Raw genomic sequence first — 55,015 nt, forward strand, 5'->3', positions numbered from 1 at the left:
CGGGCGGGGGCCGCGGGGGGGGGGGGGGGGGGGGGGGTTGGGCACTGGGGTTGCCGCGGCCCACACCGCCTCCGGGGTTGCCCCCCCCCCCGGGGGGGTCCCCCCAACGCGAGCGACATCCGAGGGACGTATGAACTGCCCCTCTTACCCCTCCGGCACGCACTCCTCATCCAGGAAATCCCCGATCGCGCGGAAGGCCTGCAGCCGGTTCTTCTCCATCAGCACCATGTGCGTGCCCTCGCCGATCTCGACCCAGCGACGGTACGGCGCGCCGGTGAGGCGGGTGAAGTAGTCCTGGACAACGCCGAGCGGCACGTCCAGGTCCCATTCGGCATGAACCAGCAGCACCGGCACGGTGATGGTGCCCGGCTCGTAGAACGGCCGCCCGGCGCCCCAGTATTCCCGCGTGTCGAGGATCGGGCCGGTGCCGGCGCGCATGGTCGGCGGCGACTGGAGCCGGCCCTCGGGGTCGGTGGCCAGCGCCGCTTCGGCCCAGGTCTCGAACCAGCCTTCGGGGATCAGCCCGTCGCGCCTGGCCTCCGGCGCCCCCTCCAGCCAGCGCGCCTTGCCCTGCAGCACCGGGATCCGGCGCCAGGCGCCGAGCGGGCCGCCCGGATCGATCCGCGCCTGGCCGGGGTTCAGCCATTGCGGCGCGACCAGGGCCAGCTTCGCCACCTTCGCATTGTTGCGGCTGGTGTAGGCGCCGGCGACCGAGCCGCCCCAGGACATGGCGACGATACTGGTCCGCTCGAGGCCGCGCCGCCGCAGCACGAAGTCGACCGCAGCCGAGAAGTCGCGCACCCCGGTCTCGGTCCGGCCGAGGGGCGGGTTCTCCTCCGGCGGCCGGTCCATCTCCGGCGGCCGGGTCGAGCCGCCGGTGCCGCGGACGTCCACGGCATGGACGTCGTAGCCGCGGCCGGCCAGCCAGTCCATGAAGGAGAAGCCGCCGACCGGCACGTCGAACAGGGTGCCGGAGGAATAGGTGGCGCCGTGCATCATCACGATGCTGCGCTCCGGCGAGAAATCGCGCATCCCGGCCGGCCGCTTGTTGCGGATGTGCAGGTCGATGCCCGGCGTGTCGCTCGGGATCATCAGGTCTTCGACCGCGATCTCGGCCGGGGTGTTGCTGGTCGATGTCATGATCTCGATTCCGGTCAGGCGAAGGTCCAGTCGAAGCGGTCGCCGCGGCGGGTGACGCGGCCGGCGGAGCTCTCGGCGAAATGGCCGGGCAGGACGAGGGCGCCGCTCTCGGCCGCCTGCTCCAGCAGCCAGCGGCGGGAGGCGCGCGCCGGCTCCGGGAACTCGCAGTAGCGGGAGTTCCAGCCGGGCTCGCAGACCTGCAGCGGGTGGTGCATGACGTCGCCGGCGAACAGCGCCTCCTCGCCGCGCGAGCGCAGGCGGATCACGGCGTGGTCGATGCTGTGGCCCGGGGCCGGGTGGAAGGAGATGCCGTCCAGCACCTCGCCGCCGTCGACCGAGACCAGATCGGCCAGCCCGGCGTCGAGCACCGGCCGGACGCTGTCCTGGTAGACGCCGTCGAGCGGCGGGTGCCGCGGCGTGCCGAGCGCCGGGTCGGGACGGAAGCCGCCGGCCGACGGGTCGGTCAGGCTTTCGCCGTAGCGCTGCTCGACCGACGAGACATGGTGGCGGGCGTTCGGGAAGGTCGGCACCCAGCGGCCGTCGACCAGCCGGGTGTTCCAGCCGACATGGTCGGCATGGACATGGGTGATCAGGACGTGGTCGACATCCTCCGGCCGCACCCCGGCCGCCGCCAGGCGCTGCAGGTAGGGCACGTCGAGCCGGTGCATCAGCGGCACCGTCGGCCGCTCCTTGCCGTTGCCGGTGGCGGTGTCGATCAGGATGGTGTGGTGCGGCGTGCGCACCAGCCAGCTGTGGATGCCGAGGCTGATCGCCCCGGTCTCCGGGTGCAGCGAGCCGGGCGAGACGCGGCCGCGGTGCCGGTCGGCGGCCTCCGGATCGATATCGGGATAGAGCTCGGCCGGCGAGCCGTGGGCCAGCGGGATCTCGTCGATCCGCGTGATCGTGGCGTCGCCGATGCGAAAGCTGGGGGAGCCCATGGGCCGTCTCCGCTGTGGGCGCGCCGCCGCTTGACGGCGCCGGCCCCAGAGCTAAGGTGCGCGGGATCAGCAATCAAATCGATCCGCCTCATGGGCTCCATCGATCATTTCGATCTTCGATCCTTCGACCTGAACCTGCTGGTCGCCTTCGACGCGCTGATGCAGGAGCGGACGGTCACCCGCGCCGCCACCCGGCTGAAGGTGCAGCAGCCGGCGATGAGCCACAGCCTGTCGACCTTGCGGGTGCTGCTGCAGGACGAGCTGTTCGTGCGCGTCGGCCAGGCGATGCAGCCGACCGCCAAGGCCCGCGCCCTGGCGCCGCGCATCCGCCAGGCCCTGCTGCAGATGCAGGAGGTGCTGCGCGCCGAGGACGGCTTCGACCCCGAGACCCAGGACCGGATCTTCCGCCTGGGCTTCTCCAGCGAGCTGGAGCTGCTGCTGATGCCGGACCTGACGGCGGAGCTGCGCCGCTGCGCCCCCGGCATCCGGGTGATCGGCCGGCCGGTGTTCCGGGAGGAGGTGCACCGGCTGCTGGACGACGGCGAGATCGACTTGGCGGTGGGCTGCTTCGACCACGGCGCCACCCGGCATCGCGGCGTCGCGCTGTACGACCAGGCGCTGGCCTGCTGCTTCAACCGGGAGCTGCTGCCGCTGGACCCGCCGGTCGACCTCGACGCCTATCTCGCGACCGGCCACGCGCTGGTGACGCTGAACAACCTGCTGCAGGGCTGCCTCGACGAGGCGCTGGGCCGGGTCGGCGCCGGCCTGAACGTGGTGATGGCGTCGTCCGAGTTCATGACCGTGCTGTCGACCGCGGCCGAGGCGCCGGTGCTGGCCACCCTGCCGGCGCGCATGGCCCGGCGCTACGGCCCGCGATTCGGGCTGACGCTGAGCCCGCTGCCGCTGCCCCTGGAGCTGCGGCTGCCGGCGGTGGCGATGGTGTGGTCGGCCCAGACCGACCGCGACCCCGGCGCCGCCTGGCTGCGCGACCGGGTGGCCCCGATCCTGCGCCGCCAGTCGAATTGAGGCCCAGTCAGTTCACGCCCTGGACCGAGCGCAGGGCGAAGTCGCCGCCGAAATTGACCAGCATCACGCCGTTCCAGCCGTCGCGGAATCCGTTGTCGCTGGCCTCGATCACGGTCTTGCCGTCGAGCGCCACCACCATCCGGCCGGCGGCGTCGCGGGTCCAGGTCAGGCGGGTGCGGTCGCCCCGGCGCAGCGGCGCGGTGTTGGTGGTCTGCGCCACCTGGGTGATGCCCGAGCGCCCGGCGCGGTACAGCGCGAAGACCGGGCTGTTGGACGGCAGATAGACCAGCCGGTAGCCGGAATCCTTCGACGTGCCCTGATAGACCCGGATCTCGAACTGGCCCTGGTTGGCGATGTCGGTCAGCTCGAACTCGAGCCCGAAATTGTTCTTCAGCCCCTGCTGCAGCGCGATCGCCGCGACCCCGCCCTGCTGCCCGTTGGCCGCCTTGGTGTCGCTGTGCAGGCCGTTCCTGTCGACCGACCAGGTGCCCTGCAGCGAGGTCCAGGCCGGGTTGGCGGTGTAGTTGCCGTCGCTGAAATCGTCGCTGAACACCCGGGTGCCGGCGAGCGAGGCGGGCTGCGCCGGCGTGGCCGGAGCCGGGGCCGGAGCGGGCGCCGCGGCCGGCGGCTGGGTGGAGGCGGCCGGCGGCTGGGCCGGGACCGGCGGCTCCGCGGGGGCGGTCGAGGCCGAGTAGCGCTGCACCAGCCCCTTCAGGTCGGCGATGAAGTCCGGGCTGGCCGCCTTGTCCCGTTCGGCCTGGCCGACCATCCGCGACAGGTCGTCGAGCAGCGCCTTGCTCCGGTCCTGCTGCGGCGGCTGCCAGGGGGCGTAGCGCGGGGTCGACTGCGCCAGCGCCATGGGGGCCAGGGCGGCGGACGAGAGCAGGGCGGCGGCGAGGATGGGGAGAAGGGCTCGGACGGGTTTCATCGACGGGGCTCCGCTTCCAGGTCGCGACGGCACATGCCGTTCTGACGCGCCGGACGGCCGGGCTCAAGCCCTTCCGATCGACGCGCCGGAAAAACCCACGGGCACCGCCGCGGTTCCGGCCCGGCATGATCGTCGCAACATTCCGAATGCCGCGGCCGCCGGATGCGACGATTCCCGAAACAACGGCCGTGACAAAGCCGCAATCCCGGCTTATATGCAGGGCATGAGCTTCGTCCGCGCGACCTACTTTTGGTACTTTAGCTACCCGCTGCCAGCGGCGGAGCGAGGGTGCGCGTGATCTGAAGATCGATCGACGAGAGACCCGAGAGCCGCCAGATCCCCTGGCGGCTTTTTTGTTGCCGCCGGCGGGGTGAACCCAGGAGCCCAAGCCGTGTTGAAGACCACCGACGACCTGCGTATCCGCGAGATCAAGGAGCTGAGCACACCCGCCGAGGTGATGCAGGAGCTGCCGCGCGATGCCGTGGCCACCCGCACCGTCACCGAATCCCGACGCGCCCTGCACGGCATCCTGCATGGGACCGACGACCGCCTGGCGGTGGTGATCGGCCCCTGCTCGATCCACGACCCCGCGGCGGCGCTGGAGTATGCCCGCCGGCTGCAGCCGCTGCGCCGGCGCCTGGGCGGCGAGCTCGAGATCATCATGCGGGTCTATTTCGAGAAGCCGCGCACCACGGTGGGCTGGAAGGGGCTGATCAACGACCCTGACCTGGACGGCAGCTTCCGGATCGACAAGGGGCTGCGGCTGGCGCGCGGCCTGCTGCTGGAGGTCAACCGGCTGGGCCTGCCGGCGGCCTGCGAGTTCCTGGACATGACCACGCCGCAATACATCGCCGACCTGGTCGGCTGGGGCGCGATCGGCGCCCGCACCACCGAGAGCCAGATCCATCGCGAGATGGCGTCCGGCCTGTCCTGCCCGGTCGGCTTCAAGAACGGAACCGACGGCAATGTGAAGATCGCGGTCGATGCCGTCGGCTCGGCCTCGCAGCCGCATCATTTCATGGCGGTGACCAAGAGCGGCCGTTCGGCCATCGCCTCGACCGCCGGCAACGAGGACGCGCACATCATCCTGCGCGGCGGCAAGGCGCCGAACCACGACGCCGCCAGCGTCGAGGCCGCCTGCGCCGAGCTGGCCAAGGCCGGGCTGCGGCCGGCGGTGATGATCGACGCCAGCCACGCTAACAGCAGCAAGAAGCCGGAGAACCAGCCGAAGGTGGTCGACGACGTGGCGCGCCAGGTCGAGGGCGGCGACGGCCGCATCGTCGGCGTCATGGTCGAGAGCCACCTGGTCGCCGGGCGGCAGGACCTGGTGCCCGGCCGGCCGCTGGTCTACGGCCAGAGCATCACCGACGGCTGCATCGGCTGGGACGAGTCGGTCGCGGTGCTGGAGCGGCTGGCCGCCGCGGTCGCGGCGCGGCGGGCTGTAACACCACGGACGTTGACGGCGACCGCCTGAGACCCGATCATCTCAGCATGACCCGCTTCACCCGAGCTACCACCAGCGCCAGACGACGTCGCCCTTCGGCGCCCGCGGCGCTGGGCGCCGCCACTAGACGTGGTCGCCCTCGGGCGACCGGGGCGGCGCGGTGCGCCGGGAGAGGCGGGGGAGCCGCCGGGACCCGTCCCGGCTGATCCCAACCGGATCCCGACCACCGCAACCCGCCGTCCCCGACCGGCGGGTTTTTTCTTGCCGGCCGCCCTGCCCCCCGAAGGAACGCAGACCATGAGCCAGCCCGCCCTCGACCCGCAGGTCCATCAGCCGACGACCGAGCCCCGGATCCGCCGGGCCGCCGCCGACGACGCCCCGGCTGTCCGGGCGCTGACCCGCGCCGCCTACGCCAAATGGGTGCCCGTGATCGGCCGCGAGCCGAAGCCGATGACCGCCGATTACGACCAGGCCGTGCGCGAGCACCGGATCGACCTGCTGCTCGAGGGCGACGACCTGATCGCTCTGATCGAGATCATCGATCGCGGCGACCATCTGCTGATCAAGAACCTGGCGGTCTCGCCCCACGCCCAGCGCCGCGGCCACGGCAGGCGCCTCCTGGCCCATGCCGAGGCGCTGGCGGCCGAGCTGGGGCGGCCGCTGCTGCGGCTCTACACCAATCCGCGCTTCGCCGGGAATGTCGACCTCTACGCCAGCGCCGGCTTCGCCGTGGACCGGGAGGAGCCGTTCCTGGAAGGCACCACCGTGTATATGAGCAAGCCGGTGCAGCTGGACCGGCCCGGGCTTTCGGGCTGAGAGACCGGAAACGGCCCCAGCCTGGTCCCCGATAAAGAATGCGGAGGACGATGAAATGCCTGATATGGGACCAGACTGGGACTTAAGTCTTATAATGGATTACCTATAGGTGCAATACGAATCCTTCCGGCCTACTTAGACGCGCAAGTAAATAGCGCAAAAATTGCCGCGAATGCGATCGACCGACGGCATCGGGTCAGTCGGGCCGCGCCATATGGGCGGCGAACTCGTCCTTGTGGTCCGGGTGCCAGCGCGACAGGGCCGGGCGGTTGCGGATGATGTCCTCCGCCGCCCAGCGGATGCGCTTCTCGTCCATCGCCCGGGTGACGTCGTTGTCGGGGCAGAGGATGTAGAAGTCGCCGCGGCCGAGACCGTCGAGCATGAACTCGGCCACCTGCTCGGCGGTCCAGGCCGCCGCCGGCTTCTCGGCGGCGCCGCGGGCGGTGATGCCGGTGAAGGTGTAGCCCGGGATCAGGAGATGGGCGGTGATGCGGCAGCCTTCGGTCTCGCGCAGCGCATGCGCCAGCCCCTCGGTCAGCACCTTCACCCCGGCCTTGGAGACGTTGTAGGCGGTGTCGCCCGGCGGGGTGGTGATGCCCTGCTTCGAGCCGGTGTTGACGATCAGCCCGTCGCCGCCCTGGGCGATCATCGCCGGGGCGAAGATCTGCACGCCGTGGATCACGCCGTAGAGATTGACGTCGAGCACCCGGCGCCAGCGGTCGTAATGCTCCCACGGCCCGCCGCCCTGGCCGATGCCGGCGTTGTTCATCAGCACCGCGACCTCGCCAAAGCGGCCATAGGCCTCGTCGCGCAGCCGCTCGACCTCCTCCGGCTGCGACACGTCGGTCGGCACGGCGCGGATGTCCGGCGCGCCGCCGGCGGCGAGCTCCGCCACCTCGCCCGCGGCACGGTCGAGCGCCTCGCCGGGCAGATCGGCGAGCACGACCTTAAGGCCGATCGAGGCGAAGCGCCTGGCGGCGGCGAGGCCGATGCCGCCGGCGGCCCCGGTGACGACGGCGACGCGGCCGGCCCGGATCGCGGGATGGGTGGGCATACAGAGACTCCTTGGAGACGGCCGGGGTGATGGCCTGGTCGGATGGCGGCCTTCACTGATCTGGGTCGGCCGGGTCTGGCCGGCAAGCCGGGCCGGACCGATATGATCGGCGATGCGCCGCCGGATCCTGGCCCTCGCCGTCCTGCTCCTCGCCGCCCTCGCCGTCGGCCTGCTGTGGCGCGGCGACATCGCCGTGCCGGCCCGCTGGAATCCCTGGGCGCCGCTGGACCTGCGCGACCCGCCCAACCTGCTGACCGGCCTGAAGCTGGCGCGGGTCAAGGCCGATCCGGATCTGTGCCGGGCGGTGCTGGCGACCTCGGGGCTGAGCACCCGCCCGGTGCCCGACCGGGAGGAGGCGCCCGGCTGCGCTGTCGAGAACGCGGTCGCGGTCTCGCGCGCCGGCGTCGCCCTCGACCGCGGCTTCGTCGCCTCCTGCCGCCTCGCCGTCGCCTTCGCCCTGTTCGAGCGGCACGCGCTGCAGCCGGCGGCGGAGGACGCCTTCGGCCAGAGGGTTGCGGCCGTCGAGCATCTCGGCACCTATGCCTGCCGCAACGTCAATCACCGGGCGGAGGGCCGGCGCAGCCGCCACGCCACCGCCGACGCCATCGATCTCGCCGCGGTGCGGCTGGCCGACGGGCGGCGGATCACCGTGGCCCGGGACTGGCCCGGCGGCGGGCCGGAGGCGCGCTTCCTGCACCGCCTGCGCGACCGCGCCTGCCGGATCTTCGACGTGGTGCTGTCACCCGACTACAACGCCGCCCACCGCGACCATCTGCATCTGGACGTCGGCTGGTTTGGCACCTGTCGTTGAGGCCTCAGTCCCGGGCGCCGTCGCGGATGGCCTCGTGGTGGCGGATCACCTCGGCGACGATGAAGGCCAGGAACTTCTCGGCGAAGTCGGGGTCGAGATGCGAGTCCTCGGCCAGCCGGCGCAGCCGCGCGATCTGCGCCGCCTCGCGCCCCGGATCGGCCGGCGGCAGGCCGACGGTCGCCTTCAGCCGCCCGACCTTCTGGGTGCATTTGAAGCGTTCGGCCAGCAGATGGACGAGGGCCGCGTCGATGTTGTCGATGCTGCTGCGCAGCTCCGCCAGCTCGGGCGGGATGGCGGGCTTCGGTTCGGCGTGCTGGTCCATCGGGTCACCTGGCTCGGAAAGGCCCGACCATAGAGCAGCCGTCCGGGTCCCGCCAAGCCGGCGGATTCCGCTTGCGCCCGGCATCGCTGTCGCGGAGAGAGGCCGGATGCCCGATATGCCCGCCCCCGTGCCGCTCGATCGCACCGCCTTCGCCGCGGACGCGCCTTCCGTCGCCCGGGCCCTGATCGGCGCGGTGCTGCTGGTCGACGGCGCCGGCGGCGTGGTGGTCGAGACCGAGGCCTATGATCCGACGGACCCGGCCTCGCACAGCTTCGCCGGGCCGAACCCGCGCAACGCCGCGATGTTCGGGCCGGTCGGCCACGCCTATGTCTACCGCTCCTACGGGCTGCACTGGTGCCTGAATCTGGTGTGCGACGCCGCCCGGCCGGGCAGCGCCGTGCTGATCCGCGCCCTGGCGCCGACCGAAGGGATCGAGGCGATGCGCACGCGGCGCGGGCTGGACGAGCCGCGCCTCCTCTGCGCCGGGCCCGGACGGCTGGCCCAGGCGCTGGGCATCACCGGGGCGATGGACGGGCTGGCGCTGGACGCGCCGCCGTTCCGCCTGCTGCCGCAGGCCGACACGGTGCCGGTCGTGGCCGGGCCGCGCATCGGCATCACCCGCGGCGCCGCGACTCCCTGGCGCTTCGGCCTGGCCGGGTCGCCCTATCTGAGCCGCCCCTTCCGCTGAGAATCCGAGAGACCGGGACAGGACCAGCCTGCCCCGGCCTGGGGACTCGGACTCAGAGATTGAAGTCGATGTGGCCGAACAGGCCGCCGAGCACGCTGCCCAGCGCGTCGCCGACGCCGTCCGCCACATGGCCGACCGCGTCGCCCACGCCGCCGACGATGTCGCCGACCGCCGACTGGGTGCCTTCCAGCACCGAACCGACGGCGGAGGTGGCGCCGCCGACCACGTCGCCCACCGCATCGCCGACGATGCCGCCGACCTCGGTCAGCACGCCGCCGACGATCTCGCCGGTCCCGCCCACCGCCGTGCCGACGGTGCTGCCGACGCCGGCGACCGCGCCGCCGACCACGTCGCCGACATCGTGCAGCAGGCCGCCGAGAAGGCCGGTCAGATCAAGGATGCCGCTCATGAACGTCTCCTGTGTGAAGGAAGGATCTGCATTGGGGTTGCCGTCGCCGTCTGGACTTGGCCAAAACAACCGGACACAGGAGAGATTCTTTTCCGAAGACAGAAAGAATCTATCCAGGAAAACCGCATCCTGCCCGGCAGCGGATCGGCCGATGTGCAGAAATCGGCTGACAGACAGCATTCCTATCACTCAAATCCGTCAAGTATACCTGCTATGTTATGCAGATTGACTGGGATTTTGGACGTGCCAGCCGAGTCTTCGGCTGACCCGGCCGGGCTTCGCGTCGCGATCCGGGCGCCACCAGGCGACAGGCCGGCACCGCGGCGGCTTGCCGCAGACGGCGGCCCATACGGCCTTATGCGAATCTTCTTTGCGGCATCGGCCGATAGAAATACGATGCACTCAACCGCCATGACTGTAATGAGGCGCAAAAAAGCTTAAAAATAATCAATAAAATTTTCAAGAAAGGGGGGATCCCCAGGTAAAGCACGATGCGGCGAGGGGCAAATGGATCAAATTTTTCAGAATTTCATCTTACATCTGCCGAGCTGCGGCCGGCAGGCGATCGGGGACCTGCTGGAGCAGACGATCAGGGGCTATGGGCTGAGACACTTCGCGTATGTCAGCTTCCCGTCGGGGGAAGACGGCGTGCCGTTGATGCTGACGACCTATCCCGTGGATTGGGCCGAGCGCTATGTCGAGAACCGCTACGACCGGATCGACCCGGTGATCGCGCGGGCGGTCGGAACCATGCTGCCGTTCTCCTGGACGCTCGAGTCCTTCAAATCTCTGCGCGAGCCGATCACGCGCCGGCTGAAGTCCTTCCTGGACGAGGCGGCGGAGGCGGGCATCCGGCGTGGCGTCACCATCCCGATCCACGACCGCCAGGGCCGGGCGTCCAGCCTGACCCTGGCCGAGTTCGGCGCCGAGCCGGACTTCCAGCACTGCGTCGACCGGCACCAGCACGCCCTGCACCTGGTGGCGCTGCATCTGCATGCCCGGCTGCGTCAGGACGAGCGGCCCGAGCCGCAGGCGCGGCCGGCGCTGACGCCGCGGGAGATCGACTGTCTGCAATGGGCGGCCAAGGGCAAGAGCGCGTCGGACATCGCCGAGATCATGCGGATCAGCCGGCGCACGGTGGTGTTCCACACGGAGAACGCGAAGCACAAATTCGGTGTCGCAACACTGTCACAAGCGATCGCCAGAGGAATGATGCATGACATCATCATCTGCGCCTGAACAAAACCTGTAAACCTATACAGCTCACGATAGCTTTCGATTCCAACCAAGCTTCGCGCGGTTAGGACTCATTGGGCTGCGTTGCCGGTCCCGTGCACGCCAATAGTGCGCCGGACCGGCACAGCGGAGCGAGGCGGCGTGCGGGATCGCGACCATTACCGAAGCCACCGGCCCGGCCGCCGGGCCTTGACGAATTCTCGATCCGAGTCCTTCGGCAGTTTGCGCCGGCATAGGGGAGCCTGGATGTGACCAGCGTTTTCGACGATCCGAACGGCCGTTTCCATGTCCTGGTCAACGACGACGGCCAGCATTCGCTGTGGCCGGCCTTCATCCCGGTCCCGGACGGCTGGACCGCGGTGCTGCGCGACGCCGCCCGCCCGTCCTGCCAGGACCATATCGACACCCATTGGACCGATCTGCGGCCGAGATCGCTGGCCGGCCGGTGACGGCCGCCGCCCCCATTATCCTGCGAGCGAGTTGAGCCATGGACAGCATCGATTTCGGCAGCGTCTCGCTGCCCCTGACGACGGCCCAGACGGGCATGTGGCTGGCGCAGAAGTTCATGCCCGAGATCGAATTCAACCTGGCCGAGGCGATCGAGATCCACGGACCGCTCGATGTCGGCCTGATGCAGGCGGCGCTGTGGCAGCTGACGCGGGAGGCCGAGGCGCTGCGCGTCCGCTTCGTCGAGGGCAGCGACGGCCCGCGGCAGGTGATCCGGCACGAATACGGCGGCGACATCCCCTTCGTCGACTTCAGCGCCGAGGCGGACCCGCGGGATGCCGCCGGCCGGTGGATGAAGGCGGATCATGACCGGCCGCTGAACCCGCTGACCGACGAGCTGTGGTACTCCGCCGTCCTCAAGATCGCGGACGATGTCTTCATCTGGTACCACCGTGTCCACCACCTGCTGATGGACGGCCTGTCCGGCGGGCTGTGCACCCGCCGGGTGGCGGAGCTGTACACCGCGCTGGTCGAGGGCCGCACGCCGACGGACGAAACCGCGTTCGGCAGACTGGCGGAGATTCTGGACGAAGAGGCCGGCTATCGCGCCTCCAACCGGTTCCAGCGCGACCGCGAATACTGGATGGAGCGCTTCGCCGACACGCCGTCGCCGATCACCCTGTCCCACCGCCGCCTGGCGGCCGGCAGCCTGCTGCGCGACCGGTCCTTCATGGCGCCCGGGCTGGTGGCGTCGCTGCGTGCCCTGGCGCAGTCCACGGGCGCCAGCCTGCCGCAGATCCTGATCGCGCTGACCACCGCCTATCTCTACCGCGTGACCGGGGCCGAGGACCTGATCGTCGGCCTGACCGTCACCGCACGCGCCAACGCCCGGATGCGGCGCACCCCGTCGATGCTGGCCAACGCCGTGCCGCTGCGGCTGCGGATGGACCCGGGCCTGAGCATGCAGGACGTGATCCGCCAGGTCGGCACCGAGGTCCGCCAATGCCTGCGGCACCAGCAGTACCGCTACGAGGACCTGCGCCGCGACCTGAACCTGCTGCCGAACAACCAGCAGCTGTTCACCATGCTGGTGAACATCGAGCCCTTCGACTACGACCTGCGCTTCGGCGGCCTGCCGATGACGCCGCAGAACCTGTCGAACGGGTCGACCAACAATCTCGGCGTGTTCATCTACGACCGCGGCGACGACAAGGGCCTGTGCATCGACTTCGACGCCAATTCGGCGCTGTACACGGCCGAGGAGCTGGCCGGCCACCGCGAGCAGCTGCTGCGCCTGGCGCAGGCGATGCTGGCCGATCCCGGCCAGGCCATCGGCGGGATCGACATCCTGGCCCCGGAGGAGCGGCGGCGGATCCTGGTCGACTGGAACCGGACCGACCGGCCGGTCGAGCCCGACACGCTGAGCGCACTGCTCGACGCCCAGGCCCGGACGTCGCCGGACGCGACCGCGCTGGTGTTCGAGCAGGATGCGCTGAGCTATGCCGAGCTGGACGCCCGCGCCAACCGTCTGGCCCGGCTGCTGGCCGCGCGCGGCGCCGGGCCGGAGCGGATCGTCGCCGTCGCGCTGCCGCGGTCGGTCGAGCTGGTCGTCGGGCTGCTGGCCATCCTCAAGACCGGCGCCGCCTATCTGCCGATCGACCCCGATTATCCGCTGGACCGGATCGCCTTCATGCTCGGCGATGCCCGGCCGGTGACGGTGGTGACCAACCGGGATTTCGCCTGGGTGGTGCCGGACGACGCCGACCGCTTGGTTGTCGACGCGGCGCAGACGGAGGCCGAGCTCGCCGCGGCCGACCCGACCGGCCTCGAGGCCGGCGGGCTGGAGCCGCTGCACCCCGCCTATGTGATCTACACCTCGGGGTCGACCGGCCGGCCGAAGGGCGTGGCCGTGCCGCACGGCGCCATCGTCAACCGGCTGCGCTGGATGCAGGGCGAATACGGCCTGGCGGCCGACGACCGGGTGCTGCAGAAGACGCCATCCAGCTTCGACGTCTCGGTCTGGGAGTTCTTCTGGCCGCTGATCCAGGGCGCCACCCTGGTGGTCGCCCGGCCCGGCGGGCACCGCGACCCGGCCTACCTGGCCCGGCTGATCCGCGACGAGCGGATCACCACCCTCCATTTCGTGCCCTCGATGCTGCGCGCCTTCCTGCAGGAGCCGGAGGCGGCGGGCTGCACCGGGCTGCGGCGCGTCTTCTGCAGCGGCGAGGCCCTGCCCGAGGACCTGCAGACCCAGTTCCACAAGACGCTGCCGGTGCCGCTGCACAACCTGTACGGGCCGACCGAGGCGGCGGTCGACGTGACCTATTGGGAGTGCCGCCGCGACGCCGAGCCCGGGCCGGTGCCGCTGGGCCGGCCGATCTGGAACACCCAGCTCTACGTGCTCGACCCCGGGCTGCAGCCGGTCCCCGCCGGGGTCACCGGCGAGCTGTACCTGGCCGGGGCCAACCTCGCCCGGGGCTACATCAACCGGCCCGGCCTGACGGCGGAGCGGTTCGTGGCCAACCCCTACGGCCCGCCCGGCAGCAGGATGTACCGGACCGGCGACATCGCGCGCTGGCGGCCGGACGGCACCCTCGACTTCCTTGGCCGGGCCGACCACCAGGTCAAGCTGCGCGGCTTCCGTATCGAGCTCGGCGAGATCGAGGCGGCGCTGATCCGCACCCCCGCCGTCACCCAGGCGGCGGTGATCGCCCGCGAGGACCGGCCGGGCGACCAGTATCTGGCCGCCTATGTGGTGCTGGAGACCGGCGCGGCCCTGGACCCGGCGGCGCTGCGGCAGGAGCTGGGGCGGCACCTGCCCGACTACATGGTGCCGGCCACCTTCACCGCGCTGGACGCCCTGCCGCTGACGCCGAGCGGCAAGCTGGACCGCAAGGCGCTGCCGGCGCCGGAGCGGCAGTCCGCCGTCGGCCATGTCGCGCCGCGGACGCCGACCGAGGCGACCCTGGCCGCGATCTGGGCCGAGACCTTCGGCCTCGAGCGGGTCGGCGTCGAGGACAATTTCTTCGAGCTCGGCGGCCATTCCATGCTGGTGGCGCAGCTGATCGGCCGGGTGAAGGCCACCTTCGCCGTCGACCTGCCGCTGGCGATGGTGTTCGAGGTCTCGACCATCGCCGGCCTGGCGGAGAAGGTCGATCAGGCCCTCGGCGACGGCCTTGCCGCCGCCTCGCACGACCTAGCCGCCGATGCCCGCCTCGACGACGGCATCCAGCCGCAGGCGGCGCTGCCGCCGGTCGAGTTCCGGCAGGTGTTCCTGACCGGCGCCACCGGCTTCGTCGGCAGCCAGATCCTCGCCACGCTGCTGCGCGATACCGACGCCCGCGTCGTCTGCCTGGTGCGGGCGATGAGCCGGGGCGCGGCCCGGACCCGGCTGCGCCGGACCCTGGCGGAGCGCCAGCTGTCCGAGCTTTGGGACGACCGCCGCATCGAGATCCTGATGGGCGACATGGGCGAGCCGGATCTCGGCCTCGACGCGGCCGGCATCGCCGTCATCCGCGACGAGTGCGACGCCATCTTCCATTGCGGCGCGATGATCGACTTCATGCAGGGCTATTCCGCCCTCCGGGCGCCCAATGTCGAGGCGGTGCGCACGCTGATCGGCTGGACCGCGAGCGGCCGGCCGAAGGCCCTGCACTACGTATCGACCCAGTCGGTGATCGACCCGGCCAGCGGCCCGGGCGTGGTGACCGAGGCGTCGGCGCTGGAGAGCTGGCAGGGGCTGGTCGGCGGCTACAGCCAGAGCAAATGGGTCGGCGACACGCTGGTGCGGCAGGCCCAGGCGCGTGGCCTGCCGGTGTCGGTCTACCGGTTGGGCACGGTCACCGGCGACCGCCTGTCGGCGATCTGCAACGACCGCGACATGATCTGGCGGGTGGTGCGGGCCTCGGCCGGCCTCGGCGCCATCCCCGACATCCACCTGCCGATGACCCCGGCGGACGACATCGCCGGCGCGATGCTGCGGCTGGCGCGCAGCGACGCGCCCTGGGGCGGCGTCTACCACCTGGTCAGCCAGGGCACCGTCCATCTGCGCGACATGGTGCCGATCCTGCAGCGGCTGGGGCTGCAGATCGAGCTGCTGCCGGTGGGAACCTGGCTGGAGCGGGCGCAGCTGGGCCGGCTCGACAGCCGCGACCACGATCTCGCCACCGTGCTCTCGATCTTCGGCGAGTACGACACCTCGGTCACCCTGCCGACCCTGTCCTTCGACGCCACCCATGCGCGGCTGGCGGAGCTCGGCGGCACCATCCCGCCGGTCGGGCTGGAGCTGATCGAGCGCTACCTGCGCAACCTGAAGATCGCGGACTCGGTCGAGGTGGCCGAAGCCTGGACGCCGGAGCCGACCCCCGTCGCCGCCGAGTGACCTGCAGCAAGGCCGGGCGGCACCAGCGCCGCCCGGCGGAAGGACCCGATCCGATATGGCCCGTTTCATCGTCGCCGCGACCGCCCTGCCCGGCCACGTCTCGCCGCTTCTCGCCATCGCCCATCATCTCGTCGGCCTCGGCCACGAGGTCGTCGTGCACACCGCCAGCCCGTTCCGCGAGAAGGCGGAGGCGACCGGGGCGCGCTTCGTCCCGTTCCGCAGCGAGATCGATCTCGACTACCGCCGGGTCGACGAGCATTTCCCGGAGTACCGCGCGGCGAAGCCGGGGCCGGAGAAGATGATGGTCGGCCTGAAGCATTTCGTCTGCGACGCGATGCTGGGCCAGAAGGCCGGGCTGGAGGAGATCCTGAGCGGCTTCCCGGCCGACGCCATCCTGGGCGACACGGTCTTCGCCGGCGCCATTCCGATGCTGCTGGGCCCGCGCCATGCCAGGCCGGCGGTGGTCACGCTGGGCATCACCGCGCTGGCGGCCACCAGCGTCGACACCGCCTTCTTCGGTTCCGGGCTGCCACCTTCCTCGACCGCGGAGGGGCGGGCCCGCAACATCGCCATGCATCGGACCATGCAGACCCTGTGCGCCGGCATGCAGCAGGGATTCGACGACGCGCTGGCGTCGATCGGCTGTCCGCCGCTGCCGGATTTCATCTTCGACAGCTTCATCATCCTGCCCGACCACTACCTGCAGCTGACCGGCGAATCCTTCGAATATCCGCGCAGCGATCTGCCGGAGACGGTGCGCTTCGTCGGCCCCCTGCTGGCGCCGCCGACCAAGGCCTTCGCCCCGCCCGGCTGGTGGAGCGAGCTGGATGGCGGCCGGCCGGTGGTGCTGGCCACCCAGGGCACGCTGGCGAACGAGGATTTCAGCCAGCTGATCGGCCCGACCCTGACCGGACTCGCCGGCGAGGACGCGCTGGTCATCGGCACCACCGGCGGCCCGCCGGTCGAGGCGATCCCGGTGCCGATCCCGGCGAATGCGCGCGCCGAGCGCTTCGTGCCCTATGATCGGCTGTTGCCCAAGGTCGACGTGTTCGTCACCAATGGCGGCTATGGCTCGGTCAGCTACGCCCTCAGCCTCGGCGTCCCGATCGTGGTGGCGGGCGACACCGAAGAGAAGCCGGAGATCGCGGCCCGTGTGGCCTGGAGCGGGGCCGGGATCAATCTCGGCACCGGCCAGCCGCGGCCGGAGCAGGTCCGCGACGCGGTCCGCGCCGTGCTGTCCGACCCGCGCTACCGGCGCCGGGCCCAGGCGCTGCAGGCCGATTTCGCCCGCCACGACGCCCGCCGCGAGATCGCCGCAATCCTGGAGGATCTGGTCCCCCGTCAAGAGCGCCGCAAATCGGCCTGAGCGGGAGATCCGGTGATGAATGGTGTTCGCCCCCGCTGGCGGTCTCGCCGGCTCGGCTTGTTGGCTCTGGCGGTGGTCGGCCTTTCGGTGGTGGCCGGCGGCTGGCGCATCCTGGCCTCCGACCGCGTCGGACAGCCGGGTTCTGCCGGCGATCCCGCCGCCCCGGCCCCCGTCACCACCGTCGCCCGGGCGGAGCTGCATGAGGTGGTGGAGACCCTGGCCGTGACCGGCACGCTGGCGGCCCGCGAGGAGGTGCTGGTCGGGGCCGAGGTCGACGGGCTGCGCATCGTCACGATCGACGCCGATGTCGGCGACCGGGTCGCCGCCGGCCAGGTGCTGGCCCGGCTGGACCACGCCCAGCTGGACACCCAGCTGGCCCAGAGCGAGGCCAGCATCGCCAAGGCCGAGGCCGCGATCCAGCAGGCCCAGGCCTCGATCGCCGAAGCCCAGGCCTCGGCCATCCAGTCCCAGGCCTCGCTGGAGCGGACGCAGACGCTGCGCACCAACGGCAACGCCTCGGCCGAGCAGCTGCTGGCGCGGCAGACCGAGGTCAAGGTCGCCGAGGCCCGCATCGCCTCCGCCCAGGAGACCGCGCGCTCGGCCGTGGCCGACAAGGCGCTGGCCCAGGCGCAGCGGGACGATGTCGCGCTGCGCATCGCCCGGGCCGAGATCAAGGCCCCGGTGGCCGGCGTGGTGTCGGAGCGGCAGGCCCGGATCGGCGCCGTGGTCGGGATGTCGAGCGCGCCGCTGTTCCGGCTGATCCGCGACGGCGAGGTCGAGTTCCTGGCCGAGGTGACCGAGACCGGCATGCCGCGCGTCGCCGTCGGCCAGCCGGCGGAGCTGCAGCTGACCGGCTTCGACCGGCCGGTGCGCGGCACGGTGCGGCTGGTCGACCCGACGGTCGACGCCACCAGCCGCCTCGGCCGTGTCGCCGTCACCCTGCCGGCCGAGCCCGGGCTGCGACCCGGCGTCTTCGCCCAGGGGTCGATCGAGACCGGCCGCCGGCCGGCGCTGACCGTGCCGCTGTCGGCGGTGTTCTTCAGCGCCGAGGGCGCCTATGTCCAGGCGGTGCGCGACGCCGTGGTCGAGCGCCGGCCGGTCGAGACCGGCTTCGTCGGCGACGGCCGCGTCGAGATCCGCCGCGGCCTGGCCGAGGGCGAGGCGGTGGTGCTGAAGGCCGGCAGCTTCCTGCGCTCCGGCGACCGCATCGCCCCGGTGTCGCCGCCGGTGGCCGCCGCGACGGCGGGGTAAATCATGGCGCTGAACATCTCGGCCTGGTCGATCCGCAAGCCGATCCCGCCCCTGGTCCTGTTCGCCGTGCTGATCGTGCTGGGGTTGGTCAGCTTCCGGTCGCTGCCGGTCACCCAGATGCCGAACATCGACGTGCCGGTGGTGACGGTCACCATCGCCCAGGCCGGCGCGGCGCCGAGCGAGCTGGAGACCCAGGTGGCGCGGCCGGTCGAGGACGCCATCGCCGGGCTGACCGGGGTCAAGCACGTCACCTCCGCCCTGTCCGACGGCGCCGCCGTCGTCATGGTCGAGTTCGTGCTGGAGACGCCGACCGACCGGGCGGTGAACGACGTGCGCGATGCCGTGGCCAAGATCCGCTCGACCCTGCCGCAGAGCATCGAGGAGCCGGTGATCCAGCGCATCGATGTCGCCGGGCTGCCGATCCTGACCTATGCCGCCTCGATCCCGGGCATGAGCGTCGACCAGCTGTCCTGGTTCGTCGACGACACGGTGGTGCGGGCGCTGCAGGGCGTGCCGGGCATTGCCCAGGTCAAGCGCATCGGCGGCGTCGACCGTGAGATCCGGGTCGATCTGCGGCCCGACCGGCTGGCGGCGCTGGGCATCACCGCGTCCGAGGTCAACGACCAGCTGCGCGCCAGCAACATCGACCTGGCCGGCGGCCGCGGCACGGTCGGCGTGCAGGAGCAGTCGATCCGCACCCTGGCCGGGGCGGCGACGGTGGAGGAGCTGGCACAGCGCCGCATCGCCCTGCCCGGCGGCCGCCAGGCGCTGCTGCAGGACCTGGCCACCGTGACCGATGGCGGTGCCGAGCCGCGGAGCTTCGCCCGGGTCGACGGCCAGCCCGTCGTCGCCTTCAGCCTGTACCGGGCCAAGGGCCTCTCCGACGTCGTGGTGGCCGACGCCGCGCAGGCCCGGCTGCAACAGCTGACGGCGGAGCATCCGGAGCTGTCGATCACCGAGATCGACAACCTGGTGCGCTACACCCGCGCCGATTACGACATGACCATGGAGACGCTGATCGAGGGCGCAATCCTGGCCGTGATCGTCGTCTTCCTGTTCCTGCGCGACTTCCGGGCGACGATCATCTCGGCCCTCGCCATCCCGCTGTCGGTGCTGCCGACCTTCGCGGTGATGGAGGCGCTGGGCTTCTCGCTGAACTCGATCAGCCTGCTGGCGATCACGCTGGCGACCGGCATCCTGGTCGACGACGCCATCGTCGAGATCGAGAACATCGTCCGCCACATGCGCATGGGCAAGTCGCCCTACCGCGCCGCGATCCAGGCGGCGGACGAGATCGGCCTGGCCGTGGTCGCCACCACCATGACCATCGTCGCGGTGTTCCTGCCGGTCAGCTTCATGGGCGGCATCGCCGGCCAGTACTTCAAGCAGTTCGGCATCACCGTGGCCGTCGCCGTCACCTTCTCGCTGCTGGTGGCACGGCTGGTGACGCCGCTGATGGCCGCGTATCTGATGCGCGACCACGCGCATGAGGAGGAGCGCGACGGCCGGCTGATGCGCATCTATCTGCGGCTGCTGGACTGGTCGATCCGGCACCGCGGCCGCACCATCGCCGCCGGGCTCGGCATCTTCGTCGCCTCCGCCGCCCTGGCCAGCCTGTTCCCGACCGGCCTCCTGCCGAACAACGACATCTCCCGCTCCTCGCTCTCGGTCGAGCTGCCGCCCGGATCGACGCTGGAGGACACCCAGGCCGTGGCCGACCGGCTGTCGGCCCTGTTCCGCGCCCAGCCGGAGGTGAAGAGCGTCTATGCCGTGGTCGGCGGCGACGGCGCGAACCCGCTCGACGTCGCCGGCGGCGAGGTGCGCAAGGCGACCATCGTCGCGACCCTGGTGCCGCGGGCCGAGCGCGGCATGGACCAGAAGGCGTGGGAGAGCGCGATGCGGGCGAAGCTCGCCGCCGAGCCCGACCTGCGCTTCAGCTTCAGCGCCGGCGGGGCGCGCGAATACACCCTTTTGCTCTCCGGCAATGACTCGGCGGAGCTGGTGCGGGCGTCGCTGGCGATCGAGCGCGAGATCCGCGACCGCGTGCCGGTGCTGGCCAATGTCGTCTCCACCGCCGCGATCGACCGGCCGGAGATCCGCATCGTGCCGCGCCTGGCCGAGGCCGCGGCGCTGGGCGTCTCGGTGGCGCAGATCGCGGAGACGGTCCGGATCGCGACTTTGGGCGACATCTCCGCCAACCTCGCCAAGTTCTCCTCGGGCGACCGCCAGGTGCCGATCCGGGTGCAGATCGCCGAGAATGCCCGCGGCAAGCTGGCCACCTTCGAGACGCTGCGGGTGCCGACCGCGACCGGCGGCAAGGTGCCGCTGACCTCGGTCGCCCATATCGGCTTCGGCGAGGGCGCCACCACCATCGACCGCTACGACCGCCAGCGCCGCGTCTCGATCGAGGGCGACCTGGTGGGCAAGACGCCGCTGGGCGAGGCGATGACCGCGGTGCTGGCGCTGCCCTCCGTGCGCAACCTGCCGCCCGGCGTCAGCATCCGGCCGTTCGGCGACGCCGAGATCATGCAGGAGGTGTTCTCCGGCTTCACCCTGGCGATGGGCGCCGGGGTGCTGATGGTGTTCGCGGTGCTGGTGCTGCTGTTCGCCGACATCGCCCAGCCGGTCACCATCCTGGTGTCGCTGCCGCTGTCGATCGGCGGCGCCTTCCTGGCGCTGCTGGTGACCGGCTATCCGATCAGCCTGCCGGTGGTAATCGGCATCCTGATGCTGCTGGGCATCGTCACCAAGAACGCGATCCTGCTGGTCGATTTCGCCATCGAGGCGATCGCCGCCGGCGCCGGCCGCACCGAGGCGCTGATGGAGGCCGGCCGCAAGCGGGCCCGGCCGGTGGTGATGACCACCGTGGCGATGATCGCCGGCATGGTGCCCTCGGCCATCGGCTGGGGCGAAGGCGGCGCCTTCCGGTCGCCCATGGCCTCGGTGGTGATCGGCGGGCTGATCACCTCGACCGTGCTGAGCCTGGTGTTCGTGCCGGCGGTGTTCACCGTGCTGGACGACCTGAACCGGCTGTCCGGCCGCGTCTTCGGCCGCTTCGTCGGCGCCCGCGACGAGCCGGAGCCGGCGGAATAGGCCAGATCATCGGAGCCGCCGGACATCTCGCGGCGGTTCACATGCGAATACGGTGAGACCAAATGACAATTCTTGGGGCGGTGGTTGTGCTATTCCACCCGACGGCGGAGCAAGTCGCACGGGCTGTCGAGTTGCGCAGACACTGCGACGACCTTGTCGTCGTGGACAATACACCGCAACCGGACAATCGACTGGGGATATTGTTCGAAGAACACAATATCACCTTGATAAGTGAAAAAAACAAAAACGGCATTGCCGGTGCTCACAATCGTGGATTGACGATTCAGTTCGAACGGGGCGCGGACGCAGTTTCTCTCATCGATCAGGACTCGGTAATGCCGGCGGACTACTTTCCAGTCATGCGCGAAATTTGTACAGCGCTGGCCTCACAGCCTTTCATGGCAGGACCCCGGATTTTCGAAGAAGTCGCTCAAGAATATCTCCCAGTTCTGGAAAGCAATGGCATCTCTCTACGGCAGGTTGAAATAGATGAGAATGCCGTTACGCAGCGCTGCGCATTCCTGATCGCCTCTGGCTGCATGATTTCACGCGAGGCCTTTGCGAAACTCGGCCCGCTCGACGAAAAACTCTTTATTGATCACGTCGATATCGAATATTGTTTCAGAGCACGCACCTGCGACGTCCCGCTATACACGACCCCGGCACTGACGCTGTCGCATCGGCTCGCGGATCTGCGTCGCCATAAGCTGGGCCCGTTCGAGATGATGACGGTCAATCATCCCTGGTACCGGCGCTATTACAACGCCCGCAACGCCGTTCAGCTTCTATTTCGATATGGCAGGCGATATCCAGTCGTGTTCATGCTGAATTTGTTGACCTTGAGGGAGATTTTTTGCGTTGCGTTGCTCGAGGATGCCAAGCTCGCCAAGCTCACCGGCATATTGATGGGAATTGTGGACGGGCTGTCCGGGCGCCTCGGGCCCCTTGAGCATACACGTCCACGATTGGTCGCGCGCTTTGCGCACGGGGCCGGGTCAACGACGGCTCGAGCCGAGGCCGGGCCGTAGCAGGGCGCGGCTGGCCGTTCCGAGAGCAGGACGTGGGCGGCACCGTCGTGGTGTCGCGGTGCGGAAAATCCAGGGCCGGTTCATGTTTGGAGAGATGCAGATGTCCAGCCCGCCTCCGCGTCGACCGGGCCGCGCCGCAGTCGCCTTCGTGTTCGTCACCATCCTGCTCGACACCCTGGCGCTCGGCCTGATGGTGCCGGTCCTGCCCAAGCTGATCGTCGAGTTCGAAGGCGGCGACATGGCGCGGGCGGCGTCGATCACCGGGCTGTTCGGCCTGGCCTGGGCGGTGATGCAATTCCTGGCCGCGCCGGTGCTGGGCGCGCTGTCCGACCGGTTCGGGCGGCGGCCGGTGATCCTCCTGTCCAATCTCGGCCTCGGCCTCGACTACGTGCTGATGGCGCTGGCCCCGAACCTGGCCTGGCTGCTGGTCGGGCGGCTGGTCTCCGGCATCACCTCCGCCAGCGCCTCGACCGCCCTCGCCTACGTCGCCGACGTGACGCCGCCGGAGCAGCGCGCCGCCAAGTTCGGGCTGCTCGGCGCCGCCTTCGGCTTCGGCTTCATCGCCGGACCGGCGCTGGGCGGGCTCCTGGCCGGCATCGATCCCAGGCTGCCGTTCTGGGCCGCGGCGGCGCTCAGCCTCGCCAACGCCGCCTACGGCCTGCTGATCCTGCCGGAATCGCTGCCGCCGGAGCGGCGCGCCCGCTTCACCTGGACCGGTGCCAGCCCCTTCGGCGCCATGACGCTGCTGCGCGCGAGCCCGGCGCTGCTCGGCCTTGCCGTCGTGGCCTCGCTGATGTTCCTGTCACAGGAATCCATACCGAGCCTCTACGTGCTCTACGCCATCCAGCGCTATGGCTGGGACGAGGCGACGATCGGGCTGTCGCTGGCGGCGGCCGGCGCCGGGTCGATGGTGGTGTCGGCGGCCCTGATCGGCCCGGCCGTGGCCCGGCTGGGCGAGCGCCGGGCGATGGCCGCGGGGCTGGTCTTCGGCGTCGCCGGCTTCGCCCTGTCCGCCCTGGCCCGGACCGGCTGGCTGTTCCTGGCGGCGATCCCGCTGTTCTCGCTGGCCGCCCTGACCGGGCCGGCGCTGCAGGCGCTGATGTCGCGCCGGGTCGGGGCGGACGAGCAGGGACGGCTGCAGGGGGCGCTGGCGGGGCTGCGCGGCATCACCGGCATGATCGGCCCGGTGCTGTTCACCCAGAGCTTCGCGCTCGGCATCGCACCCGCGGCGGGCCTGGATTCGCCCGGCCTGCCCTACGGGCTGGCGGCAGCGCTTCTGGCGTCGGCCCTGGTGCTGGCCTGGCGGATCACCCGGGAAGGCGTCCGGTCGGACGCCGAGCCGGCCCTGCCGCCGGCGGAATGGCGGCCCCCGTCGTAGGCCGGGTTCGCGGAGGCGAACCCGACACCGGCTCTACGATTCACAGCCGCAGGACCAGGTCCCTCGGGTCCCGGAGCGGAGGATGCGGCGGCAGCCCCACATCGCGACGCTCGTGGTCGGTCAGCCGCTCGACCGACAGGGCACGGCTCCGGCGGCGGCGCAGCGTCTCGACCAGGAGGACGAGGCGCAGCCCCAGGCCGAGGCGGACCGGGCGCGCCGGCTCGATCTCGACCAATGGTACAAGCCGGAGATACGGCACCCTGCCGGAAGCGGGCGGGTTCATGACCCAGATCCTTTCGTGAGCGGTGGGGAGGCAACAAAAAACCCGCCGGGAGATCCGCGGCGGGCTGGTGAACGCGAGGGGTGCCTGGACGATCCGGGCCTAGACCCCTGGAGACACCCTTTCCTCAACGCGCAGCACCGCCGCCACCGGCCACGGCCGACGTCGCATGTGCAGCGATTCGTTGAAGAGAGCGTTCATCGTGAAAGGATCGGGGACGGCGGCGTCCCCGTCAATGGGCTTCGCGTCTCCCCTTGGTCAGTCCCCCCGCTTCGGCCGGTGCAGCTCGAATACCAGGGCCTCGGTGATCTGCGTTGCGCTGAAATTGTCGTCGGACATCACCACCAGGGTCGGGTTGCCGTTGCGCAGCCGCGGGCCCCAGCCCATCGCCTCGAAATTGTCGAGGCGGACGCCGCTCAGTGTGTCGAAATCGAGCAGCAGCGTCTTGCGCATCGGGCGCCAGCGGCTTCCGGCCAGGGAGTCGATCCGGGACACATCGGTCGCGCCGGCCCGGTCGGCGACGTAGAGCCGGAGCTTGTTGCCGGTCCCGGCGATGAAGGTGCGCTCCAGGACCAGGAGCTCGCGGCCGAAGCCGGACAGGATCTCGGACACCCCGAAGCTGCCGCTGCCGCCCGCCGGCAGCGGGTCGGTCACATAGACATATTCCGGCCCGGCCTTGCCCGTCAGCGTGTCGAAGGCCGTGATCCGGACCGGGCCGGGCGAGGGCGTCGGCGGGATGTCGGCATCCTGGATCAGGGGCGCTTCCATCGAGGCGAACAGCGTCCGGCCGTCGCGCGAGAGCGCCAGCCCCTCGAACACCAGGTTGTTGCGCGGGCCGCTCTTGCCGTCGCTCGACACCTTGAAGCGCCGCGGCAGGTCCATGCTGCGGCGGAGAGTGCCGCCCGGCGAGGCGATGTTGATCGACGGGTCGATGCCGGCGGAGACGTCGCCCTCGCTGCTCCAGTACAGGATGCCGCGCAGCGGGTCGCGCCGGATCGATTCGGGGTCGACCGCGCCCGGGGCGAAGGTCTGCCCGGCCTTGTCGCGCAGCGGCGTCATGCCGGTGACCCGGATGCCGCGCACGGACTGCGCGTCATAGTCGATCGCGAGGGTGTAGAAGCGGGCCGGGCCGGTGGCCGAGCGGTCGTCGCTCAAGGCCGTCCAGCGGGCGTTGACCGGATCCCAGTCCAGGCCGGACAGGCCGCCGACGACGGTGCCCTGGAACTCCAGCCCATGCGGCAGCGTCGCCTGGCCGATCAGCCGCAGCTGGCCGATCCCACCGCCATGGCCCGGCCAGCCGTGCTGCCCGGAGTCGGATGCCAGCGTCTGCGCCTGGCCGGGCTGTGCGCCGAGCAAGGCGACGGCCAGAAGTGCCGCCGCGACGGAACGAATCGTCATCCCCCACCTCCATCGGATCCGGTCTTCGATGGGGCGGGATCAAGCACAGCCGGGATTTGCTCATAAAGTTAATTTATTGTGACGGCTTGTAGTTTTATTTACCGGATTCGATGGCGTGATTTTTACGGGTTTTCCTGTACGCCTCAGCCGAGAATGCCGGCATGACCGTCTACTTCACCAGCGACACCCATTTCGGCGATCCGCGCGTGCTGCGGATCGACCGGCGGCCCTTTCCGAGCGTCGCCGAGCACGACGAGGCGCTGGTCGCACTGTGGAACGAGACCGTGCGGCCGGAGGACGAGGTCTGGCACCTGGGCGACTTTGCGCTGGGCCCGCCGCCGGAGGCGGTGGCGGCGCTGCTGGGCCGGCTGAACGGCCGCAAGCACCTGATCAGCGGCAACAACGACGGGCCGGGGACGCTGGCGGCGCCGGGCTGGGAATCGGTGCAGGCCTATGCCGAGCTGCGGATCGAGGGGCGGCACCTGATCCTGTGCCACTACCCGTTCCGCACCTGGAACCAGATCGGCCGCGGGTCGGTGAACCTGCACGGCCATTCGCACGGCCGGCTGACGCCGGCGACTCGGCAATACGATGTCGGGGTGGATGTGCAGGAGCTGAGGCCGGCGACGCTGGACCGGATCATCGCGCGGAAACGCCGGCGGAAACCGTTCGCGGAGAAGAAGGAACCGGGAGGGGTGTGATCAGACCTCGGGGTCCGGCAGCGGCCGCCGGCACCGGTGCGGGGTGCGATTCGCCTTGCGCAGCGCGGCATGCAGCTCGCGCTCATGCCCGTCGTCGTCGCCCATGGCGGCTGCCAGCAGCCGCACCCAGTTCAGCACCCGTCGCATCGGCCGGCTCCCCTCAAGGAAGTCTCGATCTCATGTGACCGCGTTACGGGAATTATGTCAAATACAAGTCGACGACAATTTTGTTACGAAATATTGCGGGGGCCGATCCGGCGCAGCGCTTCGGCGGTGGCGGCGTCGGCCGGGAAGAAGGATTCCACTGCCAGCTCCGACAGGGTGACGTCGACCGGCGTGCCGAACACGGTGGTGGTCGACAGGAAGGACAGGATCCCGGAGTCGGTCGCCAGGCGGAACGGCACCACGACATCGGGATGCGTCTCCTCCGGCGGGGCCAGCGCCGCGACCCGGGAGGGTGGGGCCGGATAGGCCCGCAGCTCCGCCAGCAGCTCGACCAGCACCGGGTCGCCGGCCGATTCGATCTGGCGCTGCAGCCGCTCCAGCAGATGGCCGCGCCATTCCTCGTAATTGACGATCCGCGGCGCCAGACCGTCCGGATGCAGGCCGAGCCGCAGCACGTTGACCGGCGGCTGCAGCAGCGCCGCCGCCACGCCATCCAGCAGCACCGGCACCGCGGCGTTGGCGGCGACCAGCTGCCAGTGCCGGTCGACCGCCAGCGCCGGGTTCGGCGCATGCGCCTCGATCACCCGCTCCACCGCCCGCCGGGCCAGGGCCAGAGCCGGGTCGTCCAGCGGCCGCACCGGGTAGGCCGGGGCGAAGCCGGCGGCGACCAGGAGGGTGTTGCGCTCGCGCAGCGGCACCTCCAGCCGCTCGGCCAGGTGCAGCACCATGTCCCGGCTCGGCCGCGACCGCCCGGTCTCGATGAAGGAGAGGTGGCGGGTGGAGATGTCGGCCTCGCAGGCGAGGTCGAGCTGGCTGAGGCGGCGGCGGCGGCGCCAGTCGCGCAGATGGTCGCCGAAGCTGGGAGCGGTGTGGGCCATGCGCCGACGATAGCCGGCGGGCGGCGGCGCATCCATGACCCGGCAGGTAATCGCTTTCGTCCCCAGGGCCGGACAGGATCGGGCCATCGCAACCACCGATGGAGACCCGAGATGACCGCTGCTACCGAATTGGTCGACCGCTACATCGCGATCTGGAACGAGACCGATGCCGGCCGCCGGCGCGCCCTGGTCGATGCGACCTGGACCGAGGACGCGATCTATGTCGACCCGATGATGCGGGGCGACGGCCGCAACGCGATCGACGCCATGATCGCGGCGGTGCAGGAGCGCTTCCCCGGCCACCGCTTTCGCCGGGTCGGCCCGGTCGACGAGCACAACGGCCGCATCCGCTTCCGCTGGGAGCTGGGGCCGGACGGTCAGCCGCCGCTGGTCGCCGGCACCGATTTCGGCGAGATCGCCGGCGGCCTCTTGTCCGGTATCACCGGCTTCATCGACCAGGCGCCGGCGATGGCGGCGTGACAGGACGGGGGCGGACCGGAAGGCCCGCCCCTTCCCTTCACTCGGCCGGCAGGCGCAGCGCCAAGCCGGTCACGATCAGCGCCGCCAGGGCGCAGAACCCCGCGAGCGGCCAAGCGGTTCCGGCCGGCAGCGCCAGCACCATGAGTGTGCCCACGGCGCCAACGATCAGCCCCTCCAGGCAGGCATAGAGCGCGGTGGCGGTGCCGGCGACATGACCGAAGCCCTGCAGCGCCCCGTTGGCGGTGACGGCGCAGGTGACCGCGATCCCGGCCGAGATCACCCAGACCGGGACCAGGAAGGCCCAGAGCGACGGCCCCACCGCAGCCTGTCCCAGCGCCAGCAGCCCGGCCCCGGCCAGGAGCAGCGCCATGCCGCGGATCAGGCAGCCGCGCCGGCCCCAGCGAGCGGTGAAGCGGCCGGCGAAGCGGGCGGTCGCGATCATCACCAGGGCGGCGGTGCCGAAGGCCAGGCTGAAGCCGATCGGGGTCAGGCCGAGCCCGCCGATCAGCACCGCGGGCGCGGTCGAGAAATAGACGAAGAACGCGCCCATCGCCGCGCTGAAGCCGAGGGTGTAGGTCCAGAACGGGCCGCTGGCCAGGATCGCGCCGACATGGCGCAGCCGTACCCCGTCGCCGCCCTCGGGCCGCGTCTCCGGCCAGCGCCACAGCGCGTGCAGCCCGGCCAGAGCGCCAAGCCCGGCCAGCAGCCAGAAGATGCCGCGCCAGCCGAAGCCGTGGTCGACCCCGGCGCCGAGCAACGGCCCGAAGGCCGGCACGAAGGCCAGCATCGAGCCGAGCAGACTGTAGATCACCGCGCCCTCGCGCCGCGCGGCGTAGACGTCGCGCACCGTGGCGAAGGTGGCGACCAGCATGGCCGCGGCGCCGGCCGCCTGCACCAGGCGCAGCGCCAGGAACAGCCCGGCCGAGGAGGCCAGCGCCAGCCCGGCCGAAGCCAGGGTGAACAGGAGCGCGCCGCCGAGCAGCACCGGCCGCCGGCCGATGCGGTCGGACAGCGGCCCGAACAGCAGCTGGCCGCAGCCGAGCAGCAGCAGATAGAGGCTGAGCGTGAGCTGGACCAGCGCCGGCGTCGCCGCCAGGACCGCCGGCATCAGCGGCACCACCGGCAGGTAGATATCCATGCCGAGCGAGGCCAGCAGGTCGAAGGGGGACATCAGCAGCAGGGTCGCTGCCAGAGACGTGGGCCATGGCCTGGGTGCAGGCATGGGAAGACCTCCGCGGAAAGGGGATTTCGGCGGCGGTCCGCATCAGCATCGGCAGGAAAGGGCCGTGATCGGGAGCGCCGCAACAACCGGACGAGTTGCTGCGGCTCAGCGGGTTGCGGTGGAGTCGGTCCTCATCGCGGGGCTCCGGGCTACGGCGGGAACGGCTGTAGCATGCGCCTCACCGCGGTGAAAGCGTGATCCGCGGCGCGATCCGGGCTAGGCTGCGCCTCCCCTTCCCTGAGCTGTGGGCGGCACGATGGTCTCCTTCCTCAAATCCCTGTTCGGCGGCGGCAAGCGCGAGGAGGCCGCGCCCGGCGAGGCCCCGGCCGGGCCTGCGGTCGAGTACAAGGGCTTCCGCATCCGCCCCGCCCCCTTCCAGGCCGGCGGCCAGTACCAGACCGCGGGCGTGATCGAGAAGGACTTCCCGGAGGGCACCAAGACCCACCGCTTCATCCGCGCCGACAAGCACGCCAGCAAGGACGACGCCACCGCCTTCTCGGTGACCAAGGCGCAGCAGATCATCGACGAGCAGGGCGACCGGGTGTTCGCGGACTGAGGCCGCCCGGCTCCGTTACCTGCGAAGTCATTGGTTTCGGTCCTGTCCGGCGCGATCCTCGGCGTGCCCGCCACACCCCGAGGACGAACCGAGATGCTGGTGTCCACCACCGCGCGCCCCGGCGACAGCACCGTCGCCTTCATCGTCACGCTGCATGTCAAGCCGGGCCGCGAGGCCGAGTTCCTGGGGCTGCTGACACCGGTCCTGGACGCGATGCGGCACGAGCCGAGCTTCATCAACGCCGTGCTGCACCGGTCGCCGGACGACCCGACGCTGTTCATGCTGTACGAGACCTGGGCCGATCGCGACGAGCTGGTGCAGGTGCAGATCCCTCGTGCCTACCGCCAAGCCTATATCGCGGCGCTGCCGGACGTGCTGCGGCAGGAGCGCGGCGTCACCGTCTGGCAGCCGATGCGCGGGGACTTCGCGACCACCGCGCCGGGCGTGTGATCAGACGGCTTGGCCTGCAGACCACCCGGACGACCACGCCCATTGGAAGTTGTAGCCGCCGAGCCAGCCGGTGACGTCCACCACCTCGCCGATGAAGTACAGGCCCGGCACCGCCTTCGCCTCCATGGTCCGGGAGTCGAGGCCGGCCGTATCGACCCCGCCCAGCGTCACCTCGGCGGTGCGATAGCCCTCGGACCCGGCCGGGCGCACCCGCCAGCCATTCACCGCATCCGCCACCCGGCGCAGCACCTTGTCGGAGAGGTCGGCGAGGTTGCCGGCCGCGCCCTCGGCCTCCGCGATGGTCTGCGCCAGCCGCTTCGGCAGCGCCTCGGCCAGCACGGTGTGCAGGGCCCGGCGGCCGTTCTCGGCGCGGGCGCCGCGCAACCGGTCGAACATTTCGGTGCCGGGCAGCATCGACACCTCGATCTCCTGCCCCTCGCGCCAGTAGGAGGAGATCTGCAGGATCGACGGGCCGCTGAGGCCGCGATGGGTGAACAGCATTGCCTCGCGGAACCGGGTGCGGCCGCAGCCGATCTCGGCGTCGACGGCGATGCCGGCCAGCGGCCTCAGCCGCTCCAGCAGCGCCGGCTCGAAGGTCAGCGGCACCAGGGCGGGCCGGGTCTCGGTGACCTTCAGGCCGAAGCGGGCGGCGAGGTCGTAGCCGAAGCCGGTGGCGCCCATCTTCGGGATCGACCGGCCGCCGGTGGCGACCACCAGGGACCGGCAGCGCAGCGGTCCCGATGCCAAGTCCAGGACGAAGCCGTCGGCGTCGCGCCCGACCGATTCGACCTTGCTCGACAGGCGCAGCGTGGCGCCGGCGCTGCGCATCTCGGCCAGCAGCATGTCGATGATCTGGCGGGAGGAGCCGTCGCAGAACAGCTGGCCCAGCGTCTTCTCGTGCCAGGCGATGCCGTGGCGGTCGACCAGGGCGATGAAATCGCGCTGGGTGTAGCGGCGCAGCGCCGAGATGCAGAAATGCGGGTTGGCGGAGACGAAGTTGGCCGGCGCCGCGTGCAGGTTGGTGAAGTTGCAGCGGCCGCCGCCGGAGATGCGGATCTTCTCGCCCGGCGCCGGGGCGTGGTCGAGCACCAGCACCGACCGGCCACGCCGGCCGGCCTCGGCCGCGCACATCATCCCGGCCGCCCCGGCGCCGATCACCACCACGTCGAAGGACTGCACCCCGCCCCCGTTCCGGCCTGCCGCCGGCCCCCGATCAGGCCACCAGCGGCGCCACCTTGGCCTTCAGCGCCGCCTGCAGGTCCTGCGGCTTGAGGCGGATCTGCAGCCCGCGCTGGCCGCCGTTGACGAAGACCTCGGCCTCGGCCATCGCCGATTCCTCGATCGCGGCCGGCACCGCCCGTTTCTGGCCGAGCGGGCTGATGCCGCCGACATGGTAGCCGGTGACACGCTCGGCGTCGGCCGGCCGCATCATCTGCGCCGATCTGGCACCGAAGGCGGCGGCCAGCTTCTTCATGCCGACCTCGCGGTCGGACGGCACGACGACGCAGACCGGCTTGCCGTCGGCCTCCGCCATCAGCGTCTTCAGCACGATGCGGGGCGGCACGCCCATGGCCTCGGCCGCCTGCAGCCCGATTCGGTCGGCACCAGGATCGTAGTCATAGGTCGCGACGGCGAAGCTCACGCCCGCCTGTTGCAGCGCCTGGGTGGCGCGGGTGGTCTTCGACACGACGCCCGCGCCTGCCGGATCAGCGCTTGACGCGCGCCTTGCGGGCGGCGTAGCGGGCGTCGCGCTCGGCCTTCTGCTCGGCCAGCTGCGCCACCATCCGCTCGGCCTCCTCGCGCCGGGCCCGCGCCTCGGCCTCGGCGGCCTCGGCCTTCAGCCGCGCTTCTTCCTGCGCCCGCGCTTCCGCCTCGGCCTTCAGCCGCGCCGCCTCGGCCTCCTTGGCCGCCCGGCGCTCGGCCTCGCGCTGCTCACGCGCAGCCGCCCGGGCCTCGCGCTCCGCCCGCTGCCGGGCCAGCTCCGGATTGTCCGGCGACACCTTGGCGCGGAACCGCTCCAGCGCGGCCTTCTTGGCATTCTGAGCGCTGCTCAGCCGGTCCCCGAACCCCTTTTCCTTGTACCCGCTCATCGTTCCGTCGACTCGTTGCATGTATCCCCGATTCACCGGCGGGGGATGAATGCCTCCCGCGCGGACGCACTAGATATGCTTCCTCGGCAGCGGTGCCAACAGCCGTTCCGGCATGCCGGTCACGCGGCGGGGTTGGCTCTGCCGCTTCGTCAGGGATAGATCCGCTCGCCGCGCGCCAGCATGGCGACGAAATCGGCGACCCGGCGGGCGCGGGTCTCGGCTCTCTTCGCGGTCTGCACACGGTACAGCACGGCGTAGCGGTTGCGCGAGTCGAGCGTGGCAAAAAACGCGGCCGCCACGGGATTTTGACCGAGCGCCGCCTGCAGGTCATCCGGCACGCCGCGATGGCGGCTGAGGCCGTAGGCCGCCTCCCACCGCCCGTCGCGCCGTGCCGCCTCGACTGCGGCGAGACCGGCCGGCGCCATTTGCCCGGCGGCGATCAGCGCTTCGGCCTTCTCGCGGTTGCGCTGCGACCAGGCGCTGCGCGGCCCGCGCGGGGTGAATTTCTGCAGCCAGACGCCCTCGTCACCGCCCTGCTTCCGGCCGTCGATCCAGCCATGGCAGAGGGCGACATCCAGCGCCTGCTCGTAGGTCACCGAGGGCGTGCCGGAGCCGACCCTGGCGATGGCCAGCCAGACGCCGCGCGAGGCGCCGTGATTCGCCGCCAGCCAAGTTTCCCAGGATGCGGCGTCGGCGAAGCGCAGGAGCGGCAGGCCCTGGTGCTCGCCCGGATGGTCGGGACCGGTCATCGCGCGAGGATAGGCGGCATCGCCCGGGCCGGGCTATGCTCTCGCCGCGTCGACGGGGGAACGCCATGACCATCGAGATCCGGCCGGCGACCGCGGCGGATGCCGCGGCGATCGCCGATCTGCATCAGCGCAGCTGGCGCAGCGCCTATCGCGGGCTGCTGCCCGACAGCTATCTGGACGGGCAGGCCGGCGACGAGCTGGCGGCGCGCTGGAGAACCGCCTTCACCGAGGACGAGCCGCGCCGGGTGATCCTGGTCGCCATGGCGGCGGACGGGATCGCCGGCTTCGTCGCGGCCTGGCCCAAGGGTGCAGACAGGGCGCTGATCGACAACCTGCATGTCGCGCCCGGCCAGCGCGGCGGCGGGCTCGGCCGGCGCCTGATGAGCCGGGCCGCGGCCGAGCTGCGGCGCCAGGGCTTCCGGGCCGCCTTCCTGGAGGTGATCGAGGGCAACCACGGTGCCCGCGGCTTCTACCGGCGGCTCGGCGGCGTCGAGGGCGAGCTGTTCGTCGAGCCGATCGGCGGCCATCCGACCCGGGTGATCCCGGTCGCCTGGGACGACCTGGCCGTGCTGGAGGCTGCCGGCGGGGCGTAGGCCGGCCTCAGCGGCGCTGGAACAGCTTCTCGATATCGGCCAGCTTCAGCTCGACATAGGTCGGGCGGCCGTGGTTGCACTGGCCGGCATTGGGCGTGACCTCCATGCTGCGCAGCAGCGCGTCCATCTCGGCCGCGTTCAGGCGGCGGCCGGCACGGACGCTGCCATGGCAGGCCATGGTGGCGCAGACATGGGCCAGGCGTTCGGTCAAAGGCCTGGCGTCGTCCCACTCCGCCAGCGCGTCGGCGAGGTCCTGCACCAGGCCGGGCACGTCGGCCTGGCCGAGCAGCGCCGGCACGCCGCGCACCACCACCGCGCCGGGGCCGAAGGGCTCGAGCTCCAGCCCCAGCCCGGCCAGCTCGGCCTGGCGGGCGGCGAGGCGGTCGACCGAAGCCTCGGTCAGCTCCACCACCTCGGGCAGCAGCAGGCCCTGGCTCTTGACCGTGCCGGACAGGAGTTCGGCCTTCATCCGCTCATAGACGATGCGCTCATGCGCCGCGTGCTGGTCGACGATGACCAGCCCGTCGCCGGTCTGGGCGACGATGTAGGTGGCGTGGACCTGCGCCCGGGCGGCGCCCAGAGGATGGTCCGGCGCCGGCTCCTGCACCGCCGCCTCGGCGCCCCATCCCTCGACCCGGGCCGAAGGCCGGGCCAGGTCCGACGCGATCGGCGCCTGCCAGGCGGCGGCCGATTCGGCCAGGCCGGACGGCGGGCGCACCGGGCCGCGGGTCTGGAACCAGGAGGTCTGGCCGCTGAACCGGGACAGCGGGGCCTGCATCGGTACCGGGCCGTCCGCCCCTCCCTGGGTCACGAAGGCGGCCAGGGTGTCGGCGCCGACGCTGGTCGAGGCGCGGTGGCCGGCGGCGGCGATGGCGTGGCGCAGGGCGCTGACGATCAGCCCGCGCACCAGCGCCGGGTCGCGGAACCGCACCTCGGCCTTGGTCGGGTGGACGTTGACGTCGACCTCCTCCGGCGGCAGCTCGAGATAGAGCGCCAGGATCGGGTGGCGGTCGCGCGGCAGCACGTCGGCATAGGCGCCGCGGATGGCGCCGAGCAGCAGCCGGTCGCGCACCGGCCTGCCGTTGACGAACAGATACTGCGCCTGGGCGGTGGCGCGGTTCAGCGTCGGCAGCGCGGCATGGCCGGTCAGGCGCACCGCCTCGCGCACCGCCTCGATCGGCAAAGCGTTCTCGGCGAAGTCGCCGCCCAGCACGGCGCCGACGCGGGCGAGGCGGGCGTCGAACAGCTCGCCCTGCGCGGCCTCCAGCCGCAGCAGGGTGCGGGCGGCGTCGGACACGGTGAAGCTGAGGGTCGGATGCGCCATGGCCAGGCGCTCGACCATGTCGACCGCGGCCTGGGTCTCGGCCCGCTCGCCCTTCAGGAACTTCAGCCGCGCCGGGGTGGCGTAGAACAGGTCGCGCACCTCGGCCCTTGTGCCGTGGTTCAGCGCCGCCGGCACCGGCGCCGCCACCGCCCCGCCCTCGACCGACAGGCTCCAGCCCTCGGCCGCCCGGCGGGGGCGGCTGGCGATGGAGAGGCGCGACACGGCGCCGATCGAGGGCAGCGCCTCCCCGCGGAACCCCAAGGTCGAGATCCGCACCAAATCGTCGTCCGGCAGCTTGGAGGTGGCGTGGCGCTCGATCGCCAGCAGCAGCTCCTCCGGGTCCATGCCGGCGCCGTCATCGACCACGGCGATCAGGCTGCGGCCGCCGTCGCGCAGCGCCACGTCGATGCGGCGGGCGCCGGCGTCGATCGCGTTCTCCACCAGCTCCTTCACCGCCGCGGCCGGGCGCTCGATCACCTCGCCGGCGGCAATCTGGTTGACCAGCGTCGGCGGCAGGCGGCGGATGGTGCGGAGGGACTCGATGGTCATAGACCGATTCTAGGGCCGGATCGCGCCGGAGGGAATCGATCAGGACGGATCGTCGATCAAGGTGCCGGAATAGACCACGGGCCCGGTCGGGGCGCCGGTGGGCGAGCCGCCGGCCGGCTCGACGCTGACCGCCAGCGTGCCGCCGGCGAGGGCGGAGCCGCGCAGCGTCTCGGGAATGGCCAGGCGCTTCCGGTCATCGGCATCGATCAGGCCGAGCGAGCGCGGCGCCGCGCCGGCGGCGACGAACCAGAGCTCAAGGCTGCGATCCGCCGGCACCTCGGCCCGCACCGGCCGGACCTGGACCACGCCGGCGCGGGTGTCGACCCGGACGATCAGCGCCGGCAGGTCGCCGCCGCGATTGACCACCGCGACATAGCTGTCCGGCCGGGCGGGAAGATCGGCGCGGGGCAGCAGCAGGAAGGCGGCGAGACCGGCGGCCAGGGCGCCAGCCGCCAGGGCCGCGCTGCGCCACCGGGTGCGCGACCGCAGGAGGCGCGCTTCGGCGGAGAGCCGCAGGACCGTCGAAGCTGCGGCCATGGGCGCGGCGTCTTGCCCGATCGCCCGCTCCAGAGCCGCCCAGACCTGGGGGCCGGGCTGGACCGGCGGCACCTGTGCCGCCAGCCCGGCCAGGCGCCGCTCCCAAGCCGCGACCCCGGCCCTCAGATCCGGGTCCACGGCCAGCTCCCGCTCGAACTCGGCCCGCTCCCCGGGCGGCAGGGTGCCGAGGACGTATTCGGCGATCCGGGCCTCCTGCTCCTCGGTCACGGTCCGGCTCCGTCGATGCACTGCCGCAGGGTGGCCAGCCCGCGATGCAGCCAGGTCTTGATGGTGTTGACCGGCCGGTCGAAGCGGGCCGCCAGCTCCTCGCGGGAATAGCCTTGGTAATAGGCCAGCAGCACGCAGCTGCGGTGGCTGTCCTCCAGCAGGCCGAGGCAATGGCCGAGTTGGCGCAGGTCGACGAAGCCGGCGCCGTCGGCCCGCGGGTCGGGGATCGATTCGAGCCAGTCGCGGCCGTCCTCGTCGGGCTCCACCAGCACCTCGCGGCGCTGCCGGGCCACGTCGATGGCCCGGTTGCGGGCGATCGCCGCCATCCAGCCGAGCGGCGATCCGCTGCCGGCCGAGAAGGAGGCTGCGCCGCGCCAGATCCGGAGATAGGCATCCTGCAGCACCTCCTCCGCCGTCGCCCGGTTGCGCAGGATGCGGAGAACGACGCCGAACAGCAGCGGCGAGGTCCGGTCATAGACCGCCTTGAACGCGCGCCGGTCCCCGCGGCCGGTCGCCTGCAGCATCCGGGTCAGCTCCTCGTCGTCCTGCGGCGGCATCTTTCCCCGCGCCAAGGAAGCCGGGACTCTAGCAGCAGAGCCCCGGCACGCCGTGGTGAAATCGCTCGGATCCCCGGCGGTCACATCGGCATCAGCACGGTGTCGACGACATGGATCACGCCGTTCGACTGCAGCACGTCGGGGATCGTCACCCAGGCGGTGGCGCCCTTGGCGTCGACCACCTCGAGCCGGTCGTGCTTCCACTCGACCGTCAGGCTTTCGCCCTCGACCGTCTTCAGCATGGCCTTGCCGTGCCCGTCCTTGACCGCCTTCTGCAGGTCGGCCGCGGTCAGCCGCCCGGGCACGACGTGATAGGTCAGGATCCCGGTCAGCATCGCCTTGCTCTCGGGCTTCACCAGGGTCTCGACCGTGCCCTTGGGCAGCTTGCCGAAGGCGGCGTTGGTCGGGGCGAAGACGGTGAACGGGCCGGGCCCGTTCAGGGTGTCGACCAGCCCGGCCGCCTTGACCGCCGCGACCAGGGTGGTGTGGTCCTTCGAATTGACCGCGTTCTCCACGATGGTCTTGCTCGGGTACATCGCCGCCCCGCCGACCATCACGGTGGTTTCCGCGAGGGCCGGACCGGCCGCGGCGAGGACAAGGCAGGCGAAGGCGCCGGAGACAAATCGAACGACACGCATTTCGGGTGCTCCCTCTCTGTTGCGTCGCCGGATGACCGGGACGGGGAGCCTTTACGGGGGCGCGCGTCGGAAAGTTTCAGGACCGATGGAAAAAAGCGGAATCAGCCTACCAGGGGAAGGTGCCGAGCTCCGGCTCGCCGTAGAACACCTGCCGGTCGGGGCGGATGCGGTCGACCCAGCCGGCCAGGCGCGCCGCCGCCTCCGGCGCCTCGAGATCGGCGTCGGCGCTGGCCATCCTGGTGCGGATCCGGCCGGGATGGACGGCATAGACGGCCAGGCCGCGCGGGCCGAATTCGCGGGCGAGACAGGCGGTCAGCATGTTCTGCGCCGCCTTGGAGATGCGGGTGGCATAGGCGATGCCGAGATGGTCGAAATCCCCCGCCGCGACCCGGCCGATCGAGCCGAGCCGGCTGCTGACATTGACGATGGCCGGCCGCTCCGCCTCCAGCAGCGCGTCGATCGCCGCCTGGCTGATGCGCAGCGCCGCCAGGCAATGGACGTCGAGCGCCTGCTGCACGTCCTCGATCCGGATGCCGGCGAGCTGCGGCCCGCGGCCGGACATGCCGGCGTTGTTGTAGAGGATGTCCACCGCCGGCGCCCGCTCCGCCAGCACCTGGCGCAGCCGGTCGGCGCAGGCCTGGTCGGTGACGTCGCCGCGCACCAGGATGCCGTCCGGCCCGGCCGCCGCCGCGAAATCATCCGCCGCCTGGTCACCGCGGGCCACGCCGATGACGGTGTCGCCGCGGGCGGCGTACCACCGCGTCAGCTCCAGCCCCAGCCCCGCCCCGGCGCCGGTGATCACGATCCTGCGAGCCATGCCTCATCCCTTTATGTCTGATGTACAGGGGCAGGATGCGGCGAAGCGATCGGACGGGCAAGCCGGCCGGTCAGGGCAGGAGCTTCACCCGGCCCTCGACCTTCGGCGCGATCCGGCCCTGCGCCGCGACATAGTCGATGACCTGGTTGGCGATGATCTGGGCGTCGGATTCGCTGACGATCGGCTGGCCCTCGGCCAGCATCGCATACTGGTCGCCGCCGCGGGCGAGGAAATCCGGCGTGGCCAGGGTGTAGGTACGGGCGGGGTCGAGCGGCGCGCCGCCGACGGTGACGCTGCGCAGCCGCTCGCCGACCGGCCGGTCGAGATCGGCCTCGATCGCCATGCCGGAGACCTGCGGGAACCGCCCGCCGACCTCGCGCACCTGGCTGACACCGTTCTCCAGCGCCCGGCGCAGCACCGCGCCGGTGACCTCGAGCTTCACCGTTCGGTTGCCGAAGGGCAGCTCCGACTGGATGTCCTTCCGGGTCAGCACGGTGCCGGCCGGATATTCCCGGTCGGCGCGGATGCCGCCGCCGTTGAACAGGGCGACGTCGGCGCCGACCGCCGCGCGCATCGCGTCGGCGATCAGGTTGCCGATCGCGGTCTCCTGGGTGCGGACGCTGGCGCGGCGGCTGTCCAGCGGCGTCTCGGTGACGCCGATCTCGACCAGCAGCGCCTCGTCCAGCTGCCTTCCGTAGGCGGCGACCGCTTCGGCGATCGCCGGATCGGAGGTGACCGTGGCGGTGTCGACGACGCGGAAGGCGGGCCACCAGTCGATGTCGGTCTGCCCCTGCTCCACCGACTTGGTGATCGTCGCCTCGGTGACGACGATGAAATTGGCCTCGGTCTGGGATTCGACCAGCGCGCCCTTGCCGTCGAAATAGGTCAGCAGATGCTCGTCATGGCCGGACAGGACGAGGTCGGCGAACCCGCCGCGCAGCAGGCCCATATCGACTGCGAGCGGCGTGTGCACCATGGCGACGATGAAGTCGGCCCCCTTGCCGCGCAGCTCCGCCGCCTTGCGCCGGGCGGTGTCGATCGAGCCCTCGAACGTGATCTCGCCCGGGCTCGACCCGATCGGCGTGTCCTCCGTGGTCAGGCCGTAGAAGCCGATCCGGATCCCGTCCACGTCGATGACCTTGTCGTCGATCGTGTGGGCGGGGGCGCGGCCGTCCGGCTCGCGGATGTTGGAAGAGACGACGTCGAAGCGGGCCTCGGCCAGCCGGTCGCGGAAGACCTGCGGCCCGAGATCGAAATCATGGTTCCCGGGCACGAACAGGTCGACCGGGATCCGGTTCAGGAGGTCGATGATGTGGCGGCCCTTGTCGATGCCCGAGAGCAGCGAGGGCGACAGCGTGTCACCGGTGTGGATGAAGAGGGTCCGGCCCGGCCGTGCCCGCTCCGCCGCCACCGCGCCGGCCAGCCGGGCGAAGCCGCCGCGGCCGTCGCGCTCCTCCATCCGGTCGATGTCGTTGGTGTGGACGAAGCGGACCGTCACGGTCTGGCCCAGGGCCGGGACGGCGAGCACCGCGATGCCGAGCGCCGCGGCGACGGCCGGCGCGATCGTCTTCCCAAGTCGCATGTCTATCCCCCTCTCGGATGCGGGCATGGCCGGGGACGCGCCGCGGCTTGACCCGCCGAACCGTTTGCCATGACCGCGATGACAGGGTGATGACGCCGAGGATCAGCCGCCCCGGATCGCCCGGATATAGCGCTCGGCCGAGCGCAGCACGGCGCCGCGGGCGTCCGCCTTCACCTGGCGGCCGACGAAGGCACCGTACAGCCGGTCGAACTCATACGGCGCCACCGCGTCGGCGATGCGCCGCACCGCCGGGCCCGGCAGCGGGATCAGGTTCGGGTAGCTGTACATGAAGGACACCCAGCGCCGGTCCGGCAGGCCCTGGATGGTGTCGCCGCTGAGCAGCACGCCGCGGCCCTCCGCCCCCGCCGCCCAGTGCAGCACCGCGGCGCCGGCGAAGTGGCCGCCGCAGCGGATCACGGTGAGGCCGTCGGCCAGCGCCAGGGTCTCGCCCGACCAGAAGGACAGCGCCGGGTCGGGGCGCTGCACCCACTCCCGGTCATCGGCATGGAGATGCACCGGGCAGCCGAAGGTCTGCGCCCATTCCACCATCGTGGTGTAGTAATGCGGGTGCGAGATGGCGATGGCGCGGAGCCCGCCCAGCGCCCGGATCGCCGACACCGTGGCGTCGTCGATCAGCGCCACGCAGTCCCACATCACCACGCCGCCCTGCGGCAGTCGGATCAGGAAGGCGCGCTCGCCGATGCCGAATTCTGGCTCGACCAGAATCTGGTCGAGGCCGGGCTCGATCGCCGAGAAGCCGTTGCGGTGATCGCGCCGCAGCTCCTCCAGCGTCAGCCAGCTCTGCCCGGCCTCGGGCACGAACTGGCGCTCATCCTCGCAGATCGGGCAGGCGGCGGGCGGTGCCGGGCGGTCGGGATACTGGGTGCCGCAGGTGCGGCAGAGAAAACGGGCCATGCCGCGATCCTGTCACGGGATCGCGGAGGCCTCAATGACGGCCGCTGCTCCCCGCCCCCAAGCTGGAGCCGCTGCGCCCGCCGCTCGGCGAGTAGGGCTTGACCTCGATGCCCTCGCAGGCGGCGAGCAGGAGAAGGACACCGAGCAGCGACCCGATCGTGGCGAGATGGGGGATCGACATGGCGGGCTCCATCGTCATGGACTGCTCCTGCCATGTGGTGCCCCGCCGCAGCGCAGGGAAGACCTAGCGAGGGCGGCGGGCGACGACAAACAGCCGCGGGAAGGCCAGCAGCAGCTTGCCGTCCGCCTTCGGCCGATAGGTCTCGGCGATGCGGCGGGTATAGTCCTCGAGGAAGCCGGCGCGCTGCTCCTCGGTCAACGGGTCGATGAAGGGCCGGAGGCCGGTGCCGCGCACCCAGTCGACGATCGCCTCCGGCGAGGCCATCGGATGCTGGTAGGCGGTGCGCCAGACATCGGTCTCGGCCGCGATCGGCGCCAGCAGGTCGTAGTAGTCGTCGAGCGGCAGGATCTTGGTGCGCACCAGCGCGGCGTCGCCGATCGTCTCCTTCCACGGGCCCTCGCCCGCCACCGCGCGCATCAGCCGGTGCGTCGGCTCCTCGCGGTTGTCGGGCATCTGCACCGCCAGCACCCCGCCGGGGGCCAGGAAGCCGAACAGCCGCGGCACCAGCGTCTCGTGGCCCCGAACCCATTGCAGCGTGGCGTTGGCGTAGATCAGGTCCGGCGCCGTCCCCGGCTGCCAGACGGCCACGTCGTGCCGCTCGAAGCGGCAGCCCGGCAGGCGGGCCTGGGCATCGGCCAGCATCGCCTCGGAGCTGTCGATGCCCGTGACCTCCGCCCCCGGGAAGCGCTCGACCAGGAGCTCGGTCGAATTGCCCGGGCCGCAGCCCAGGTCGTAGACGACCAGCGGACGGCCGGAAGCGGGCGGGTTGAGATCGACCCGGGCCAGCAGGTCGCGGGCCGGGCGGGTGCGCTCGTCCTCGTAGCGGCGGTAGAGGGCTGGGTTCCAGTCGGCCATGGCGTGTCCTCGGCTCACGGGCGGAATTTGCCTTAGTGATGAACCCAGGCCGTCATCATGTCCAATAGCAGGATTCCGGCCGATCCATACGCGTCCGATATGGATCGGCCGGCCCGGTCACGACCAGTCGCGGATCGCGGCGAGCAGGCCGAGGGTCGAGCTGTCATGCGGCCCCGGCTGCTTCTCGCCCAGCAGCTCGGGCAGGATAGCCTTGGCCAGCTGCTTGCCCAGCTCCACCCCCCACTGGTCGAAGGAGTAGATGTTCCAGATGATGCCCTGGACGAAGATCTTGTGCTCGTAGAGCGCGACCAGCAGGCCCAGCGTGTAGGGATCGACGGTCCGCACCAGGATGGTGTTGGAGGGGTGATTGCCCTCGAACACCTTGAACGGCAGCAACGCCTCCAGCGCCGCGCCGGACATCCCCGACTTGGCCAGCTCCGCCCGCACCTGGTCCGGCGTCTTGCCGACCATCAGCGCCTCGGTCTGGGCCAGGACGTTGGACAGCAGGATCGGGTGGTGGTCGTCGACCGGGTTGTGGCTCTCCACCGGCGCGATGAAGTCGCAGGGGATGATCTTCGTCCCCTGGTGGATCAGCTGGTAGAAGGAGTGCTGGCCGTTGGTGCCGGGCTCGCCGAAGATCACCGGCCCGGTCTGGTAGTCGACCCGGTGGCCCTGGCGGTCGACCGACTTGCCGTTCGACTCCATGTCCGCCTGCTGCAGATAGGCCGGCAGCCGGTGCAGATACTGGTCGTAGGGCAGCACGGCGTGGGTCTGGGCGTCCCAGAAATTGCCGTACCAGATTCCGAGCACGCCCAGCACCGCCGGCAGGTTCTGCTCCAGCGGCGCCGAGCGGAAATGCGCGTCCATGGCGCGGCCGCCCGCCAGGAAGCGCTCGAAGGCGTCGGCGCCGATGCCGATCATCACCGGCAGGCCGATCGCCGACCACACCGAGTAGCGGCCGCCGACCCAGTCCCAGAAGCCGAACATGTTGGCGGTGTCGATGCCGAATTTCGACACCTCCGCCGCATTGGTCGACAGCGCCGCGAAGTGCTTGGCGATCGCCGCCTCCGGCGCGCCGGAATGCAGGAACCAGCGCCGGGCGGTAAGGGCGTTGGTCAGCGTCTCCTGCGTCGTGAAGGTCTTGGACGCGATCAGAAACAGGCTGGTCTCGGGATCGATCCGCTTCAGCGTCTCGGCGATGTGGGTGCCGTCGACATTGGAGACGAAGTGCAGCTTGATGCGCGGATGCTGGTACGGGCGCAGCGCCTCGGACACCATCACCGGGCCGAGGTCGGAGCCGCCGATGCCGATGTTGATCACATCGGTGATCGGCTTGCCGGTGTGGCCGGTCCAGCTGCCGTCGCGCACCGCGTCGGAGAATTCGCGCATGTGCCTCAGCACCGCCGCTACCTCCGGCATCACGTTCTCGTCGCTGCCTGCCGGAATCTTGTCCGACGGGTCAGCTCGGAGCGCAGTGTGCAGCACGGCGCGGTGCTCGGTGCCGTTGATCAGGTCGCCGGCGAACATGAAGTCACGCCAGTTCTCGACGTCCTGCTGGCGGGCCAGGGCGAAGAGGAGGCGCATCGTCTCCTCGGCCACCCGGTTCTTGGAATAGTCGAGCAGCACCTCGCCGAGGCGCAGCGAGAAGCGGTCGAAGCGCTTCGGGTCGGCGGCGAAGAGGTCGCGCATATGCACGCCGTCCATCGCCTTGCGGTGCGCGGCGAGCGCGGTCCAGGCGGGCGAGCGGGTCAGATCGGACATGGGCGGGCGCCTCCGGTGCGGCAGCGTGTCGGATCAAAGAAGACGGGCCGGCAGTGGCCGGCCCCGTGGAACTCACAACCCTCAGAAGCTCGGGACCAGGCCCTCGAGCGGCGCGGCACGCCGGCGGATGATGATCGGCGTGTCGCCGGTGGACAGCGGCTTGCCCTGCTCGGCATTGGTGTTGAGGCGCGCCGATTCCTTGTAGGGGTCGACCACGGTGCCGGGCAGCGGCTTGGAGTTCCAGAACATCAGCCGGTCGATGAAGCCGTCCTCGCTCTCGGACAGCTGCGCCGTCTCCTGATTGACCGTGGTGCGGATGTCCGGCTGCGCCTGCCCGGCCTTGGCCAGGATCGCCGCGGCGCCCGCACCGCCCGCGGCCGGGGCGGCCTCGCCGCGCGTCACCTTCTGGCCCTGGCCGAACAGGATCGCCTCGGCCTGCTCGCGCGGCTGGGCCTCCTGCGGCCGCGGCGCGCCCGGCGTCGGCGGCGGCAGCTCGTCCATCGAGCCCGGCATGGCCAGGGGCGCACGAGGCATCACCGCGAACTCGTCGGGAGTCGACCGGTCATAGCCGATCATCTCCTGCACCGTCTGGTTACCGCCGCAGCCGGCGACGGCCAGAGTGGCGACGACCAGGCCGGTCAGCGTGACCAGCCTGCCCCGCCGCCGCGCCCGGCAGGGCTGGGAAAGAGAGGTAGACTGGAGAAAACGAGACTGCCCGCTCACGTTCGATCCCTCTGCTGCGCCGTCACCGGATGCGTGCGCCGGCCGAACAGGCTGTCGGCGATCAGCAGCATCACCCCGATGCTGATCGCGCTGTCGGCCACGTTGAACACCCAGAAGGAATACTCCCCGGCGTGAAAATGCAAGAAATCGGCGACGGCGCCGAAGCGCAGCCGGTCGATCACATTCCCGATCGCCCCGCCGATGATCAGCCCGACGCCGAAGGCGACGAGGCCCCGATCGTTGCGCCAGAGCCACGCCACGAGCCCGGCGACGACGGCGGCCGCGACCGCCGACAGGCCCCAGCGCACCAGCGGCGTGTCGCCGGCGAGGAGACCGAAGCTGATTCCATAATTCCAGACCATGGCGAAATCGAGGAAGCCGGTGATCCGGATCGGCGGCGCCCAGCTGGCGGTGGTGATCGGCTCAGGCAGCCCGAACAGGCCCTTCAGCACCCACCATTTGCTGACCTGGTCGGCGACCAGGATCAGGACGGCGATGATCAGGCCGCGCCGGAACAGGCGAGGATCGGTCATTCGGACGCCCCGGCCCCGGAGCCAGGCGCGTCAACGGCGTCGGCGCAGCGGCGGCACAGATCGGGATGGGCGGCGACCGTGCCGACCTCCGGCAGGACCTTCCAGCAGCGCTCGCAGCGATGGCCTTCGGCCGAGGCGACGGTGACGCCCACGCCCGGCACATCGGCCAGGGTGAAGGCGCCCTCGGGCGCCGCACCGGTCTCGACCGTCAGGCCCGAGGTGATGCAGATCTCGGCGAAGTCGAGGCTGCCCAGCAGCCCTGCTTCCTCCGCCCCCGCATGCACCACCGGGTGGGCCTGCAGCGAGGAGCCGAGGCGCTTGGCCGCCCGCTCGAGCTCCAGCGCGCCGGTGACGACGCGGCGCAGGTCGCGCAGCCGCGCCCAGCGCGTGGCCAGAGCATCGTCGCGCCACGCCTCCGGCACCTCCGGGAAGGTGCGGAGATGGACGCTGATCTCCGGCGCGTTGCCGTGCCGGGCCAGCCATGCCTCCTCCGCCGTGAAGCAGAGGATCGGCGCCAGCCATACCGTCAGGTGATCGAACAGGATGTCGAGCACGGTGCGCACCGCACGGCGGCGCGGATCGTCCGGCCGGTCGCAGTACAGCGAGTCCTTGCGGATATCGAAGTAGAAGGCCGAGAGGTCGACGGCGCAGAAATTGTGCAGCGCCGTGGACATGGCGTGGAAGTCGTAGGCCTCGATCGCCCGGCGGATCGCGCCGTCCAGCTCCCACAGCCGGTGCAGCACCCAGCGCTCCAGCTCCGGCAGCTCGGCGGCCGGCAGCCGCTCGCCGTCCTCGAAGCCGTCGAGGGCGCCCAGCAGGTAGCGCAGCGTGTTGCGCAGCCGGCGATAGGCGTCGGCCTGGTACTTCAGGATCTCCTTGCCGATCCGCATGTCCTCGGAATAGTCGGTGCCGACGATCCAGAGGCGCAGGATGTCGGCGCCGGACTGGTCGACCACCGTCTGCGGCGCCACCACGTTGCCGAGCGACTTCGACATCTTCCGGCCCTGCTCGTCGAGCGTGAAGCCGTGGGTCAGCACCGTGTCATAGGGCGCCCGGCCGCGCGTGCCGCAGCTTTCCAGGAGCGAGGAGTGGAACCAGCCGCGGTGCTGGTCCGAGCCCTCGAGATACAGGTCGGCCGGCCATTTCAGCTCCGGCCGCTGCTCCAGCACGAAGGCGTGGGTCGAGCCGGATTCGAACCAGACGTCGACGATGTCGAAGACCTGCTCGTAATCCTCGGCCTTCAGCGTGTTGCCGAGGAAGAACTGGGCGTCGTGCTTGTACCAGGCGTCCGAGCCCTCGAGCTCGAAGGCCGCGGCAATGCGCTGGCTGACCGCGGCGTCGCGCAGCGGCTCGCCGGTCTTCCTGTCGACGAAGATCGCGATCGGCACGCCCCAGGCGCGCTGGCGGCTGATCACCCAGTCCGGCCGGCTCTCGATCATCGAGGACAGGCGGTTGTAGCCCTGCTCGGGCACGAAGCGGGTGTGCTTCAGCGCCTCCAGAGCCTTGTCGCGCAGCCCGTTCGTCTCCATCGAGATGAACCATTGCGGCGTGGCGCGGAAGATCAGCGGCGCCTTGGACCGCCAGCTGTGCGGGTAGGAGTGGCGGATCTGGCCCTTGGCCAGCAGGCCGCCGGCGGCCTCGACCGCCGCCGTCACCACCTTGTTGGCGTCGCCCTTCTTGCCGTCCGGCCGGTAGATCACATGACCGGCGAACAGCGGCACGCTGACATGGTAGCGGCCGTCCTCGGTCACCGTCTCGGTGGCGGCGATGCCGTGGGCACGGCCGAGATCGAAGTCGTCGGCGCCATGGCTGGGCGCGGTGTGGACGAGGCCGGTGCCGGCGTCGACCGTGACATGGCCGCCCGGCAGGAACGGCACCTCGAAATCGTAGCCCTGCCCCGCCAGCGGATGGCGGGCGATCGAGCCGGAGAGGTCCGAGCCGGGGAACCTGTCGATCGCGGTCCAGCCGGTGACGGCGAGGTCCTTCGCCACCGTCTCGGCCAGTGCCGTGGCCAGCAGCAGCGTCTCGCCGATCTTCGCCAGGCTGCCCTCGGCCACGGTGTCGACCTGGTAGACGCCGTATTCGAAGTCCGGACCGTACGCCATGGCGCGGTTGGCCGGCAGGGTCCAGGGCGTGGTGGTCCAGGCCACCGCCGCGGCGCCGTCGAGCGACGGGCGCGACGCCTTGACCACCGGGAAGCGCACCCAGACCATGTCCGAGGTCAGGTCCTGGTACTCGACCTCGGCCTCGGCCAGGGCGGTCTTCTCGACCACCGACCACAGCACCGGCTTCAGCCCGCGATACAGGCCGCCGTTGAGCAGGAACTTGTGGATCTCGCGGACGATCTGGGCCTCGGCCGCGTCGGTCATGGTCAGGTACGGATCGGCCCAGTCGCCCATCACGCCGAGGCGCTGGAACTGCTCCGACTGCACCCCGACCCAGTGCCGGGCGAAGGCGCGGCATTCCTCGCGGAACTGCAGCACCGGCACCGCGTCCTTGTCCTGGCCGGCCTTGCGGTACTTCTCCTCGATCTTCCATTCGATCGGCAGGCCGTGGCAGTCCCAGCCCGGGACGTAGACCGAATCCCGGCCCAGCATCTGGCGGGTGCGGACGACGATGTCCTTCAGGATCTTGTTGACCGCATGGCCGATATGGATGTCGCCATTGGCATAGGGCGGGCCGTCATGCAGGACGAACTTTTCCCGGCCCTTCGAAGCGGCGCGGATCCGGCCCAGCAGGTCGTTCGCCGCCCAGCGGGCCAGCAGCTCCGGCTCCTTCTGCGGCAGGCCGCCACGCATCGGGAAATCCGTCTTCGGCAGGAAGACGGTGGATCGGTAGTCGGAAGCAGCCGGGGCGGCACCCGGAGTTTCGGCGGGCTGGACGGTCATGACATGAAGGCTCGTGGATCCACGCGGGGGTCAATACCCGCTTTGACGATCGGATGCCAGCCGGACGACCCGGCCGGGCCGTGGAGCGGCATGATGCGAGGGGTGCGCGCGGCGCGGTGACCCGACCCCCGTCAGAGGGCCGGGCGGATAATTCGGAACAGGGCGGCCGGCTTGCGCATGGATCCTATCGTAACGGATGGGCGGCCGCGGTCAAGGCGCAGGAAGTCGCGACTTACCGCGCCAGCGCCTGACGTGCCGCCTCGCAGTCGCGGTCGATCTGGGCGACCAGCCCCTCGAGCGAGTCGAATTTCTCCTCGCCGCGCAGCCATTCCACCAGCTGCACCCGCAGATGGCGGTGATAGAGGTCGCCGGAGAAGTCGAACAGATAGGCCTCGAGCAGCGGCGTCTCGGTCCGCCACATCGGCCGGATACCGAGATTGGCGACGCCGTCGTGCCAGACCAGCGGCCCGCCCTCGTCCACGGCGCAGCGTACGGCATAGATGCCATAGGCCGGACGCAGGAAGTCGCCCAGTTCGACATTGGCGGTGGGGAAGCCGAGCTCGCGGCCGCGCTTGTCGCCATGCTCGACCCGACCTTCGATCTCCCAGGGCCGGCCGAGGATCTCGGCGGCGCCGTGGGTGTCGCCGGCGGCCAAGAGCTCGCGCGCCCGGCTGGACGAATAGAGGCCCCCGGTCTCGTCCGAGGCCTGGGTGACGATGGTGACGCCGAAGCCGAGGCGCCGGCCGAAGGCGGTCAGCGTCTCGGGCGTGCCGGCGCGGCGATGGCCGAAGCAGAAATCGTAGCCGACCACAACATGGCGGGCGCCGAGCGCACCGACCAGCACGGTCTCGATGAAATCCTCGGCCGAGCGGCCGGCGAAGGCCCGGTCGAAATGCAGCACCACATGCAGGTCGACACCCAGCGCCTCCAGGAGCCGCGCCTTGATCCGGAACGGGGTCAGCCGGAACGGCGGGTCCTGCGGCCGGAACAGGCTGCGCGGATGCGGCTCGAAGCTGAGCACGCAGAGCGGCACGCCGAGCCGCCGCGCCTCGGCCTGCGCGGCCGCGACCACGGTCTGGTGGCCGCGATGCACGCCGTCGAAATTGCCGATGGCGACCACCGCGCCGCGCGCCGCTGCCGGCAGGTTTTCGGTGTGGCGGAAGATCTGCATGGGCCTCGTCTCGGCCCGGCCGGTCGTGCCGGGCCCGTTGGATATAGCGAGGACCGGCGCCGCCAGCCAGGGGGCAGGCCCGGACGGCACGCCGGCGGGCGGCCGTCTATGACGGCGTCGCGCCCATCCGGCGCCGGCCGGGCAGCAGCAGCGCGGTCGGCGCCAGGCGGCGCTGCACCAGATAGACCGGGCCGGCCGGCATGTTGTCGGTGACCACCAAGTGCAGCGTCACCGTGCCGCCGGGCGGGATGGTGCCGCCTTCGAAGACGAGGCCGTCATGCGGCTCGTCGATCACCCGGCCGGCGGCGAAGCCCTCGGCCCAGATCGACCGCGCCACATGCGGCCCCTGGGCAAAGGACAGGCCGTCGTCATAGGTACTGCCTTCGCCGCGATGCCGCTCCAGCTCCACCGGGAAATCGCGCCAGGCCTGACCGGTGTCGTTGCGCACGATCTTGGTCAGGGCGAAGCCGGTGAGGTGCGCCGTGGCGATGCGGTTGCCGAAGCCTGCGGTCAGCCCGGTGATGGTCAGCGCCGCCTCGCCGTTGCCGGTGATCCGCTCGACCACCACGAAGGGGTCGTCGAGCCGGCCGGTCCCGGTCGCCGATTCGAGCACGAAGCCGCCCTCGGCATCGCTGAACACCAGCCCCGCGGCCGAGACCTCCCCCGCCCGTGCCGCGCCCGGCAGCCACAGGCACAGCAGCAGGCCCGCCAGCGCGCGGCGCGCGACGCCCCTCATGGCCCGGCCCGGGCGACACGCCACGGCTGCGGCAGCGCCGCGGTCGGCTGGATCCGCCGCTGCACCACGTAGAAGCTGTCCGACGGGGTGTTGTCGGTGACCACGACGCGCAGCACCACCGTGCCGCCGGGCGGCACCGTGCCGTCATGGAACAGCACCATGTCGCGCGGCTCGTCATACATCTGGGCCGCGGTGAAGCGGTCGGCCCGGATGCCGCGCACCGCCTCCGGCGCCTGGGCGAAGGACAGGCCGTCGCCATAGGGGCTCTGGTCGCCGCGCCGCTCCTGCAGCTCGACCGGGAAGTCGCGCCAGGTCTCGCCGGTGTCGTTGCGCACCACCTTGACCAGGGCGAAGCCGGCCAGATGCGCGGTGCCGACCCGGTTGCCGAAGGCCGGGGCCAGCCCGGTGACGGTCAGCGCCGCCTCGCCCTTGCCGGTGATCCGCTCGACCACCACGAAGGGGTCGTCGAGCCGTCCGGTCCCGGTTGCCGCTTCGAGCACGAAGCCGCCTTCCGCGTCGCTGAAGGTGATCCCCGCGACCGTCATCTCTGCCGCGTGGGCGGCCACCCCCCATGCCGCCAGGACGATGACGGGGGCGCATGACGCCAAGCGCCTCATCCCGGCAGTGTGGCTGTCCCCCGCCTCGCGGTAAAGGCCGACGCGCGACGGCCCGAGCTGCATTGATCTTTCATGAACGCGCATCCGCCGCGACAGCATGGCCGTTGTGGCCCGGAGCGGCTTTCGCGAATACTTCGGCCCGATCACCGGCAAGGGGCCCGGCGGCACCGACGCGTCCCGAACCGCGGCCGTGGTGCTGCGGTTCGCCAGGATCGAGGACTGACCAGGACGACGGAACGGGCGAATGGCGGATCGCAAACGGGTGGGCATCGTCGAACTCGCCCGATCGCTCGGACTGTCGACCTACACCGTCTCCCGCGCCCTCAACGGCCACGGCGACGTCGCCGACGACACCCGCAAGCGGGTGGTGGCCGCGGCGACGGAAGTCGGCTACACGCCGAACGCCCTCGGCCGCACCCTGCGCCGCGGCCGGGCCGACGCCGTGGGCTTGCTGCTCACCCCCTCGCCCACCGCGCTGGTCGACAGCTATTTCCTGCCGCTCCTGACCGGCATCGACGCGGTACTGGCGCCGGCGGGCTATGCCGTTCTGGTCGCCGGCGCCGCGCCGGACGAGCAGGAGATCGAGGCGCTGCGCCGGCTGGTCGAGGGCCGGCGGGTCGACGCCGTGATCCTGACCCGCGTGCGGGTCGGCGATCCGCGCGCCGATTATCTGCGCCGCCAGGGCTTCCCCTTCGTCATGCTGGGCCGTGACGGCGACCGGCCGGAGACGCCCTTCGTCGACGCCGACCACCGCGCCACCGGCCGGACCGCGACCGCCTGGCTGGCCGCCCGCGGCCATCGCCGCATCGCCCTGATCAACACGCCGGAGCAGGTCAATGCCAGCCGCCAGCGCCTGCTCGGGTGGCAGGAAGCGCTGGCGGCCGCCGGCCTGGCCGTCGACCCCGCCTGGCACCGCTGCGGCGACTACACCGCCGAAACCGGCCGGCGGCAGGCCACGGCCCTGCTGGCGCTGTCGCCGCGGCCGACCGCGATCCTGTGCGGCAACGACGAGATGGCGTTCGGCGCGGTCGAGGCGGCGCGCGCCGCCGGCCTGTCCGTCGGCGCCGACGTCTCGATCATCGGCTGCGACGACATCCCGATCGCGGCGCTGGCCAACCCGCCGCTGACCACCTTCCGCACCTCGCTGCGCCCCTTCGGCGAACGCCTGGCCGGGCTGCTGCTGGCCCTGCTGCGCGGCGAGACCCCGCCCTCGCATCTGGTGGTGCCGGAGCTGGTCGAGCGCGGCTCGGCCGGGCCGGCGCCCGCCGGTTAGTCCAGCCGCAGGTCGTCGCGCCGGATCACGTCGGGCAGCGGCCCGAGCGCCCGCAGCAGCTCGGCCACGCTGCGGCCCTCGACCGGATGGACCCAGCCGGCGGCGACGTCGGCGGCGGGCGCCAGGACGAAGCCGCGCTCCGCCATCCGCGGATGCGGCACCACCAGATCCGGCCGGCCGACGACGCGGTCGCCGTAGAGCAGCAGGTCGATATCGATCAGCCGCGGGCCGTTGGGCCGGCTGGGCACCCGGCCGATCTCCGCCTCCGCCGCCTTCAGCCGCGCCAGCAGCGCCTCGGGCGCGAGCCCGGTCCGGGCGGCGACGCACATGTTGAGGAAGGCCGGCTGGTCGGTGTCGTACATCGGCGCCGTCTCGTAGACGGCCGAGACGGCGTCGACCGTCGTCTCGCGGCGCAGCCAGGCGATCGCCCGGCGCAGATTGTCCTCGCGGTCGTCGAGATTGGTGCCGAGCGCGAACAGGACGGGGACCATGGCGTGCTCCAGGGCGCTTGCTCCGGGCCTGGGCCGATTCCGGGCCGCGCCGCGAATCGGCCGATCGGTGTCGCGGCCCCAGTGGCGGGGGGCGGCGGCGTTATGGCCTTGTCCGGCTGAAATGTCGAGCCGGGGACGCCGCCGTGGTGTATTCCCGGGCCGGACGCTGAACGGGATCTCGCCATGGCCGAAGCCGCCGCATTGCTGGGAAAGCCGATCGCCGAGCGGATCCGATCGCGGATCCTGGCCGAGACGCCGCCCGGCCACCGCCCCTGCCTGGCCGTGGTGGTGGCCAGCGACGACGCCGCGGTCGCCCGCTACGCCGCCGCCAAGCAGCGCACCGCCGATGCCCTCGGCCTCGGCTTCCGGGTCGAGACGGTCGATCCGGCCGGCGGGCAGGCCGCGCTCGACGCCCGCATCGCCGCGCTGTCGGCCGATCCCGGCGTGCACGGCATCCTGCTGGAGCTGCCGCTGGCCGCCGGGCTGGATGTCGAGGTCGCGATCCGCCGGCTCGACCCGCTGAAGGATGTCGACGGGCTGACGCCGCAGAATCTCGGCCTGATCGCCGCCGGGCGCGAGGCCGATGCCCTGCTGCCGGCCACCCCGGCCGCCTGCATCCGGCTGGCCGAGACGGCGGCGGACCTGAAGGGCGCCCGCGCCGTGGTGGTCGGCCGCGGCCGCGCCGTCGGCCGGGCGCTGGCGCCGATGCTGGTCAACCGCGACGCCACGGTGACGGTGTGCCACAGCCGCACCCGCGACCTGGCCGCCGCCGTCGCCGCCGCCGACATCGTCTTCGTCGCCGCCGGCCGGCCCGGCCTGGTCGGCGGGGCGATGGTCCGGCCGGGCCAGGTGGTGGTCGACGCCGGGATCTCGGTGGTCGACGGCCGGGTGGTCGGCGATGTCGATGCCGACGGCGTCCGCCCGGTCGTGGCGGCGCTGACGCCGGTGCCGGGCGGCGTTGGACCGCTGACCGCGACCCTGATCTTCGCCAACCTGCTGCAGGCCGTGGACCTGCAGCGCCGTGCCGGGAGGTTGTGATGACAACGGAGTCCGAAGACAGCCTGTGGCGCTGGCCGCTGGGCACCTTCCGCGACACGCTGGCCAGCGATTCGCCGACCCCCGGCGGCGGTTCCGCCGCCATGGTGTCGGCGACGCTCGGCCTCGGCCTCGTGGTGATGGCACTGCGCATCACCGCCAACAAGGCGGCCGACCGGGGCTTCCTCGACACGCTGATCCTGTCGGGCGAGCGGCTGATCGCCGAGCTGTCGGCCCATGCCGAGGCCGACATCGCCGTGTTCGACGCCTATATGGCGGCGCTGAAGCTGCCGAAGACGACCGAGGAAGAGAAGGCGGCGCGCCGCGACGCGCTGCGGCAGGCGACGGTCGCCGCCACCGAGGTCCCGTTGAACGCGGCCCAGACGGCGCTGGAGGGCATCGACCTCGCCAACCAGGCCGCCACGCTGGCGGCGACCCAGATCGTCAGCGACGTCGGCGCCGGGGCCGCGACCCTGCGCGGCGCGGTCGAGGCGGTGCTCTACGCCGTCGACGTCAATCTCCGCGGCCTCGACGACGCCGCCCGCCGCCAGGTCTATGCCGACAGCCGCGACCGCCTTCTGGCGGCGGCCGAGCAGCGCGCCGGCGGCATCGCCCTGCTGGTGCGGAACCGGCTGCGCTGAAGCGGGTGATTCTCCGGTCCGCCGGGCCTTCCTCCGCGGCCGGCGGACGGGGGGCGGAGCCGCCGGGTTTCACCGGCGCAAGGAGATAATGACGGCCCAACCGCAAGTCCCTGATCCAATCTGTTGGAATTGTTGATAAATATTCGGATTCCGGAAATTCCGGAGCGAAGCCGGTCCTGTCACGGTCTTGTTGCATTCGCGCCGCCTCGCCGAGGCCGATGCTTTTCGGTTTCCAAAATCCAAACAATCAGTTAACCCGGTCGCGAATGGCCGTGCAGGGTGGTGGTGCATCGCTGCAACACTGCGCGAAATTCGCAACAGCACGGTCCATTTCAATTGCGGTCTACGCCCGACCATCGTACATCCAAAGGGAGCGGTCTGGTCGCAGCCCTTGAAGGAAGCGGGGGACGAGACCTCGGTTGAACCGTGATCAGCGAGGTATTGGATATGAAGAAGAACTTGATGTACGCCGTCGGTGCGGCCGCCCTGCTCGTTGCAGCCCCGGCGATGGCGCAGGAGTATCAGGCCACCGGTCTCTATGTCGGTGCCGGCGCCGGCGTCAACATCCGCCAGGATGACAGCTGGAGCGTCAAGGGCACCAACATCGACGGTGAGTCGCGCTACAGCATCGGCCCGGCCGGCAACATCTATCTCGGTTACGACTGGGGTTCGTTCCGTGCGGACGCCGAAGTGAGCCTGCGCACCAACGACCTCGACAAGGCGTCGGTCGACGGGGTCGGCACGATCGCCAAGAACGGCCACTTCCGTACCATCGGCATCATGGCCAACGGCTACTACGACTTCGACTTCGGCTCGCCGTTCGTGCCGTACATCGGCGCCGGCGTCGGTGTCGCGCTGCTCGACAGCGAGATCAAGGCTGGCGGCAACACGTTCAAGGACTTCAACACCCAGTTCGCCTACCAGGGCATCGCGGGTGTGTCGTACAACTTCTCGCCGAACCTGGCCGCGAACCTCGAATACCGCTACTTCGGCAACACCGAGCCGACCTTCAGCGACCAGGGCACCAAGCTGAAGTACGACAGCAGCAACAACCACACCATCCTGGTTGGCGTCCGCTACACCTTCGCCCCGGCCCCGGCCGTGGTCGAACAGCCGGTCGTCGTCGAGGGCCGCAGCTACCTGGTGTTCTTCGACTTCGACAGCTCGCGTCTGACCCCGGAAGCCAAGCAGATCGTGGCCTCGGCCGCGGCTGATGCCCTCCAGGGCAAGACCACCCGCATCGACGTCACCGGCCACACCGACCGTTCGGGCTCGGACCGGTACAACCAGGCCCTGTCGGTGCGTCGCGCCGAGTCGGTCCGCCGCGAGCTGGTCGCGGACGGCGTTGCCGACAGCCTGATCGTCACCCGCGGCGTCGGCGAGTCCGATCCGCTGGTCCCGACCGCCGACGGTGTGCGCGAGCCGCAGAACCGCCGCGTCGAGATCGTCATCAACTAAGACGGTCTTTAAAGATCCCATCGGGAGATTGGGGCGTCCTTCGGGGCGCCCCTTTCTTCATCCGGGATCCGGCATTTCCAAAAGCAAAGGGCCGTCCCGATCGGGACGGCCCTTTGCTTTTGTGCCGGGAGGCGGTGGGATCAGCCGGCCGCAGGCCCGCGCGCGATGAAGCCGGCATTGGCGAAGC

56 protein-coding genes (1 of these 56 cut by a window edge) are annotated in these 55,015 nt (G+C 71.1%); 23 read left to right on the forward strand and 33 right to left on the reverse strand.

Going from position 1 to position 55,015, the window contains the following annotated elements:
• Positions 1–144: 144 nt before the first annotated feature.
• The gene (locus ACFW16_RS17320) at positions 145–1,140 is read right to left on the reverse strand and encodes an alpha/beta hydrolase (RefSeq protein WP_380307158.1); all 996 of its coding nucleotides are present in this window, start codon (positions 1,138–1,140) and stop codon (positions 145–147) included.
• 14 nt (positions 1,141–1,154) lie between these two features.
• Complete coding sequence (locus ACFW16_RS17325) at positions 1,155–2,078, reverse strand: MBL fold metallo-hydrolase (protein WP_380307160.1); 924 nt, start codon at positions 2,076–2,078, stop codon at positions 1,155–1,157.
• A gap of 90 nt (positions 2,079–2,168) precedes the next feature.
• Here ACFW16_RS17325 and ACFW16_RS17330 point away from each other — a divergent pair, with 90 nt between their 5' ends.
• Positions 2,169–3,104 (forward strand): LysR substrate-binding domain-containing protein, encoded by a 936-nt coding sequence (locus tag ACFW16_RS17330; RefSeq protein WP_380307162.1) that lies wholly within the window; start codon positions 2,169–2,171, stop codon positions 3,102–3,104.
• A gap of 7 nt (positions 3,105–3,111) precedes the next feature.
• Here ACFW16_RS17330 and ACFW16_RS17335 read toward each other — a convergent pair whose 3' ends face one another.
• Positions 3,112–4,032 carry a hypothetical protein gene (locus tag ACFW16_RS17335; RefSeq protein WP_380307164.1) on the reverse strand — a complete coding sequence of 307 codons (921 nt, stop codon included), beginning with the start codon at positions 4,030–4,032 and terminating at the stop codon, positions 3,112–3,114.
• A 391-nt stretch (positions 4,033–4,423) separates the two neighbouring features.
• Here ACFW16_RS17335 and ACFW16_RS17340 point away from each other — a divergent pair, with 391 nt between their 5' ends.
• Both ACFW16_RS17340 and ACFW16_RS17345 read left to right on the forward strand, forming a co-directional pair.
• Complete coding sequence (locus ACFW16_RS17340) at positions 4,424–5,506, forward strand: 3-deoxy-7-phosphoheptulonate synthase (protein WP_380307166.1); 1,083 nt, start codon at positions 4,424–4,426, stop codon at positions 5,504–5,506.
• A gap of 267 nt (positions 5,507–5,773) precedes the next feature.
• Complete coding sequence (locus tag ACFW16_RS17345; protein ID WP_380307168.1) at positions 5,774–6,292, forward strand: GNAT family N-acetyltransferase; 519 nt, start codon at positions 5,774–5,776, stop codon at positions 6,290–6,292.
• 196 nt (positions 6,293–6,488) lie between these two features.
• Here the strand turns inward: ACFW16_RS17345 and ACFW16_RS17350 are convergent, their stop codons facing one another.
• Complete coding sequence (locus tag ACFW16_RS17350; RefSeq protein ID WP_380307170.1) at positions 6,489–7,346, reverse strand: SDR family NAD(P)-dependent oxidoreductase; 858 nt, start codon at positions 7,344–7,346, stop codon at positions 6,489–6,491.
• A gap of 112 nt (positions 7,347–7,458) precedes the next feature.
• Between ACFW16_RS17350 and ACFW16_RS17355 the strand changes: the two genes are divergently transcribed.
• Positions 7,459–8,157, forward strand: coding sequence for an extensin family protein (locus ACFW16_RS17355; RefSeq protein WP_380307172.1), 699 nt, complete (start codon positions 7,459–7,461; stop codon positions 8,155–8,157).
• A 4-nt stretch (positions 8,158–8,161) separates the two neighbouring features.
• Here ACFW16_RS17355 and ACFW16_RS17360 read toward each other — a convergent pair whose 3' ends face one another.
• Positions 8,162–8,479: a chorismate mutase gene (locus ACFW16_RS17360; protein ID WP_380307174.1), complete on the reverse strand. Its 318-nt coding sequence runs from the start codon at positions 8,477–8,479 to the stop codon at positions 8,162–8,164.
• Between the two features lie 106 nt (positions 8,480–8,585).
• Between ACFW16_RS17360 and ACFW16_RS17365 the strand changes: the two genes are divergently transcribed.
• On the forward strand, positions 8,586–9,167 hold the full coding sequence (locus ACFW16_RS17365) for a DNA-3-methyladenine glycosylase (RefSeq protein ID WP_380307176.1): 582 nt from the start codon (positions 8,586–8,588) through the stop codon (positions 9,165–9,167).
• 52 nt (positions 9,168–9,219) lie between these two features.
• Here the strand turns inward: ACFW16_RS17365 and ACFW16_RS17370 are convergent, their stop codons facing one another.
• Positions 9,220–9,576 carry a hypothetical protein gene (locus ACFW16_RS17370; protein WP_380307178.1) on the reverse strand — a complete coding sequence of 119 codons (357 nt, stop codon included), beginning with the start codon at positions 9,574–9,576 and terminating at the stop codon, positions 9,220–9,222.
• Between the two features lie 507 nt (positions 9,577–10,083).
• Here ACFW16_RS17370 and ACFW16_RS17375 point away from each other — a divergent pair.
• From ACFW16_RS17375 to ACFW16_RS17410, 8 genes are all read left to right on the forward strand, one after another.
• Positions 10,084–10,815 (forward strand): LuxR family transcriptional regulator, encoded by a 732-nt coding sequence (locus ACFW16_RS17375; protein WP_380307180.1) that lies wholly within the window; start codon positions 10,084–10,086, stop codon positions 10,813–10,815.
• 245 nt (positions 10,816–11,060) lie between these two features.
• Complete coding sequence (locus ACFW16_RS17380; RefSeq protein ID WP_380307182.1) at positions 11,061–11,261, forward strand: MbtH family protein; 201 nt, start codon at positions 11,061–11,063, stop codon at positions 11,259–11,261.
• A gap of 38 nt (positions 11,262–11,299) precedes the next feature.
• Positions 11,300–15,640: an amino acid adenylation domain-containing protein gene (locus ACFW16_RS17385; RefSeq protein ID WP_380307184.1), complete on the forward strand. Its 4,341-nt coding sequence runs from the start codon at positions 11,300–11,302 to the stop codon at positions 15,638–15,640.
• Positions 15,641–15,695: 55 nt separating this feature from the next.
• Entirely contained in the window at positions 15,696–17,006 is a 1,311-nt protein-coding gene (locus tag ACFW16_RS17390) for a glycosyltransferase (RefSeq protein WP_380307186.1), read from the forward strand.
• 15 nt (positions 17,007–17,021) lie between these two features.
• Entirely contained in the window at positions 17,022–18,257 is a 1,236-nt protein-coding gene (locus ACFW16_RS17395; protein ID WP_380307188.1) for an efflux RND transporter periplasmic adaptor subunit, read from the forward strand.
• Between the two features lie 3 nt (positions 18,258–18,260).
• Positions 18,261–21,350 (forward strand): efflux RND transporter permease subunit, encoded by a 3,090-nt coding sequence (locus ACFW16_RS17400; protein WP_380307190.1) that lies wholly within the window; start codon positions 18,261–18,263, stop codon positions 21,348–21,350.
• 62 nt (positions 21,351–21,412) lie between these two features.
• On the forward strand, positions 21,413–22,378 hold the full coding sequence (locus ACFW16_RS17405) for a glycosyltransferase family 2 protein (RefSeq protein ID WP_380307192.1): 966 nt from the start codon (positions 21,413–21,415) through the stop codon (positions 22,376–22,378).
• A gap of 100 nt (positions 22,379–22,478) precedes the next feature.
• The gene (locus ACFW16_RS17410; protein ID WP_380307194.1) at positions 22,479–23,756 is read left to right on the forward strand and encodes a TCR/Tet family MFS transporter; all 1,278 of its coding nucleotides are present in this window, start codon (positions 22,479–22,481) and stop codon (positions 23,754–23,756) included.
• 40 nt (positions 23,757–23,796) lie between these two features.
• Here ACFW16_RS17410 and ACFW16_RS17415 read toward each other — a convergent pair whose 3' ends face one another.
• On the reverse strand, positions 23,797–23,991 hold the full coding sequence (locus ACFW16_RS17415; protein ID WP_380307195.1) for a hypothetical protein: 195 nt from the start codon (positions 23,989–23,991) through the stop codon (positions 23,797–23,799).
• A gap of 303 nt (positions 23,992–24,294) precedes the next feature.
• Entirely contained in the window at positions 24,295–25,434 is a 1,140-nt protein-coding gene (locus ACFW16_RS17420) for an esterase-like activity of phytase family protein (RefSeq protein WP_380307197.1), read from the reverse strand.
• Between the two features lie 161 nt (positions 25,435–25,595).
• Here ACFW16_RS17420 and ACFW16_RS17425 point away from each other — a divergent pair, with 161 nt between their 5' ends.
• Positions 25,596–26,135, forward strand: coding sequence for a metallophosphoesterase family protein (locus tag ACFW16_RS17425; RefSeq protein ID WP_380307199.1), 540 nt, complete (start codon positions 25,596–25,598; stop codon positions 26,133–26,135).
• Here ACFW16_RS17425 and ACFW16_RS17430 read toward each other — a convergent pair whose 3' ends face one another.
• The gene (locus ACFW16_RS17430) at positions 26,136–26,282 is read right to left on the reverse strand and encodes a hypothetical protein (protein WP_380307201.1); all 147 of its coding nucleotides are present in this window, start codon (positions 26,280–26,282) and stop codon (positions 26,136–26,138) included.
• 83 nt (positions 26,283–26,365) lie between these two features.
• Positions 26,366–27,178, reverse strand: a complete 813-nt coding sequence (locus tag ACFW16_RS17435) for a helix-turn-helix domain-containing protein (protein WP_380307203.1) — start codon at positions 27,176–27,178, stop codon at positions 26,366–26,368.
• 111 nt (positions 27,179–27,289) lie between these two features.
• On the opposite strand from ACFW16_RS17435, the gene ACFW16_RS17440 reads away from it, so the two are divergent.
• A complete protein-coding gene (locus ACFW16_RS17440) occupies positions 27,290–27,658 on the forward strand; it encodes a nuclear transport factor 2 family protein (protein WP_380307205.1) in 369 nt (122 codons plus the stop codon).
• A 37-nt stretch (positions 27,659–27,695) separates the two neighbouring features.
• On the opposite strand, the gene cml is transcribed toward ACFW16_RS17440, so the two are convergent.
• Complete coding sequence (gene cml, locus ACFW16_RS17445) at positions 27,696–28,880, reverse strand: CmlA/FloR family chloramphenicol efflux MFS transporter (protein ID WP_380307207.1); 1,185 nt, start codon at positions 28,878–28,880, stop codon at positions 27,696–27,698.
• A gap of 256 nt (positions 28,881–29,136) precedes the next feature.
• Between cml and ACFW16_RS17450 the strand changes: the two genes are divergently transcribed.
• Both ACFW16_RS17450 and ACFW16_RS17455 read left to right on the forward strand, forming a co-directional pair.
• Positions 29,137–29,436, forward strand: coding sequence for an HlyU family transcriptional regulator (locus ACFW16_RS17450; RefSeq protein ID WP_380307209.1), 300 nt, complete (start codon positions 29,137–29,139; stop codon positions 29,434–29,436).
• A 93-nt stretch (positions 29,437–29,529) separates the two neighbouring features.
• Positions 29,530–29,886: a putative quinol monooxygenase gene (locus ACFW16_RS17455; RefSeq protein WP_380307211.1), complete on the forward strand. Its 357-nt coding sequence runs from the start codon at positions 29,530–29,532 to the stop codon at positions 29,884–29,886.
• On the opposite strand, the gene ACFW16_RS17460 is transcribed toward ACFW16_RS17455, so the two are convergent.
• From ACFW16_RS17460 to ACFW16_RS17475, 4 genes are all read right to left on the reverse strand, one after another.
• On the reverse strand, positions 29,887–31,065 hold the full coding sequence (locus ACFW16_RS17460) for an NAD(P)/FAD-dependent oxidoreductase (protein ID WP_380307213.1): 1,179 nt from the start codon (positions 31,063–31,065) through the stop codon (positions 29,887–29,889). It abuts the gene before it with no gap.
• 34 nt (positions 31,066–31,099) lie between these two features.
• Positions 31,100–31,573 carry a Cys-tRNA(Pro) deacylase gene (ybaK, locus tag ACFW16_RS17465; RefSeq protein ID WP_380307215.1) on the reverse strand — a complete coding sequence of 158 codons (474 nt, stop codon included), beginning with the start codon at positions 31,571–31,573 and terminating at the stop codon, positions 31,100–31,102.
• Between the two features lie 19 nt (positions 31,574–31,592).
• Positions 31,593–31,976 (reverse strand): DUF6481 family protein, encoded by a 384-nt coding sequence (locus ACFW16_RS17470; protein WP_380307217.1) that lies wholly within the window; start codon positions 31,974–31,976, stop codon positions 31,593–31,595.
• Positions 31,977–32,125: 149 nt separating this feature from the next.
• Positions 32,126–32,725, reverse strand: a complete 600-nt coding sequence (locus ACFW16_RS17475) for a YdeI family protein (RefSeq protein ID WP_380307219.1) — start codon at positions 32,723–32,725, stop codon at positions 32,126–32,128.
• 65 nt (positions 32,726–32,790) lie between these two features.
• Between ACFW16_RS17475 and ACFW16_RS17480 the strand changes: the two genes are divergently transcribed.
• Positions 32,791–33,318: a GNAT family N-acetyltransferase gene (locus ACFW16_RS17480; protein WP_380307221.1), complete on the forward strand. Its 528-nt coding sequence runs from the start codon at positions 32,791–32,793 to the stop codon at positions 33,316–33,318.
• A gap of 7 nt (positions 33,319–33,325) precedes the next feature.
• Here the strand turns inward: ACFW16_RS17480 and mutL are convergent, their stop codons facing one another.
• From mutL to ACFW16_RS17560, 16 genes are all read right to left on the reverse strand, one after another.
• Entirely contained in the window at positions 33,326–35,191 is a 1,866-nt protein-coding gene (gene mutL, locus ACFW16_RS17485; RefSeq protein WP_380307223.1) for a DNA mismatch repair endonuclease MutL, read from the reverse strand.
• Positions 35,192–35,230: 39 nt separating this feature from the next.
• Complete coding sequence (locus ACFW16_RS17490; protein ID WP_380307225.1) at positions 35,231–35,956, reverse strand: anti-sigma factor domain-containing protein; 726 nt, start codon at positions 35,954–35,956, stop codon at positions 35,231–35,233.
• The gene (locus tag ACFW16_RS17495) at positions 35,953–36,513 is read right to left on the reverse strand and encodes a sigma-70 family RNA polymerase sigma factor (RefSeq protein WP_380307227.1); all 561 of its coding nucleotides are present in this window, start codon (positions 36,511–36,513) and stop codon (positions 35,953–35,955) included. Before ACFW16_RS17495 ends, ACFW16_RS17490 begins: the two co-directional genes overlap by 4 nt.
• A gap of 80 nt (positions 36,514–36,593) precedes the next feature.
• Positions 36,594–37,067, reverse strand: a complete 474-nt coding sequence (locus ACFW16_RS17500) for a fasciclin domain-containing protein (protein WP_380307331.1) — start codon at positions 37,065–37,067, stop codon at positions 36,594–36,596.
• Between the two features lie 190 nt (positions 37,068–37,257).
• Positions 37,258–37,968, reverse strand: coding sequence for an SDR family NAD(P)-dependent oxidoreductase (locus ACFW16_RS17505; protein WP_380307229.1), 711 nt, complete (start codon positions 37,966–37,968; stop codon positions 37,258–37,260).
• A gap of 70 nt (positions 37,969–38,038) precedes the next feature.
• On the reverse strand, positions 38,039–39,550 hold the full coding sequence (locus ACFW16_RS17510; RefSeq protein ID WP_380307231.1) for a bifunctional metallophosphatase/5'-nucleotidase: 1,512 nt from the start codon (positions 39,548–39,550) through the stop codon (positions 38,039–38,041).
• Between the two features lie 102 nt (positions 39,551–39,652).
• On the reverse strand, positions 39,653–40,465 hold the full coding sequence (locus tag ACFW16_RS17515) for an MBL fold metallo-hydrolase (protein WP_380307233.1): 813 nt from the start codon (positions 40,463–40,465) through the stop codon (positions 39,653–39,655).
• Positions 40,466–40,496: 31 nt separating this feature from the next.
• Complete coding sequence (locus ACFW16_RS17520; RefSeq protein WP_380307235.1) at positions 40,497–40,664, reverse strand: hypothetical protein; 168 nt, start codon at positions 40,662–40,664, stop codon at positions 40,497–40,499.
• A 45-nt stretch (positions 40,665–40,709) separates the two neighbouring features.
• Positions 40,710–41,501 (reverse strand): trans-aconitate 2-methyltransferase, encoded by a 792-nt coding sequence (gene tam, locus ACFW16_RS17525; protein WP_380307237.1) that lies wholly within the window; start codon positions 41,499–41,501, stop codon positions 40,710–40,712.
• Positions 41,502–41,618: 117 nt separating this feature from the next.
• Entirely contained in the window at positions 41,619–43,262 is a 1,644-nt protein-coding gene (gene pgi / locus ACFW16_RS17530) for a glucose-6-phosphate isomerase (RefSeq protein ID WP_380307239.1), read from the reverse strand.
• A gap of 81 nt (positions 43,263–43,343) precedes the next feature.
• Positions 43,344–43,985 carry a DUF3035 domain-containing protein gene (locus tag ACFW16_RS17535; protein ID WP_380307241.1) on the reverse strand — a complete coding sequence of 214 codons (642 nt, stop codon included), beginning with the start codon at positions 43,983–43,985 and terminating at the stop codon, positions 43,344–43,346.
• Entirely contained in the window at positions 43,982–44,518 is a 537-nt protein-coding gene (lspA, locus tag ACFW16_RS17540) for a signal peptidase II (protein ID WP_380307243.1), read from the reverse strand. The genes ACFW16_RS17535 and lspA overlap by 4 nt, the downstream gene beginning before the upstream one ends.
• A complete protein-coding gene (gene ileS, locus ACFW16_RS17545; protein ID WP_380307245.1) occupies positions 44,515–47,406 on the reverse strand; it encodes an isoleucine--tRNA ligase in 2,892 nt (963 codons plus the stop codon). The genes lspA and ileS overlap by 4 nt, the downstream gene beginning before the upstream one ends.
• Before the next feature lie 232 nt (positions 47,407–47,638).
• Entirely contained in the window at positions 47,639–48,577 is a 939-nt protein-coding gene (locus ACFW16_RS17550; protein WP_380307247.1) for a bifunctional riboflavin kinase/FAD synthetase, read from the reverse strand.
• A gap of 106 nt (positions 48,578–48,683) precedes the next feature.
• A complete protein-coding gene (locus ACFW16_RS17555; protein WP_380307249.1) occupies positions 48,684–49,313 on the reverse strand; it encodes a hypothetical protein in 630 nt (209 codons plus the stop codon).
• A complete protein-coding gene (locus ACFW16_RS17560) occupies positions 49,310–49,858 on the reverse strand; it encodes a hypothetical protein (RefSeq protein ID WP_380307251.1) in 549 nt (182 codons plus the stop codon). Before ACFW16_RS17560 ends, ACFW16_RS17555 begins: the two co-directional genes overlap by 4 nt.
• A gap of 169 nt (positions 49,859–50,027) precedes the next feature.
• Here ACFW16_RS17560 and ACFW16_RS17565 point away from each other — a divergent pair, with 169 nt between their 5' ends.
• Positions 50,028–50,153 (forward strand): hypothetical protein, encoded by a 126-nt coding sequence (locus ACFW16_RS17565; protein WP_380307253.1) that lies wholly within the window; start codon positions 50,028–50,030, stop codon positions 50,151–50,153.
• Between the two features lie 21 nt (positions 50,154–50,174).
• Entirely contained in the window at positions 50,175–51,203 is a 1,029-nt protein-coding gene (locus ACFW16_RS17570) for a LacI family DNA-binding transcriptional regulator (protein WP_380307255.1), read from the forward strand.
• Here the strand turns inward: ACFW16_RS17570 and folK are convergent.
• Positions 51,200–51,694, reverse strand: coding sequence for a 2-amino-4-hydroxy-6-hydroxymethyldihydropteridine diphosphokinase (gene folK, locus ACFW16_RS17575; RefSeq protein WP_380307257.1), 495 nt, complete (start codon positions 51,692–51,694; stop codon positions 51,200–51,202). The genes ACFW16_RS17570 and folK overlap by 4 nt on opposite strands.
• Positions 51,695–51,877: 183 nt before the next feature.
• Between folK and ACFW16_RS17580 the strand changes: the two genes are divergently transcribed.
• From ACFW16_RS17580 to ACFW16_RS17590, 3 genes are all read left to right on the forward strand, one after another.
• Complete coding sequence (locus ACFW16_RS17580) at positions 51,878–52,732, forward strand: tetrahydrofolate dehydrogenase/cyclohydrolase catalytic domain-containing protein (RefSeq protein WP_380307259.1); 855 nt, start codon at positions 51,878–51,880, stop codon at positions 52,730–52,732.
• Positions 52,732–53,370 (forward strand): cyclodeaminase/cyclohydrolase family protein, encoded by a 639-nt coding sequence (locus ACFW16_RS17585; protein ID WP_380307261.1) that lies wholly within the window; start codon positions 52,732–52,734, stop codon positions 53,368–53,370. Before ACFW16_RS17580 ends, ACFW16_RS17585 begins: the two co-directional genes overlap by 1 nt.
• Positions 53,371–53,796: 426 nt before the next feature.
• On the forward strand, positions 53,797–54,828 hold the full coding sequence (locus ACFW16_RS17590; protein ID WP_380307263.1) for an OmpA family protein: 1,032 nt from the start codon (positions 53,797–53,799) through the stop codon (positions 54,826–54,828).
• 140 nt (positions 54,829–54,968) lie between these two features.
• Here ACFW16_RS17590 and cysQ read toward each other — a convergent pair whose 3' ends face one another.
• Positions 54,969–55,015, reverse strand: the final stretch of a protein-coding gene (gene cysQ, locus ACFW16_RS17595; protein WP_380307265.1) for a 3'(2'),5'-bisphosphate nucleotidase CysQ. The gene runs 748 nt beyond the window's last position; only the last 47 of its 795 coding nucleotides appear in the window; the start codon falls outside the window, past its right edge; it ends in the stop codon at positions 54,969–54,971.

The sequence above is a fragment of the Inquilinus sp. NPDC058860 genome, assembly GCF_042743185.1.
Taxonomy (GTDB): domain Bacteria; phylum Pseudomonadota; class Alphaproteobacteria; order DSM-16000; family Inquilinaceae; genus Inquilinus.

Bases quoted from the DNA above. Each gene is read 5' to 3' on its own strand.
- ACFW16_RS17320 (WP_380307158.1), bottom strand. From the start codon at position 1,140: ATGACATCGACCAGCAACACCCCGGCCGAGATCGCGGTCGAAGACCTG.
- ACFW16_RS17325 (WP_380307160.1), bottom strand. From the start codon at position 2,078: ATGGGCTCCCCCAGCTTTCGCATCGGCGACGCCACGATCACGCGGATC.
- ACFW16_RS17330 (WP_380307162.1), top strand. From the start codon at position 2,169: ATGGGCTCCATCGATCATTTCGATCTTCGATCCTTCGACCTGAACCTG.
- ACFW16_RS17335 (WP_380307164.1), bottom strand. From the start codon at position 4,032: ATGAAACCCGTCCGAGCCCTTCTCCCCATCCTCGCCGCCGCCCTGCTC.
- ACFW16_RS17345 (WP_380307168.1), top strand. From the start codon at position 5,774: ATGAGCCAGCCCGCCCTCGACCCGCAGGTCCATCAGCCGACGACCGAG.
- ACFW16_RS17350 (WP_380307170.1), bottom strand. From the start codon at position 7,346: ATGCCCACCCATCCCGCGATCCGGGCCGGCCGCGTCGCCGTCGTCACC.
- ACFW16_RS17355 (WP_380307172.1), top strand. From the start codon at position 7,459: ATGCGCCGCCGGATCCTGGCCCTCGCCGTCCTGCTCCTCGCCGCCCTC.
- ACFW16_RS17360 (WP_380307174.1), bottom strand. From the start codon at position 8,479: ATGGACCAGCACGCCGAACCGAAGCCCGCCATCCCGCCCGAGCTGGCG.
- ACFW16_RS17365 (WP_380307176.1), top strand. From the start codon at position 8,586: ATGCCCGATATGCCCGCCCCCGTGCCGCTCGATCGCACCGCCTTCGCC.
- ACFW16_RS17370 (WP_380307178.1), bottom strand. From the start codon at position 9,576: ATGAGCGGCATCCTTGATCTGACCGGCCTTCTCGGCGGCCTGCTGCAC.
- ACFW16_RS17375 (WP_380307180.1), top strand. From the start codon at position 10,084: ATGGATCAAATTTTTCAGAATTTCATCTTACATCTGCCGAGCTGCGGC.
- ACFW16_RS17385 (WP_380307184.1), top strand. From the start codon at position 11,300: ATGGACAGCATCGATTTCGGCAGCGTCTCGCTGCCCCTGACGACGGCC.
- ACFW16_RS17390 (WP_380307186.1), top strand. From the start codon at position 15,696: ATGGCCCGTTTCATCGTCGCCGCGACCGCCCTGCCCGGCCACGTCTCG.
- ACFW16_RS17395 (WP_380307188.1), top strand. From the start codon at position 17,022: ATGAATGGTGTTCGCCCCCGCTGGCGGTCTCGCCGGCTCGGCTTGTTG.
- ACFW16_RS17400 (WP_380307190.1), top strand. From the start codon at position 18,261: ATGGCGCTGAACATCTCGGCCTGGTCGATCCGCAAGCCGATCCCGCCC.
- ACFW16_RS17405 (WP_380307192.1), top strand. From the start codon at position 21,413: ATGACAATTCTTGGGGCGGTGGTTGTGCTATTCCACCCGACGGCGGAG.
- ACFW16_RS17410 (WP_380307194.1), top strand. From the start codon at position 22,479: ATGTCCAGCCCGCCTCCGCGTCGACCGGGCCGCGCCGCAGTCGCCTTC.
- ACFW16_RS17420 (WP_380307197.1), bottom strand. From the start codon at position 25,434: ATGACGATTCGTTCCGTCGCGGCGGCACTTCTGGCCGTCGCCTTGCTC.
- ACFW16_RS17425 (WP_380307199.1), top strand. From the start codon at position 25,596: ATGACCGTCTACTTCACCAGCGACACCCATTTCGGCGATCCGCGCGTG.
- ACFW16_RS17430 (WP_380307201.1), bottom strand. From the start codon at position 26,282: ATGCGACGGGTGCTGAACTGGGTGCGGCTGCTGGCAGCCGCCATGGGC.
- ACFW16_RS17435 (WP_380307203.1), bottom strand. From the start codon at position 27,178: ATGGCCCACACCGCTCCCAGCTTCGGCGACCATCTGCGCGACTGGCGC.
- ACFW16_RS17440 (WP_380307205.1), top strand. From the start codon at position 27,290: ATGACCGCTGCTACCGAATTGGTCGACCGCTACATCGCGATCTGGAAC.
- cml (WP_380307207.1), bottom strand. From the start codon at position 28,880: ATGCCTGCACCCAGGCCATGGCCCACGTCTCTGGCAGCGACCCTGCTG.
- ACFW16_RS17450 (WP_380307209.1), top strand. From the start codon at position 29,137: ATGGTCTCCTTCCTCAAATCCCTGTTCGGCGGCGGCAAGCGCGAGGAG.
- ACFW16_RS17455 (WP_380307211.1), top strand. From the start codon at position 29,530: ATGCTGGTGTCCACCACCGCGCGCCCCGGCGACAGCACCGTCGCCTTC.
- ACFW16_RS17470 (WP_380307217.1), bottom strand. From the start codon at position 31,976: ATGAGCGGGTACAAGGAAAAGGGGTTCGGGGACCGGCTGAGCAGCGCT.
- ACFW16_RS17475 (WP_380307219.1), bottom strand. From the start codon at position 32,725: ATGACCGGTCCCGACCATCCGGGCGAGCACCAGGGCCTGCCGCTCCTG.
- ACFW16_RS17480 (WP_380307221.1), top strand. From the start codon at position 32,791: ATGACCATCGAGATCCGGCCGGCGACCGCGGCGGATGCCGCGGCGATC.
- mutL (WP_380307223.1), bottom strand. From the start codon at position 35,191: ATGACCATCGAGTCCCTCCGCACCATCCGCCGCCTGCCGCCGACGCTG.
- ACFW16_RS17495 (WP_380307227.1), bottom strand. From the start codon at position 36,513: ATGCCGCCGCAGGACGACGAGGAGCTGACCCGGATGCTGCAGGCGACC.
- ACFW16_RS17500 (WP_380307331.1), bottom strand. From the start codon at position 37,067: ATGGTCGGCGGGGCGGCGATGTACCCGAGCAAGACCATCGTGGAGAAC.
- ACFW16_RS17505 (WP_380307229.1), bottom strand. From the start codon at position 37,968: ATGGCTCGCAGGATCGTGATCACCGGCGCCGGGGCGGGGCTGGGGCTG.
- ACFW16_RS17510 (WP_380307231.1), bottom strand. From the start codon at position 39,550: ATGCGACTTGGGAAGACGATCGCGCCGGCCGTCGCCGCGGCGCTCGGC.
- ACFW16_RS17515 (WP_380307233.1), bottom strand. From the start codon at position 40,465: ATGGCCCGTTTTCTCTGCCGCACCTGCGGCACCCAGTATCCCGACCGC.
- ACFW16_RS17520 (WP_380307235.1), bottom strand. From the start codon at position 40,664: ATGACGATGGAGCCCGCCATGTCGATCCCCCATCTCGCCACGATCGGG.
- tam (WP_380307237.1), bottom strand. From the start codon at position 41,501: ATGGCCGACTGGAACCCAGCCCTCTACCGCCGCTACGAGGACGAGCGC.
- pgi (WP_380307239.1), bottom strand. From the start codon at position 43,262: ATGTCCGATCTGACCCGCTCGCCCGCCTGGACCGCGCTCGCCGCGCAC.
- lspA (WP_380307243.1), bottom strand. From the start codon at position 44,518: ATGACCGATCCTCGCCTGTTCCGGCGCGGCCTGATCATCGCCGTCCTG.
- ileS (WP_380307245.1), bottom strand. From the start codon at position 47,406: ATGACCGTCCAGCCCGCCGAAACTCCGGGTGCCGCCCCGGCTGCTTCC.
- ACFW16_RS17550 (WP_380307247.1), bottom strand. From the start codon at position 48,577: ATGCAGATCTTCCGCCACACCGAAAACCTGCCGGCAGCGGCGCGCGGC.
- ACFW16_RS17555 (WP_380307249.1), bottom strand. From the start codon at position 49,313: ATGAGGGGCGTCGCGCGCCGCGCGCTGGCGGGCCTGCTGCTGTGCCTG.
- ACFW16_RS17560 (WP_380307251.1), bottom strand. From the start codon at position 49,858: ATGACGGTCGCGGGGATCACCTTCAGCGACGCGGAAGGCGGCTTCGTG.
- ACFW16_RS17565 (WP_380307253.1), top strand. From the start codon at position 50,028: ATGGCCGTTGTGGCCCGGAGCGGCTTTCGCGAATACTTCGGCCCGATC.
- ACFW16_RS17570 (WP_380307255.1), top strand. From the start codon at position 50,175: ATGGCGGATCGCAAACGGGTGGGCATCGTCGAACTCGCCCGATCGCTC.
- folK (WP_380307257.1), bottom strand. From the start codon at position 51,694: ATGGTCCCCGTCCTGTTCGCGCTCGGCACCAATCTCGACGACCGCGAG.
- ACFW16_RS17580 (WP_380307259.1), top strand. From the start codon at position 51,878: ATGGCCGAAGCCGCCGCATTGCTGGGAAAGCCGATCGCCGAGCGGATC.
- ACFW16_RS17585 (WP_380307261.1), top strand. From the start codon at position 52,732: ATGACAACGGAGTCCGAAGACAGCCTGTGGCGCTGGCCGCTGGGCACC.